Source organism: uncultured Sphingopyxis sp. (assembly GCF_900078365.1).
GTDB lineage: Bacteria > Pseudomonadota > Alphaproteobacteria > Sphingomonadales > Sphingomonadaceae > Sphingopyxis.
This window is the reverse complement of the sequence record NZ_LT598653.1, coordinates 1538358-1595337: the sequence shown is the minus strand read 5'-3', so window position 1 is coordinate 1595337 and position 56980 is coordinate 1538358. Positions and strand designations below refer to the sequence as shown.

The following is a 56980-nucleotide window of genomic DNA, read 5'->3' as shown; positions in this document are numbered from 1 at the left end:
GTCTGGAAGGAGATCGACGATGGCGAGCCGGCGAATGCCGACCTTCGCCTCGCCGACGAAGGAACGCCGCCGCGCTGCGATCCGCGCTACGACAGTTTCATCGACCATATCGTCCTCGACAAGCGCGCGGGCGGCGACCTGAAGGATTTCGCGGAAACGCGCTACGCGCCGAATGAGAAGCATTACTCCGACCACTGCCCCGTGTCGGTCGCACTGACGCGCTGATGGAACGCGCTGGAGATAATTGATGGACGAAGAATTACAGGCAGCGCTCGAGGTGCTCGTCCAGATTGACGATGCCGACGGGATTTTCGATCGCCAAGCCGACGGGGGCGGCTACCGCTCCGAAGCGCTTGAGTCCGCGCTCGATGTCGTCCGGCGGCATCTGCCCGCTCAGGGCGCGACATAGGCGAGTACACGGCAACAGGTGACCCGCACGGGCGCCATCGAGAAAAGCGGCGGCACCGCGCGAACGTCCCGGGAAAAGCCGAGCACGGTGCCGCCGAGTGACGGCCGAACGGGTCGCATGTTCAGCCGGCTCATTTCAACGAAGAGGAGCCCCCTCCTTGTCGACGGATGAGCGCAGTCGACGCGCAGCCGATAGGCATGACACTTCGGTCACGGAACCAAGAGATTTGACGCTGCCGCCAAGCTCAACTTTCGTGGCGTTCCGCAACGGATTGTGGACGCTCGCGATCAGCTAATCGTGGGCCCGCCACGGTCGCGTCCGATCGTCCAGCTGATCCCGCTTTCGCGGACCATGCCGCCGACCTCCTTGCCGACATGACGGTCGAGCACCGGCTTCCACGGAACCAGCGAAAATTGCTTGGCCTTCTCGACGAGCGCGTAGCGCCCGCCGGCGGCATCGATCCGTTTCGCGAGCCGGCCATCGACCCGCTCGCCTTCGTGGGCCTCGACGAAGTCCTTGCCGAGTTCGGCCGAGAGGCTCCGCGCCAGTCGTAACAATTCGCGCCGCTGCAGCGCCGCCAATGCGCCGCGGCGATAGGCTATTCCCTCGCCCGCGGCATCGGCGAGCTCTTCGTCGATCAGCCATTGCTGGCGCAGCGCCATCGCGGTCCGCACCTCGCGCCCGAACCCCTTGTCGCGCGCCGGCAAGGTGCCGCCGCTCGCTGCCTCGCGGTCGAGCCAGGTCCGGGCTTCGGCGCGCGCGAGCCGCTCGACAGGCACCGGCGACAAGAGCTCGACGGTCACCGGGCGCTCGCGCGCCGAGGCTGTAGCATAGGCGCGGGCGCGCTCGGTATGGTCGGCCGCGATCGTCCAGCTGCCGTCGGCCGCGCGTTCTGTCAGACCCTGGCGCCGCATGGCTTCGAGGCGGCGGATATGCGCCTCGATAAACGCCGGGCTCGCATGGCTGTCGAACCGCCGGTGCGCCGTGGCGTCGTACCGTCCCTCATTTGCCGCGGCGACCGCGACGATCGTACGGTCGGCCTCGCTCATCGCACTTGCCGTCGGCACGATCCGGACGATCGCACCCTCGGGCAACGTCTCGACAGCGTCGCCCTTGCCGATCGCGACATAGTGGCTGGCCCCGTCGATACCATCGACGATCAGATAATGGCGGTCGGCGAGTTCGTCGTCGAGGCCGCGCGCGACGACGCGCCCGACGAGCGCTTCGACAAGCGGCGCATGACGGTCGTGGATGACGCGATCCGCCGGCGCCGCCGCGCGCGACCGCGCGGTCAGCTCGCGCTGCATCGTGCGAATGATATCGCCGCGCTCGCCGAGCCCGGTGAGCGTCTCGCGCATCGCGCCCGCGAGCCGCCACTGCCCCGGCGCAATCTCGTCGGCGAGCCCCATCGCGCCGAGCTTCTGCAGCCGACCGGCACGGAGCGACTGGATGACCGGGTCGCGGTCCTTCGCCATGACGAGCGGATGGCGCCCGGCTTCGCGCAGCAGGTCGCGATCGATGTCGGTGAGCCGTTCGGCGTCGACGTCGCGCCGCATCCGTGTCTCGACTTCGAGCTGCGTCTTCGGGCCGAGATCGAGCGTGGCGATCTCGCTGGCGCGCGTCCGCAGCCCGTGCGCGATATAGTCGCGGGCGATGATCAGATCCTTGCCGCGCTCGTCGCGTCCGCGGAGCATGATATGGCTGTGCGGGTGGCCGGTATTGAAATGGTCGACCGCGACCCAATCGAGACGCGTTCCGAGATCCTCCTCCATCTGCGCCATCAGCCGCCGCACGAAGGGCTTGAGATCGGCGTAGAGATCGCCCTCCTCGGCCGACACGATGAAGCGGAACTGGTGGCGATCGCCGGTCGCGCGATCGAGGAAGTCCCTGCCGTCGGCGACATCGCCCTGCGGCCCATATAATTGCCCGGGCGCGCCCTCGCGGGTGACGCCGTCGCGCTGGATATATTTGAGATGCGCGCGCGCCGCGTCGAGCCCCTTGCCGCCGAGCCGCACCAGCCGCGTCTTCACGATCACGCGCCGCGACGTGAACCGGTCGGTTGCCCCGCGCGACGCGAGGAGCCGCCCCGCCGCGCTGCCGCGCCCGATCCGGCTGCCGTCGAAGCCTTTGCGCCCCGCTCGTGCCCCGCCCGCCGCAGCGATGCCCGCAGCGAGCAGGCGGCCGAGATATTTGCGCGCCTTCTTGCCGCGCACGCTCCGCATCTTGCCGAGCTTCGGCTCGAAATCCTCCTCGCCGCCGCTCATCTCGCCGCGCCCGCCGGAATCTCGCGCCCGGTGGCGGAAACCCGCCGATCTCGGCGCATGAGTCTCGCGGCAGCATGCCGCGTCTCGTAAAAAGGGATGTGCAGACAGGAAGATGGCTCGCCTTGCGAGACTCTCCTTTTATCTTGCCCTCTTATTTGGCTCCCTGATTTTCGAAGTTTTCGCCATCTCCATCTCTCCTTCATAGCAAGTAATTGGCCCCTATTCGACGACAGGCTTGCAAGATCTGCGATGTGACGAGGGTCTGATACGCCGTGCACTCTTCCGGGCTCATCGACGGGATGTTGGAACCGCACGTTCGCGGTGTTGGCGCCGTCGCGGCACATGTCGCTATCGGATTTACGGGGCAGCATCACAGGCACTCCGGCGTGGTCCGCGCGGGGCGGCCACAGGCAAGATATCGTGCTTCCCGTTTTCCAGGTCTGTATCATTCCTCTGCCGCTTGCGCGGACCTCCTAAGCTCGTTGCGCCGTCAACCGGCAGTCGATGGGGCGGTGGTTGTTCATGAGTTCGCGAGGCTGAGCCGTTGCAGTTTCGCTGCGTTCGATGCGTCGATGTCCTGCGCAGACGCGTCTGGATCGCCGACGTAAAAGGTACCGTCGCGCCACATTGCGTGCATCACGATGGCAAGTTTGCGTGCGACGGCGACGCGGGCTTTCGCGTGGCACTTGGTCTTCGTGAGCTTCAGCCCCCATGTCTTGATCAGGTCGCGGCCCTTGAACCGGGTGAGCATCGCCGACGCAGCCTCGTATAGCGCGCGGCGCACGTCGGGATCGCCCGCCTTGCTGATGCGACCGTGGACATCGATCGAGGTGCCCGACTGCCATCGCTTCGACGTCAGCCCGAAGTAGGCCGCGACATTGCGCGAACGACGGAACCGCTGCGGATCGTCGATCGCGCTGCTGAAGCTGAGCGCGGTGACGGGACCAACACCGGGGATTGCCATGAATCGCCGACATAGCTCGTCGCGCATGGCGATCTGCACGACCAGCTTGTGCAGCGTCAGATACTCAGCCCACAGCGCCGCGCGCGCCCGAAGCATGCAGTCCATGAGTCCAGCGGTCATCGCATCGCCGGCGACAGACTCTCGAACGGCCTTTTCCATGGCGCCGCGGCCGACTTTGCCGAGCCGGATTCCGAACACTTTCAGCGAGTGACGGATGGCATTTTCGAGGTCGAGGAACTTGCGTTTGAGATTGCGGCGCTGAACGAGCAGCAGCCTGATCCGATAGCAGGCATCCGTCTTGACGTGCGCCTGGCGGAACCAGCCGGTCCGCATGATATGCGCGATGCCGAGTGCATCATTCGCGTCGGTCTTGTTGCGCTGCGCCGACAGCGCCGCGCGCACATGACGCGTTTCAAGGCAGACCGCTGGAACGCCTTCCGCCAGCAGCTCGGTGTGCAGCCACGGCGACAGCGACCCGGCCTCGTGGCCGACGCGGCGCATGCGATCCGCATACGGTCGCAGTGCCTCGGCGATCGCAGCCGGATCGGTTTCCACAGCGGTTTCGAACGCGACTTTCCCGTCGTCGCCAACGACGCAGATTGCGGTTTCGTCGACCGAGACATCAAGGCCGGTAAAGTATTCCATCACACGACTCCTTCGCTTCCGTTTGACCGGAGCGAGGGTCGCGCCGCTGGCGTCCGCAGCGCAAGGTTTCTCATCGGGCGCAGCTGCCGTGCTGGTCGGAAGCAACGCCAAGTCCTCGCCAAATACGGCGGCAGTCCTATTTGGCTCCCGTTTTCTGCAAGATTTCGCCATCTCCATCTCTCCTTCATAGCAAGTAATCGGGCACTATTCGACGTGGGCTCTTGAGCATCGCCGACGCCGCCTCGTAGAGCGCGCGACGCACATCGGGATCGCCAGCCTTGCTGATCCGTCCCTGCACATCGATCGACGTGCCCGACTGCCACCGCTTCGCCGTCAACCCGAAGTAGGCCGCCACGTTGCGCGATCGACGGAAGCGCTGCGGGTCGTCGATCGCACTGCTGAAGCTCAGCGCCGTCACCGGACCGACGCCCGGGATCGCCATGAAGCGCCGGCAGAGTTCGTCGCGCATGGCGAGCTGCACGACGAGCTTGTGCAGCGTCAGATACTCAGCCCACAGCGCGGCGCGTGCGCGAAGCATGCAGTCCATCAGACCAGCGCCCGCGACGGCCTCGCGCACGGACTTCTCCATGGCGCCGCGGCCGACCTTGCCAAGCCGGATCCCGAACACCTTCAGCGAGTGGCGGATCGCATTTTCAAGGTCGAGGAACTTGCGCTTCAGATTGCGGCGCTGAACGAGCAGCAGCCTGATCCGATAGCAGCCATCCGTCTTGATGTGCGCCTGGCGGAACCAGCCGGTGCGCATGATATGTGCGATGCCGAGTGCATCATTGGCGTCCGTCTTGTTGCGCTGCGCCGACAGGGCCGCGCGCACATGACGGGTTTCGAGGCAGACCGCTGGAACACCTTCGGCCAGCAGCTCGGTGTGCAGCCACGGCGACAGCGATCCGGCCTCGTGGCCGACGCGGCGCATGCGATCCGCGTACGGCCGCAGCGCTTCCGCGATTGCAGCCGGATCGGTTTCGACGGCGGTTTCGAACGCCACTTTGCCGTCATCGCCAACGACACAGATCGCGGTTTCGTCGACCGAGACATCGAGGCCGGTAAAGTATTCCATCACACGACTCCTTCGCTTCCGTTTGACCGGAGCGAGGGTCGCGCCGCTGACGTCCGCAGCGCAAGATTTCTCATCGGGTGCAGCATCCGCGCTGGTCGGAAGCAACGCCAAGTCCTCGCCAAATACGGCGGCAATCTCCGCTTCCTCCTCGAAACCGCTCCGCCGCTCCATCCGCGACCCCACCCCGCGACGAGGAAAAAACAAGGGAGCAGCGCCGCACCGGCGCCGCTCCCGTCCGACCGCCGATAGCGATCAATGCGCTTTGGCAAAGGCGTCGTCCGCCGCCGCCCGCTCCTCGAAATGCCGCACCCCGAGCAAAGCCTGCACCGCGTCCCAGCCGTCCACGAGCAGCACCGCGACATAGCAGCGCCCGTCGAAAACGCCTGCAACCGCCACCCGGTCGAGGGCCTCCGCCTGCTCCTCGTCGAGACCTTCCCAGAGCCCGAGCCAGCGCATTTTCTCGCGCGCCTCCCAGTAGAAATCGCCGCCTTCGGCTTCGACAAAGACCCGCGCCAGCCCTTCAGCCGCGGCGCTCCCGAACTCGGTTTCGAGCCCCGAAACCAGCCGTTCGAACACGCGATCCGCGGCACCGGAGATTGCAACATCGACCATGATATCCTCCTGAAATCGACCGTTCCCCAAGTCGGGAACGATGTTTCAGGGACGGGCGACGGCGCGGCTGTCAGGGCCGCCGGAGCGCAGCGCAGGCGCCGCGAAGCGGCGGTGGGGGGAACCGATTTGCACAGCAAATTGGGGGGCACCCGCCGGCCTTGCACAGCCGCGCCGCCGCCCGTCAAACTCGGCCTTGCCGAGACGAGCCCTACCCTCTCGCCCCGGCGCTCGGCCGATGTCCTAGCGCCTGTCATCGCCGCCGCCGCGCAGCAGGAAGAGCGGGTCCGGGCGCCGCGCACCCTGTTCGGGCACCACATGATTGATGGCTGACCGTGCCTCCGCCTGCGGCGTTGTCACGAGCACTGCGGGGCCTGCACGTTCGCTTCGCGCGAAGAAGATCGGGTCGACATCGGCCTGCGGCACCTCCGCTTCATCGCCGCGCGAAGGCAATGCCGTCGCGGTCGGCAATGCCGCCTGCCCGGTGATTTTCGCGACATAGTCGCGCGTCTCGCGCGGCAGCGGACGGCCGCGCGCGAGATGCTCGCCGTAGCGTCCGGGCCCCGCATTATAGGCCGCGAACAATCCCGGATAACCGAAGCGGTCGTACATATCGCGCAGATAGGCGGTGCCCGCGACGATATTGTCGCGCGGGTCGTACGGGTCGGGCCCGAGGCGGTAGCGCGCGCGCAGACTCGCCCAGGTCGCGGGCATCACCTGCATCAATCCCATCGCCCCCGCATGGCTGGTGATCGGCTTGCCCCCGAGCTCGGTCCGCCCGCCGCTCTCGGCGGCGATGACGCGGAGCACCCACTCTTCGGGAAGCCCGAAGCGCGCCGCCGCGTCGCTGACATGGACACGCCAGGGCGCCGCTTCGCGCGCAAAGCAGGGTCCGGCGGCAAGCGTCAGGAGGGCGGTGAGCAGCGCCGCGCGGTGTTTCAGCGCGCCCATAAAAGATGCGCCCGCCCAAGGATGTCGCGCGCGCGCGTGACCCCGAAATAGCGCCCGTCGAACGATGCGTCCTCGTTCGCCATGAGCAGGAAAGCATCGCCGCCGCCGAGCCGGACGCAGCCCTCCCACCATGGCAGGATGCGTCCCTTGGCGTCGCGCGCGCGGCGGGTCACGGCGGGGACGCCGTTGATCGAAATGTCGGGACCGCGCGCGCAGACGATCTCGCGGCGCGCTGCGACGACGCGTTTCACCAGCGGCACATTGGCGGGCAGATAACGGCGCCTTGCGGCGAGCATCCGCCACGGGTCCGGGGTCCGCGCAACCACCATGTCGCCAGCTGTGACGGGGACGCCGGGGCTCACGACATAGAGGCCGCGCGGCGCGCTGGCGCTCACATTCCAGACGAGACGCGGAGTCGGCGGCACGGCGATGGTAAGGCCAAGCGCGCCGATGCCGAACGCCGCGAAGGCGAAGCGAAGCTGGCGCCGCTGGCGCGCGAGACGCGTAGCTCGGAGCGCTTCGCCCCATGCGATCAGCGGGAGGTCGGGGCGCTCACGCATCGCCTTTCCCCTTCCGGTTTCCGCGCGGCTTCGGCGCATCGTCGGCGGGCGCCGTCGAGCGCGACCAGATGATCAGATCGTCGATATGATAGCGAATGAAGCGGCTGTGGAGCCGGTATCGGGGTCCGACGCAGCGGCTGCGCATATATTGAAGTTTGCGCGGACAAAGGCCGAGATAGGCCGCCGCCTGCTCGGTGTTCAGGAACGGACTGCCATGTTTGGCCGTCCGCGCCCTGATAATCTCGTCATCCTGTTCGCTCATCTTTCCCGGTCTCCGGCCATGTGGTGCGCGGTGCCGTTCGGTGCCGCGTGGTGCGCCGGAGATGCATCTCGGTGCGCCGGGCGGAGAGGCTCGAAGAATGACCCGGCAAAAAACGAGCCCCCGCGCCGGAAACGGCGCGGGGGCGAGGGTGGGAGCGCTCAGTCGGCGGGGTTCCAGATCAGGGCGTAGGTGTCCTCGTCGTCCTGCCCGGCGGCGCGCCCGAGGTTCGCATAGAGCCGGCGCGGCCCGAATTCGGGCGCGGCGAGGCTGAGCGAGACATAGGGTTCGCCCGACACCTGCCCGGTGCGGACCCACGCGGCGCCGATCTCGACATTGTCCGAGAAGACCCGGAAGTCGGGCTGGGCGTCGCCATTCTTGGTCCGGTTGACCCGGATTTCGATCTCGGCGCGGATCGAAAGCGTCTTGAGCTGGCCGCGATATCCGTCGGACATGTTGCCGCTCACAAAGCCGATTGCTGCCATGGTTCGTCTCCTTCAAATGCACCGCCGGGACCATCCCGGGGCGTGGCGGACGACGAGGACGGGGCATCAGGCGGCGGCGCACCCGGAGGGCCGAAGCGCAGCGGAGGACGGGCGCGCGCGCGATTTTGGGTGCCCTTGGGCACCGCCGCGAGGAGCCGGCGCAGCCGGCGGGGAAAATAGCGCGAACGCGCCCGTTGCGCCGCCGCCGCCCCGTACCAGACCGCCTTCCCGAGCCCCGGACGGGTGCCGGAAGAGACAGGAGCGCCAAGGCTGCGATGCGGCGAACGGTGACGACAACGGACGAATCCCGATGGCCAAGACGGGGATTTCGATGCAAGGACTTCGGCTTCGGGCGCCGGATTCGTGGGGGACGGCTGACCGCTTTTCAGACGATCGACAGGGGCCGGCGATGGCCGCACAGGGGACCGAAATGGACGGACGGGCAAGCCTCAGTATCGCAGCCGAAGGCCGCGATCCGGGCATGATTGCCGCGCGTAGCGCGGGCATCTGGATCGGGCTGTCACTCGACGACGAGGCGCTCGCGAGCCTCCGCCGCGATGGCCTCGATCCCGCCGCGCTGCGCCTGACGGGGCTCCACCCGTTCGAATATGAACCGGGACCCGACGGCGGATTGCAGGTGGTCGCGCACGCGAACGACAATGAAGCCGCCGAGGCGCTGCTCGATCTTTTCCGCGTCTATTTCCTCCGCCGCCTGCTCGCCTGACCGGGCCGCGAGGGTGCCCCAATCCTGACAAAAGACATCGCGCGGCGCCGCAGGCCTGCCGCGCGGCAGCAGCAAAACCAACGCAAAGACACGCGCCGGGGCGCGCTGCGATCGTTCGCGGCGCGCCCCGGCGCGTGACTTTTCCACCCTCCCCGCGCCGCCCCGTCAGGGGCGGCGCGCCGGGCCTTCGGGGCAGCAACATGACCAAGCGAGAGGAAGGGCGGCGCGCCGCCGCCCTTCCCCTCAAGTCAGGCCGCGAGCGCGGTGTCGCCGTCCGCCGCCGCACCGTCACCGGCATCTCCGGTATCGGCATCGGAATCTTTCCCAGTATCGTCCTCGGTCGCGGTGCGGCTCCCGGCATCCGCATCCGTCTCGCCCTCGCCCACGGCCGCCGCTTCGGCTTCGCGCGCGGCGTCGGCCTCGGCGGCGCGCGCGATGATGTGGAGCAACCGGTCGTGCGCCGCGACGCTCCCGACCCCGCCGCGCGAAGTATAGGCGCTCGGCGCGAAACGCATCCAGCGCGGCACCCATCCCTCGACCTTCGGACGGCCGTTGGCGCCGTCCAGATGATCGGTCACGATGGTCTTGAGGACCTTCGCCTGCTGGCCCGCATTAGCGGCGGCGACGTCATCGCCCGCGACCTCGGCGACGATCCTGCCGAGCACCTCCTTGTCGCGAATCTGGTTCCAGAAGGCGGCATCGGGGGTCCAGACTTTCGCCATATCGACGTCCAGATACTGGCCGATCATCTCGACCGCCTCGCTGCCCGCCGCGAGCGTTTCGCCCATGACGATGGCGAGGATTTCGAGGACGACCGGATCGGGCAGTTCGAGCAGCCGCGCGAAGATCGGCGCGAACTGGCGGTGACCGGCACGGCGCGCGGTGACGGTGAGATCCTCGCCGTCGAAGCCGAGAACGCCGAGCACCGCGCGGCGGCGCTCGTCGAACATCACTTCGGCGCCGCACGTCTCGACGCTCTCCTGCACCTCGTCCTTTGCGCAGACATAGGACTGGGTTTCGACGCGATAATGGTCGGCGTTCGCGATGACATGCGCCGCCATCGCGCGGAGCGCGACCCCGCCATGCTTCGCGAGCTCGGCGCGCACCACCGCATGGCGGTGGAGGTCGATATAGGTGCCCATTGCAGAGGTGACCTCGGGCCGCTGAACCTTGTCGGGCGCCGCGCCGCCGTCGCTGCCCAATCCCTCATTTCGGGCGCGCTTCGCGGCTTCCTTCTCGGTCAGAAAGCCTTCGTGGAAGGTCACTTCGCCCGACTTGCGGACCTCGACATAGACGCGCCCGCCCTGCCGTTTCGACGTGTGGCGATGGTCGTAGCGGTCGAAACGCTGGCCGCAGTCGAGGACGACGACGTCGCTCCAGCCGTCTTCGATATAGCCGGCGCGGCGGGCCTCGACCTCGGCCATCTGGCGGGTCCAGAAAGCGTCGGTATCGGTGACCAGCCTTTCGTCGCCGAACAGGTCGGCGATGACCGCAAGCTTCGCCTCCTCGACGTCGAACAGGGCATGGTCGGCCTTGATCGTATTGCCGCCGAACAGCCAGTCCTTGAGGCGGAAGCCGGTCGGGCAATAGGCGTCCTTGTCGTCGAACAAGGCCAGCCAGGCCGTCTGCTGGCTCTTGCTCGCGAGCGTCAGCTGTTTGACCGTCGTCTGGTCGATCTCGCCGCCCCGATAGAGGGTGCGGATGCGCGGCAGGAGATTGCCGAGCGCGAGGATGCGCTTCACCGTCGGCACCTCGAACGCGAAGTCGGCGGCGATCTCCTCGACCTTGCGACCCGCCTTGACCAGCTTGACGAACGCCTCCCACTGGCTGACCTCGTCGGGCGCGACGCGCGCGAGATTTTCGAGCATCGACGCCTCGATGGCGTCGGCGTCGTCGTCCTCGTCCAAGATGCCGCACGGCAAGGGGCGCGCGGGTCCGCCCTCGCGCACGACGATATTGGCGGCGGTGAAGCGCCGCCGCCCCGCCGAAATCCGGAAATGACCGTCCTCGGCGGCGGGGCGAACCAGCAGCGAAACGAGAACGCCGCGCTTGCGGACGCTCGGCAATATGTCGCTGACGTCGGGGTCGCGCCCCTTGGCGCGCATATTGGCCGGATCGACCGAGAGCTTGTCGAGCGGGATAAAATCGAGTTTCATGTCGTCACTCCATATCTTGGGGTGGCCGGTTTCCGGTCTCCGCGCCCGGGACTTCCGTGGGCGGGGTTTGCCCCCGGAAACCGGCCTGACGGCGAAGGCGCGCCGCCTCGCCTTGCCGCCTAGCGTGGCGGAAGCTCGTCGTTCGCCGCCGACGGCGGCGCCGGACGCTCGCGCTGCCCCCCGTCTTCGGTCGGCTGGAGGTCGCCTTTGTCGGGGCGCGGCGACGCCGATGGATGGTGGGTGCGTGCATCGCGCGCCTTGCGGCGGAGCGCGGCCTCGGCCTGAATGATCGTCCCCAAGCGCCGCGCCATGTCGGCCCAGACCGACAGCGGCGCCAGCCCCGAGAAATGCTCGTCGCGCTCGATGGCGAGGCCGAAGGGCAAGCGCACGTCCTCGATTTCGCGGAGCGAGAAGCAGCCGAGTTCGGGGCAGCCGAAACCAAGGTCGGCCAGCCCGAACAGCGTGTCGCCATCTTCGTCGATTTCGGTCGCAAGCCACGTCGCCGCGCCGACCGGATTGAAAAATTTGACGACCGGGCGCGGGTCGAACCGCTCGTCGCGCGCGGCGTGGATGCGGCCCGTCAGGCCATTGGCGTTGAGCGCGAAGCGCAGATGCGCGGGAAGCAGGATCATTGCCCCGCCTCTCCGCCTGTCGCTTCGTGGCGCGCCGCGCCCATGCCGCGCGCGGCGGCGGGAGCGCCTTCGATGTCGCCGCCCGCTGGCGCGGGAGCGAAGGCGAGCAGATAGTCCGCCGCTTTCGACGCGAGGCTCGCCGCCTTGAAGATTGCGCGCGTATCGGCGCGCATGATCGCGAGCCACGCGCCGATATAGTCGGCGTGGCGAACGGTCGGCGCGATGCCGAGCGACGCACAGAGGAAGGCGCTCGCGAGTTCGGCGCAAAGCTCCTCGCGGCCATAGGCGGCGCTGCCGAAGCCGCCCGTCTGGTCGCGATCGAGCCGCGACCTATGACCGGTCCAGTGGCCGAGTTCGTGCAGCGCGGTGCGGTAAAAGTCGATCTGCGCGCGGAACGCCTGCTGGTGCGGCAGCGCGACGAAATCGCCCGATGGCGAATAATAGGCCTCGTTGCCGCCGATGCGGATATCGGCGCCGCTCGCCGCGAGCAGCGCCTCGGCGACCGGGATTGTCTCGCGCGGCAGGCGCAAGGGGTCGGGCGCGGTGCACCGCTCGGGGAGGCCCTCGACCTGCGCGACGTTGAACACGGTGAAGCGCTTGAGGAACGGAATCGAGCGGTCGCCCCCCTCTCCGCTCGCCCCTCCCGCGCCGCTGCGCCCGTCGGGGACGGAAGCGGGCGCCACCGCTGCGCCGCCCGCGCCGCGCCCGCCCTTTTCTTGGGGCGTGAAGCGCGCGGCGTAGAAGATGGTCGTGCCCTTTTCGCCCTTGCGGACCTGTCCGCCCGCCTGCCGCGCTTGGTTGAAGGTCAGCCAGCCTTGCGCGGCGAAACCGCGCTGCACCGCCTCGCTCCAGAGGATGAGGATATTGATGCCCGAATAGCTGCGCCGCGTTTCGGCGTTGCGCGGCAGGCCCGGCGCGAAGGCGGCGGCGTCCCAAGGCCGCACCCACGGAATACGCCCTTCCTCGAGTTCGCCCACGATCCGCGCGGTCACCTCGTCATAGAGCGACACGCCCGGCGCGCCGCCGCGCACCCCGTCGCCGGTGCGGCCCTTGTCGCGCGTTCGGCCGCGCGTCGCGGCGCCGCCCGCGCTGTCAGCGCCTCTGTCGCCCCGTCGCGCGGAGCTTCGCGAGGGTGCGGCCTTGCCCAAGGCTTGCGGGAATGCGTTCACGGTGCCTCTCCTCCGGACCAAAATCCGCCGCGGCCGGCCCCGGACAGCGGGGCGGGCGGCGAACGCACGGGGCAAGGGACCGCCCAGCGAGGCGGCCGCGCACCCGCAGGGCCGCAGCGAAGCGGAGGAGCCCGCCGGAGGCGGGCTTGCGCGGGCGCCGGGCGGTCCCACAGGCCGTGCGCCGCCCGCGCCGATGTCCGAGGTGCCGGCCCACCAAAGCGCCGCCGCGCTCCGCGCGGCGTCCTCAGCCCGGCTTCGTCGACATATTCACCGCATCGCCCCGGCGCCCCGAACGGCACCGCCCAACAATGTCGATGCGATCGGCCTCGACCGCGGCCCGAAGGGCCTGAAAACTCGCGCCCTTGGCGAGCCGCAGGCGCGGCGGCGTGCGTGCGCAGCTGTGCTTAGCCGCCGCCGCGCCAAGACCAGCGAGCCCAAGCGCGCAGCGCGGCCAACCGTGCGACGCGCGACCTCTGGCGGCGCCCGCCGCCGCCAGTGCGCGCTCCTTTCGGGCCGCGCGCATCAACCGAGACTTTGTGGATCCCGGCCTCCGACCGGTCTCGTCGAGCACGGCCGAAACCAGACTCGTCTCCCGTACCCCTTCGAATCCGGTCCGTAGTCGAGCGGTCTCCCGGCAGACTCTTGCCCTTACGGCACAGCCGGTTATGCTGGTCCGGCATCGGGCAGCGAAGCGCCGGATGCCGGAGCGTGAGAACTCCGTTCGAGAGTCAATGTCCCTGAATGCCATCCCGCCGGGTGGCCGTCTGCGCATGTCCAAGCCCTCGGGCCAAAGGCGGCGGCGCGGGTTTCTCGTACCTGTTCTCAACGCCCGGCTCGTCGGCGCGGTCGCTGCCTTCTCGAAGGCGGACGCGATGGACTATGACGACAGCGAGAAGGACGGACGGCGCGGCCTCGATGCCGCCGATCCGCTGCCGCCCGACGACTGGGCCGGTTTCGGCAGCAGCGCGCGCGCCGAGGCGCTCTACGCGGCGCAGCGCCCGCTCGTTGCCGGAATCTTCCGCCGCAGCGTGCCGCCGCAAGAAGTAGGCGACCTGGTCCAGGAGACCTTTCGCCGCGTCTTCTCGGCGAAGGGCCATCGCGCGGGCCTGCTCGACGCCCCCGCCGCCTATCTCGCCGCCGCGGCGCGGTCGGTCCTCAGGAACCGCGCGCGCTCAGGGGTGCGCAGCCGGATTTCCGCCCATCACAGCTTCGAGGAGCAAGAGATCGCCGGCCCTGATCCCCATGTCGCGCTGGAGGCGCGCGACATGATCCGCCGCGCCGAGCAGGCGATCGCCCGCCTCGGTACAACCACACAGGATGTATTCCTGATGCACAGGTTCGAGAACCTCAGTTATGAAGAGATCGCACGAATCAAGGGCATGAGCATCAAGCGCGTGGAAAAGCATATCAGCAAGGCGCGCGTCGCCATCCGCAAAGCGCGAGATACGGACGCGTGACGCGGCGGGAACGCGAGGCGATCGATTGGGCCACGACGATGTCCGGCAACCCGACCGATTCCGAAAAGAAAGCGTTCGAGGCCTGGCACGCGAAGCCGGGCAACGCCGAGGCCTATGCGAAAGCCGAGAATGACTGGGTCTTTGCCGAGGACATGTCGCCGGTCCGCATCAAGGCCGACGCACGCCATTTCCGCAGCGAAGCCGATGCACCCGGCGGCTTCCGCTGGGCCGTCGCGACCGCCGCCGCCATCGTGCTGGCGCTCGGCGGAGCCTGGTATATCCAGCGCGGAAGCGGCGAAACGCAGCTCGCGCAGAGCGAGACCGCCCCCGGCGAGCAGACACTTGGCGACGGCACCCGCGTTACCTTGATGGACGGCGCCCGCATCGAGACGCAATTCAGTACCGGTGGGCGCCGCGTGATCCTTGTCGGCGGGCGCGCGCGCTTCGACGTCGCGCATGACGCCGCACGTCCCTTCACCGTCGTCGCGGGCCGGTCGGAGACGACCGCGCTCGGCACGATCTTCGAGGTCGATGCCCGCAAAGCCACCCCGCGCGTGACGCTGATCAGGGGATCGATCGAAATCCGCTCGAGCGCGGGCGGCGGCGCGCTGCGGCTCGCACCCGGCGAAAGTGCCGAGGTGCCCGAGACAGGCCCGTACCGGCTTCCTGCCATGGCGAGCCCGGTCCCATCCGCCGCTCCCACCATCCTGCTCGCCGCCGACAATCTTCCGCTCGGTGCGGTGCTCGATCGCGCCAACCAGAGCGATAGCAAACCGATCCGCCTCGCCGACCCGGCGCTCGCATCGCTTCCGGTGACCGGTAGTTTCGATGTGTCGGCGGGACCAGCGCTCGCGCGCAAGCTCGCCGCGGCGCTCGACCTTGGAATCGACGAGCGCGTCGGAGAAATAATCCTGCGAAAAAAATAATCGGGTCCGAGGGGGGAGTTTCTCCAACCTCGGGGTTTTGCACCCCCAGACGGCCATGAGCGGCCGCTTGGGAGGCAACAATGACGATAAGAATTTTGGCGGCGCTGCTAGCGGGTACGGCCGCAATGGCGATTCAGGCACCGCAGGCGCACGCCCAGACCCAGCCGGCGAAAACGGATTACGACATCGCGCCGCGGCGCCTCGGCGAAGCGCTGCGTCTCTATTCGCAGGTTTCGGGCCGCGAAGTGGTCGCCTCCTCGGCGCTGCTCGACGACAAGCGTAGCGGCCGCGTGCGGGGCCGCCTCGCGCCCGATGTCGCGCTGGCCCGGCTGCTCGCGGGCACCGGTCTCGTCGCCGAGGTCGTCGAGGGTGCCTTCGTGATCCGCGCGGGAAACGGCGATGCGGCTGGCGACGCTTCGACTGACGTCCCCGTGCCCGAGGACATTATAGTGACCGGATCGCGCATCCGCGGCGCCGGCCCGGTCGGCTCGCCCGTCGCCACGATCGACCGCGACACGCTCGACCGCAGCGGACGCGCGACGCTCGCCGACTTTATCCAGACGATCCCGCAGAACTTCTCGGGCGGACCCGCCGAGGCCAATGTCGGCACCTCGGCGCGCGGCAATGCGGCGAGCAATATCGGTTATGGCACGGGCATCAACCTCCGCGGCCTCGGGCCAGGCTCGACGCTCACCCTCCTCGACGGGACGCGCCCCGCGCTCGGCGGCAGCTCGGGCGCCTTCGCCGATATTTCAATGATACCGTCGATCGCGGTCGAGCGCCTTGAAATCCTCACCGATGGCGCTTCGGCGATCTATGGGTCCGATGCGGTCGCGGGGGTGGTGAATCTGCGCTTCCGCGGTCGCTTCGACGGGGCCGAGACGCGGCTGCGCGCCGGAACCGCCGATGGCGACTATGGCGAAGTCCAGGTCGGGCACATCGTCGGCACCGGCTGGGCAACGGGCCATCTCGTTGTTGCCGGCGAATATTACCGGCGCGGCAGCCTCGGCTCGGAAGAGCGCGCCTCCGCGTCCGAAGACCTTCGGCGCTTCGGCGGTCCCGACCTGCGGTCGAACTTCGCCAACCCGGGAACAATCGTCGCCGCAGGCGGCCAGCGTTTCCTCATCCCGCGCGGGCAGGACGGGACCGCGCTGACAGCCGCTGAACTCATCCCGAGTGCCGGCTTCGCCCGCGGCGACGCCCGCCGGAAGGTCGATATCCTCCCGCGCCAGAAGAGCTTCACCGTCTACGCGGCGGGAGAACAGCAGATCGGCGATCATCTCAGCCTCTTCGCGCGAGGGCTTTATGCGGAACGCGACTTCGAGGCCCGGCGCCGGATTATAGGCGTCTCGCAGCAGGTCGTGACCCCCGCCAATCCCTATTATGTCGATCCCATCGGCACCGGCCAGAAAATCACCGTCTACTACGACCCGATCGCCGACTTCGGGCCCGAAGGAGTGCGCGGCACGGTCACGGCGCTCAACACCGCATTCGGAGCGCGTGCCGATATCGACAGCTGGAATATCGAGCTGTCGGGCGGCTACGGGATGCAGCGCGATGGCTATGACGGGGTCAATATCGTCCACCTCGTCAGACTCGCCCGCGCCGTCGCGGCGACCGATCCAGCGCGGGCGATCAACCTGTTCGGTGACGGGGCGGTCAACGACCCGGCGCTGATCGACAGCTTGCGCGGCGGATTTTCGCAGCGCTCGCGTTACAAGAGCTGGACCGCTGCGCTGCGCGCCGACGGGACGATGCTGGCGCTTCCTGCCGGCGACGCAAAGCTCGCCCTCGGCGCCGAATACCGGCGCGACAATCTCGACTTCACGCAGGTCTTCGACATCGTCGCCGACGCCCCGCAGACGAGCGGTCTCGCCGGCTTGCCCGACAAACGTATCGTCAAAGCCCTTTATGCCGAGCTCGCAATCCCCGTCTTCGACGCAGGGGAGAATTTTCCCGGAACGCTCAATGTTTCGGCGGCGGGACGCTATGAAGATTATTCGGACGTCGGCGATACGGCCAATCCGAAGTTTGGCGCGCGCTGGGAGCCCCTGCCCGGCCTGGCGCTCCGCGCCTCCTACGGTCGGTCGTTCCGCGCGCCCTTCTTCGACGAACTCGTCGGAACGGCTAACGCGCTCTACCAGACGTTCCGGATCACCGATCCGGCCTCACAAACCGGCCAGACCGCGGTGCTGCTCCTGCTCGGCTATCGGCCCGACCTCGGCCCCGAAAAGGCGACGAGCTGGACCGCAGGGGTCGATTTCGAGCCACGCTTCCTTCCCGGCGCGAAGCTCAGCCTCACCTGGTTCGATATCAGCTACAGGGATCGCATCGCGTCGGCGAACAGCTTTCTCCAGCAGTTCTTCACGCGGCGCGATGTCTATGGCGCTTTGATCGACGATACGCCCGATCCGGCTGAGGTCGCGGCCTATTTCGCCGACCCGAGCTTCTCGAATGCGATCGGGATCGGTCAGGATGAGGTGATGGCGATCGTCGATGCGCGGACGCGCAACCTGTCGCGCTCGACGGTGCGCGGCCTCGATTTCGACCTGGGATACAGCAGGCCGCTCGCCGACGGCAGCGTCAACCTGTCGCTGGGCGGATCGCGGCTGTTCACGATCGACCACCGGATAACCAACACGGCGCCGCCCAACAATGTCGTCGGCACGCTCGGTGCGCCGGTCAAGCTCCGGCTGCGCGGCCGCGCCGGCTTCGAGGCCGGCGCCTTCGATGGCGGGATCGGGGTCAATCATGTCGCAAGCTATCGCAACCTCACGGTGACGCCGGCCGAACGCGTGAAGAGCTGGACGACGGTCGACCTCCAGCTTGGCATGCGGATCGGCGATCCGGACAAGCGCAAGCTCCGGCTCGCGTTCAGCGTCAACAATCTGTTCGACAAGGATCCGCCCTATGCGCTGTTCCGCTCGACCGGCGTCAACATCGGCTACGATCCCGAACAGGCGAGCGCGATCGGCCGAACCTTCGCGCTGCAGGCTATCGTCGGATGGTGATTGCGGCAGCCTTGCTTGCGTCGGTCGTACAAGTCCCGGTAGCGCCAAACGACGGCGGCGCTCCCTTGACGACGCGCGACCTCGTCGAGGTCGCTGACATCATGGGGCCGACGCTCTCTCCTGACGGCGAGAAGATTCTCTTCCGCGTGTCGCGTCCATCGGTGAGCGCCAACGACACCAAGCTCGATTGGTATGTCGCCGATATCGACGGCGCCCCCCCGGTGCATGCGGGAAGCGCGGGGACGGTACGCCACGATGGCGCGGGTTCGGTCGCCGAACAAAAGGCAGTGTGGGATGCGGACTCGAAAGGCTTTCGTTCCCTCGCGCTCGTCGATGGCGTCTCCGCGATCTGGCACTGGCGCGAGCACCAAGGCCAGCGGCGCGAGATCGTCGATGCTGCAGACATTCTCGATTTCGATGTCTCCGCCGATGGTCGATCGCTGCGCTACACGACCGGGGCGACCCGCGCCGAAGTCGCCGCGGCGGAACAACGGGCCTATGACGAAGGCGTACTGGTCGACGACAGTGTCGACCTCGGGCAGGCCATCGCCGGCGGCAAGATCGAGGGCGGTCACCGCGTCGTGCAAAGGTGGAACCGCAACTGGTTCGATCGCGCGGGCCTGTTGTGGGACGCGCCGAAAAAGGAGACGGCGGTTGAGCTCGGCAGCGAGAATATCGCGCCTTCCCTGCCCGCTACGCGGTCCCAGCAGGATCGCCGGATTGTCCTGAAGACAGGCGGCGTTGCGGAGATAGAGGGCTCGGCGGGCGAAGTCCGACTGACGGTCGTCCGCGCCAACGGTGAGCGCATCCCTTGCAGCGCCGCGCCCTGCCGGTCGGGAAAGCTCGCCGCAATTACCGAGCGGCCCGGCAGCGGCATGTTGATCCTGTTCGAGCGCGATGCCGGCGCGCGCGAGAATATCTGGCTCTGGCGTATCGGGGACCGCAAGGCGCGCTATCTCACTGCGACCGATGGCGCCGAGCGGACACCGATCTGGCAACCGCGCTGCGGCGCCGCGCCGAAGGCGCTCATCTGCGCCGAGAGCAGCGCGACCGAGCCGCCACGCCTTGTCCGCATCGCCTATGTGGATGGAGCCCGCTCGGTCATCGCCGACCCCAATGCGGACCTGCGCCGCCGGATCGGCGCCGTTGCCACGCCGCTGCGTTGGGAAAATGGCCATGACGGTATTCTGCTCACCCCGTCGAGTAGCGCTGGTCCACTCCCATTGGTCGTTCAATATTATCGCTGCGCAGGGTTTCTCAAGGGCGGCGTCGGCGACGAGATTCCGATGCTCCCACTTGTCGAACATGGCATCGCAGTGCTCTGCATCAACGGCCAGTCGCCACCACCCGGCCAGCCGATGGAGCGAAGCTATGAGACCGCGCTCGCTGCGATCGGCGACGCAATCGACGACCTGGCCGCACGAAAACGTATCGATCCCCGAAGCGTCGGCATCGGCGGGCTTAGCTTTGGCTCGACCGTTGCCGTCTGGGCCATCCGCAAGTCGAAGCGCTTTGCGGCCGCCACCATCTCGTCGGGACAGGCGACGCCGCACTATTACTGGTCGAATGCGCTTCCCGATCGCGGCTTCGCCAGGACATTTCGCGAATTTTGGCAGGCGGGCGATCCCGACAGCGACCCCGAACGCTGGCGGACAATCTCGCCCGCATCGGATGTCGTAGCGATCGATACGCCTCTGTTGATGCAGTTGCCCGAGTCCGAAGTGCGCAACCTCGTCGAGTTTCACACAAAACTGAAGCTGGCCGGGAAGCCTGCCGAACTGTTCGCCTTCGCGGACGAAATCCACATCAAATATCAGCCGGTGCACAAGCGTGCGGTCTACGAGCGCAATCTCGACTGGTATCGCTTCTGGCTCAAGGGCGAGGAAGATCCGGCCCCCGCGAAATCTGGCCAGTACGTCCGTTGGCGCGCGCTCCGCGCGGGGGCTCCGCAGGAGTCCTTCCAAGCCACCGCGCCCTAGGTGCGTGCCGGGCGCCGCTCCCCGGCGCGCCCGGCAAGGCCTTTGCCCACTGCGGCCATCGCGCCCGGATGGCTGCCAACCCCTTCATCGCGATGGCGCCTCGGACCCTACCACCGAGCGCGCCCAGGCTTCGATATCCGCGAACTGGAGGATACGGAGCGTGGCGAGCGTATCGGCCTCCTTTCGCCCCGTCAGCATGTCGGCGATCGTATCGAGATCGAGCAGGCCGGCGCCCGCGAGCCAGCCATCGAGGAGATAGGCGGCAAGCCGCTCCCGATTGCGTTCGAACGCCGGCAGGAACATCGACAGGATACGTCCCTTGCTGCGGCGCGCGAGGATGACGTCAGGCAGGTCGCCGCGAAAGGCTTCGCGGGCGAGAGCGCGATTGACCCCGCCCTCGCCCCACTGCCAGCTCGGCACGCCGAGACCATATTCGATCAGCGGTTGCGACAGCAAAGGCGCGATCTTCGGCAGCGCGAGCGACCGGTCATAGCCGTCGAGGAAGGGCTGGATCGACAGCAGGCCGAGACCGTAGCGCCGCTGGCCGGGCGGGATGCGCCCCGCGTCGGTCATCCAAGGGTGCTCGGGCCTTGGCGATGCATGGCGCACCGACAGCAATAGATCGTCGACCGGCCAGAGTCTGATCCCCCGAAAATAGCCGCGCACGCCGTGACGCAGCGCGCTCCAGATATTGTCGTCGGTGATGCGGGCCTGGTCGCGCGCCGCGCTGAGCGCGGCGCGCATACCCCGATATCGCAAGGCATCGAGCGCCGGGGCGATCGACGTTTGATAACCGAACGCTCCATCGCCGGCGGTCCCCGAGAAAATTGCGTCGGCACCATAGGCCCGCGCCGATGCGAGGAAGGCCGCGTCGGTCGGACCGATCAGCCCGAAGCCACCGGGACGGACACGCAACATCGTCGGCGTTGAGATCGGGTCCGCGGGTTCGGCGGGCAGCATGAGTTCGGCGAGCGGGGCGTTCGCGCGCTCGGCCATCGCACGCGCATAGAGACGCTCGTCGCCGTCGGGCTCCGGCGTGACCATCGTGATCGCGCGCCACGGGTCGGAACGGACAGACAGGCAAGCGGCGACGATGCTGCTGTCAATCCCGCCCGAAAGCTCGAGCTGGACGCGGGCGAAGCGCCCGCTCCATGCGCCGACGGTCGCGCGCACGAGCGAGCCAAGATCGTTCGCCTCGGCGCGTATCGGCGGCGACGACGCATAATCCCACGGAAGCCAGCTTGCCGGTCTTCGCTCGCGGTGCCCCAAGCGCGTTACCTCGCCGGGCAGGACCTCGGTCGCCCCGGTTATAGTGCTGCGCGGCGTTCGCAACAGGGGATAGCGAAGATAGGCGTCGATCGCGCCGGGATCGGGCCGATCGAGCCGAAACCCCAGCGCGCGCGCGAGGCCGAGGTCGGTGAAGGCGCAGCATGCGTTCGCCGCCGCGCCGCCGTCGTCCTGGCGGCGGGTCTGGAACAGCGCCGGCCCGGTCAACGGTGAACGAAGGACAAAGACCTGCCCGCTCGCGTCGGCCCATATCAGGATGAAAGTCCCCCAGAGCTTCCTGATCGCCCACGCGCCTTCGGTCCGCACGATGTGCTCGACCGCGCCGGGATCTAGCGCCGGACAAGAGGCGAAGCTGTCGCGATGAAAGGCGTAGCCGACGAGCGCCGCCTCACCCGACACGGCGACGATCGTGCCGGGCTTGCCGACGAGCCGCGCTGTTCCGATAGTCCCAAGTTCCGAATAGCCGCCGGGCAACGCGGGTACGGGGCCTTCGGCCTGAATAAGAGCGATGCAGATCGTCACAGCCGAAAGACCGGCGTATATTCGCCCACGGTATTCAGCGTATCCGAGAGCAAAATGTCGCCACGCTGGACCCAGGCATGCGCCATGAAGGGCGCCAGCCGGGCACCGAAGTACACGTCCGCATCGATCCCGCGGCGCCAAAGGACACGGGCCAGCGCCAGGCTGTCGGGAACACAAAGCTGTCTTGCGGGCAAGAGGACGCGCGCGTCGGCGAAGCCTTGCGCAACGCGGATTGCGTCCGCATCTGCGGCTGTCAGCCGCGGACGCGCCTCGTACCGGCGGGCAAGAGCACGCCAACGGACGAGCGTCCCGTTCAACCCCAGCAGACGGAGATGGAGGCCGGCGCTCGCGCGCAGGAGGCCGACTTCCAGGAAGGTGATATGGCCGTCGGCGGGTGGCGCCTCGACTGCGGAGAGGCGAAGGTCGACGGCGGCGATCGGTGCGATCGGCGACCCCGCTCCCGGCGCGAGCAAGCGCCGCCGGACGAGCGCGTCGAGCGCTGCGCAAGGCGCTGTCTCGCCCGCCGCTGTGCCGGCGGCCGCGAGCGCTGCGGCCTCGCGCGGCGCTATCAGGAAATAGCGATCGGCGCTGAGATCGAGCGCGACAGCGCGATCGCCCAGAAACCCGAAACTCACATGCGGCGGAAGATGATAGGCCATGGCCGATTGAGGGCGCGGCGCTTGCGCGTCGCGCCCCCCGATCCGTCACTCGGCGGAAATGCCGCCGCCCAGGAAGGGCTGGACGCCATCGGGTTCCGGCCGGTTCGGAATCTGGCCGAGCGTTTCGACGCTGGCGACGCCGAGTTCTTCGATGCCGTCCTCGACGATGTCATACTGGTTCATGAGAACCTCCTCTGGTTAGCCGCGGGATTGCGGCATCCAGAAAGCTACGCCGGTCGGAGAGAATAGAATTTTTATAGTTTGAATATCTTTCGAATATCATCGGAGCGGTTCGTCGCGGGGTCTGATCTCGGCGACGACGCGGCCCGCGAACGCCATGCGGCGCCGGTGAAACCGCGTGATTTTGGCGCGAAGCGCACTCCAGCGACCAAAGCGGTAATCATCTTCCATCGCCGCCAGCATGTCGCGAGCCGCGGTATCGACGCTGGCCTCCGCCTTCCGAAAGACGTGACATCGCTCGATCAGGTTGAGAATCGCGAAGCGAATTTCGCGATTGGCGCTCCACATCGCAATCGCCCGGAAAAGCGAGTCGAGCGCTTCGGCATAGTCCTTGCGCAGCTCGAGCCCGACCAGGCCCGCCGGATGGTCGGGATCCGGCACGTTGCCCTGAAGCGCAAGGCCGAGCAGCCAGGATGCCCAGCTGTAAAGGTCATGGAGATCGGCCTCCGCGAGGATGGGAGGACGAAAGCCTTCCTGGTGCCAGCTGTCGATGATTCGCTCGCCAGCAAGACGATGCAGCGCCTCGCGGACCGGCGTCGCACTCGCGCGGAGCGTCTTTGCGAGGTTGACCGGATCGAGGCGCGTGCCCGGCGGATAGCGCCCATCGAGTACGCGCATCTTGAGGTCGAGATAGACGCGCTCCATTGTAGATCCGGCGTTCATGATCGGGTTGCTCCGTCTCCCGCCGCGCGCTGGCCGGAGACAAACTCACCGAGCAAGACGTCTTGATCGGGCCGCAGCGCATCGGTCGCGGCAAGCGGCTCGTCGGGATATCCACCGAATAGCACCGAGGGACATTGTCCTTCGAAATTGCCGAGATTGGGCCGGTGCTGCGCATAACCGGCCAGTGCCGCCAACTCGGGCGGGAAATGCCGCGCCACGTCGGGCGGATAGGCGAGCCACTGATTCTCGTAGGGCTTGAGCCAGCCGAGACAGTAGCTGACGATGATGCCGCGGCGCAGCCCGGCGCTTCGATTGGCGCCTGCGCCGTGCAGCGTCGAACCGAGGAAGACGATCGCGTCGCCCGGCTCGGCGGCGGCCACGATGGGCTGCTCGCGTGGCACCTCGACAAGCGCTTCCACGCCGTGGCTCGCGGGCCAGATGAGCGTTGCGCCATTCTCCTCGGTAAACGGGGTAAGGGGCCACATGACGTTGAGCAGATATTCGACCTCACCAAGCGAACCCTGCCACATATCCTGATCGCGATGCGGAAATTGCGCGAGGGCGCCGGGATGGAGCTCGATGGCCTGCGTGAGGTTGAGCTGGATGCGGTCGCACCACGAACCGAGCGCGGATTCGGCAAGCGCCAATATGCCGGGATGCAGCACGAGGTCCGCGATATGCGGCGAGCGGATCAGGAGACGCCCGAACCGCTTGGTCCGTTCGCCATAGAATCCGCCCGAGCAAAAGGGCGTCGCGTCGAAGCGGAGCGCGAGATCCGCCGCGATCGCCGCGATCCGGGAAGCCGGGACGGCACCGTGAAGCCGGACATAGCCTTCGGATGCCAGCTGCTGCGCGGCCGCGGCAGCATGGCCGCAGTTCGGGAAGGGATGAATCGACATCTCGCCCTCCTCATGCGGCTTTGGCGGGCACGCCGGTGCCGGGCGCCCCGATGCCCGCCTCGGCAAGCCTGGCGAGCGTGTCCGCCTCGATCGAGATCGCCAGCGCGACCAGCGCGCGGCCATCATGGATAGCCCTTTCGCCGAGCAAGCGGCATCGCCATCCGAAGTCCTGAACCTGCCGGAACCAGGAAAGCTCGGCGACGCCCGTGTAGGTCGTGATGCCATGGGCCAGCGCGTGGTCGACGAGTCCCACGAGCAGCGTATCGCGCGCAACGCGGCGTTGCCGCGCGCCCACGCCCGGCGAAAGGCAGAAGCGCGTGATCTCGAATATCGCCGCGCCGTTCGGAACCGGGCCGGAGACGAGATGCGGAAAGAGGCCGTCGAGAAGGGCCGGTCTCGTTGTGGGCAGGAGGCGCGCCGAGGCGAGATGTTCGCCCCGTGCATCGCTGACGATAAGATAGGTCGCAAAAGGATCGTCGAAATGGTCGACTTCGAACCGGTCCGCCAGCACCGGCAGATCCCATTTGAGCAAATCGACAAAAACGCGCTTGCGCGCTTCGAACATCGAACGGAGCGCGACATGTTCGCGCGCCCGGTTGTCCTGGTTGATCGTGAGGAACATCGGCGTGTCTCCCTGATGAAAAGAGACAGACCAATTGAACCGGAAAAATCGATTCCGCCATACCAAGAAAGGGGGGTGTTTCAGCCGCCGGCGACGTCGCTGAAGCAGATCGTCCCGTCGAACAATGCCCGGATTGCAAGGCTGACGCGGCTCCGGGCCGAATATCGCGCCCGCGCATTGCGCAGATGCTCGCTCACCGTATCAGTGCGCAGGTCCATGATCTGCGCGATCACGGAATCGGACTTGCCGCGCGCCACCCAGAGGAGGCATTCGATCTGTCGGTCCGTGAGGCGCGGCTGATCATTGGCCGGGACGAGGCCCGAGAGCTGACGCGCCGCCTCGAAGACAAAAGCGCCGATCGTCTGCGCGAACATCAACGCCTCCGGCGTGGCATATGTGCCCTTTTGCCAGGCGAAGGATACCGATCCGTGCGCGTCGCCCGGGACATGCGTGGGGATGGTGAGACCATCGTGGATGTCGTGCCGACGCGCCCGCGCCAATATCGCTTCGTCGCCGCGCCGCGGCCGCGAGAAGGTCTGCATGTCGTGCCAGAGGAACCCCGCGGCGCGGCGACGACTTGCGCGATGGACGGGATCACGGATGCCAAGGCGCTGTTCGTCGAACCAGCGCGCCCAATCCTGCGGATAATTGTGGATGCGCAGCCCCTTATCGGGGGCGGCCAGGAAGTCGACGTGATGGCTGAGCGCGAACCACGAGCATCCGAGCCGCGAGCAGGCCTCGTCGAGAATATCGATCAATGCGTCTTCGCTCGCGACCTTCAAGACTTCGGCCGCGAGTCGCTGCGCGGCATCGAGCGTAGGCATTTCGACCCTTGGCAATGCCGGCGGCGTTCTCGAACCAGCCTCTCCGGCATTGCTCCCTGTCCGGTGCCGATCCCCTCGCCTTCTCAAACGGCAGGGTCACCGCGGTGGCGCATCGATGCTGGTCGAAAACGATGCGGAGCAGATACAAGCTATAATGTGACAGAAATATTTCAAACTTATTCGGTAGTTAGTCTCAATTTGAGAGTTGTTGTTGCCGACCGAAGCGCATCCGGAACCGGCCTTTGCCGGAAACGCTACCCTGCGTGGCGATGGCGCAATTGCCCGGCGCGAAGAGCGCGGCCCGATGTCCGCGCGATGGAAGTCCGGAAGAGCCTCGCCGGCTGGACCGAAGGAAAGTTGATTTAACAAGGACTTCAATGTCAAACTGCTCTGGACCAGGAAACAGCCTCGCTGAAAGGGACGTGACAAAGCTTCTACGATGGACGGGTCGCAACCTTCCCCCAATGACGATCGACTGCGTTGGAACCGATTGACCGACAAGCAGCGGGCTTGTCTCGACCTGGTGCTGGAACGCAAGACGTCGAAGCAAATTGCACGCGAGCTCGGCATTTCGAAATATACGGTCGATCAGCGGATCACAAATGCCCGGGCCGCGCTCGGCGCGGCCGATCGGGACGAGGTGGCGCTGCGCTACGCGCGGCTGCGAAAGATATACCATCGGATCGCATACGATCCGGTAGAGGTTGTCGATCGGCCGACCCTCGTTGCATCCGACTTTCCAGACGGTGGCTATTCCGGCTTCGACGGGCTCGATGACAGCAGTTCGCTCCGGGATCGCCTTTCGGGAACGCACCCGCCGTCCGGGAAGATCTGGAGGCATGACCACCTGCCGGGCACAAGGCTGACGATCATCGCGACATTACTCGTCGCCCTGATCGTCTTCCTCCTCGGCAGCCTGGGCATCGCAGAGTCGCTGTCGCGCCTCATCTCCGGCTGAGCCTTCTCAATCCTGCCGAGTAACAGCCGGAGCATGCGCTTCCGGCAGAGGAGACGTCATGTCCGAGAATATCGATTTCACCGTTGCGAGGCTTCAGCAGCAAGTCCCTGCCGCGGAAACACGTATCGACGATGCGCTGATTGCCGTCGCGTCCCTGATGACGAGCGTCGTCGCCGCGCGCCGGGACACACCCGGCGTCGACGCCGTCCAGGGGCATGCGACGATCCAGCGCCTGGCAAAGGTCCAGACCGCACTTGTCGGCGCGAGCGGGGACGTCTTGCGCGTTCACGGCGACCTCGTCGGCATCGCACGCGAGAGCGCTGGCCTCGACCTTCACGAATGTCCGTCGCTTGCCGCTGCCGGACGGCATGCCGTTGCGGCCACGTCCTGAACATTGACCGGGGACCGCTCGCATGGTTTCTGATCGCGATGGTTCGGATCGCAATCTTCGTAACGATCTTGCTGGTGGTCCTCGTCTATGCCCTCAGGAGAGGCGGCGGTCCCGAGCGGGCCATGGCGTTGATATTGATTGCAATGGCGCTCGCAGACCAGATCCTGCATCTGTTTGTCCCGCCGCGCTTCTCCTCGATCGACGCGGGCCATCTGGCAATCGATATCGCTGCGGCAATCGCGACGCTGGTGCTGGCACTGACGGCCCATCGCTTCTGGCCGATGCCGGCGGCCGTTCTTCAGATCTTTCCTCTCATGGCCCATGTCGGCAAGGCGATGGAGATTTCGGTTCACCCGGTGGCGTACCAGACGATGCAGGTCGCTGCATCCTGGCTTCTGCCTCCCCTTCTCGCCCTCGCAACCTGGCGGCATCTCAGGCGGCTGCGCGCGAACGGGAACGATCGATCCTGGCGAGGCTGGTCGCGGCGATCGCGCCCGACGACTGCGACACGATAGCGAACAGACTTCTCGAAGAGTTCACAAGCCTGGGCCGGATCTGGTCGCAATCTCCCGAAAGGCTGACCCACTTTCTAGCGGGCTATCCAGGCTTGGCCTCGTTCCTCACCAATGTTCGCGACGCGATGCTCGAAGGAATGCGCTCCGATCTCAGAACGGTCCGGATTGATCCGCGCAACCCGCACCTCTGCCGGTATCTCATCGCGTCGATGGGCAGCCTGCCCGAGGAACGGCTGCGCGTCCTTTTTCTCGATCCAGCGCGCAGCCTGATCGCCGACGAGGAAGTTCAGCGCGGTTCGCTCGCGCAACTGGCGATCTATCCGCGGACCATCTTCAGGCGCGCGCTCGAACACAACGCCGCGTCGATCATTCTCGTCCACAACCACCCGAGCGGCGACCCGGCACCGAGCGCGGAAGACCTGAGCGCGACACGGCGTCTGGAAGAGGTCGGCCGAGCGCTCGACGTCGAAATTCTAGAACACATCATCGTGACGGGAACGCGAACCTATAATCTGATCGAGGGGTCGGCCCAGGTGCGACCGCGCGGAAAATTCCTGCCCTTCTTCCTGCGGAGCCATCCGGATCCCGCCGACGAGACGGATGCGCTCGCGCAGCGAAACGCCGAAACCGCCATGCGGCGGAGAATATTGCGCAGGCAGCTCCTCGGGAACCCCGAGCTGTTCGGCGAACCGGCCTGGGACATGCTCGTCGACCTGTTCATCCATCAGTCGCGAGGGCAGCCGCTGTCCATGTCCGCGCTCTGCATCACCGCGGCGATCCCGACGAGCAGCGCGATGAAGCTCATCCAGCGTCTGTGCGACGCCGGCATCCTCGAGCGGTCGCTGGACGCCCATGACGGCCGGCGCAGCCTCGTGAACCTCACACCAACCATCGCCCATCGCCTGCGCGCCTATTTTGCCGAAGGAGCCGAATAACGCGCGCATCGTGCGGTCCTTGCCCGATACGGGCATCCGCGCCCGTGGGTATCGCCCGGCTTCCCTTCCCGCGCCGCCCCCCTTGACGCCCCGATCAACTCCGCTCCCCGGCAGCCGCTGACGTCGGCTCTTTGTCGTCGCCTTGCCGCCGCATGAAAATATTGCGAAAATATTCCGGGTATATGCGATGATACGCGGGCCAGCGGCCGACTGGCGCTCGCCCCAGTCCTATGCCGAGTTACTGATTTCGGATCGGCGGGCCTTTGCGTGGGAATGGCTTCGCCGCAACAGCCGCTATCGAAGGCAATGGGAGGCCCGCGCCTTCGCTCCGAGCGGCTTCCTGGCCGATATCGGGCTGCTGGGCTGGATCGATCCAGCCCTTGCGACGCCTGCCGCGCGGCCAATCTGGAGCATCGAACGGGACCCGCGCGTGCTGCGCGGGAGGCCGGCCGCGAATGACAGCCCCGCCGATGACCTGTTCGATGTGCGCGAAGTCGCTGCCTTCGTGTCGGTCGAAATAGACGCGTCCGGCAACGAGCACTGGTTGCTCAGCGACGGCCATTGGGCCGTCCGCCTCGACTTGCACGACGGCACGCTCCTCGGCGGCCCGGTTCTTGTCGAGCACCGCATAACGGGTCTGCAGTCAGCCAGGCCGAAGCTAGAATCCCTGAAGCAATTCGTCGTTCTTGCCGAGAAAGGCCATCTTCCCGGGTCGATGATGCCCAAGGAACGCAGGGCGGCGCAGTGGATCATGGAGCTACGCGTTGGCGACGCCTTGCTGGCGGGCGCAAACCAGCAGGCCATCGCGCGCCAGCTCTGGGGCGACGCGATCGCGCCATCGCGCTGGCGCGTGGCAAGCGCGTCCTACCGCCTGCGGGTTCAGCGGCTCGTCAAGACCGCACAGCGATATCTGGCGGAACCGCTCGCGGGACCATGGTTCGACTAAGGCGGCTGGAAGGCCTGCTCGTCAACGCGCCCGACGTCCGGTCGCGGCTTGGGTCATCACGGTGCTGTCCGGCGACGTGATCAGGGGGCTTTGAATGTGCCCGGACTCTGCCGTGCCGGCTCGCCGCTCGCCCATGGCCAGGTATCGCCGACGTCGGCGGCACAGCGCGCCAGCGGCTTTACGCTTTCGCCGAAACCCGATCGCGCCAGCTGAAGCGCGGCCGATACCCGAGAACCGCTTTAGCCCGGTCCGACGAAAGGAGCGAGGCATGACCCTCGATCGCGCGGGTCGCCTCGATGCCGGGAAAATGATCGTCGAGAAGACGAGACGTTTCGACCGCCATCAGGCTGTCGTCGGCAGCGATCACCAGACGCTGATGCCCTTCGAAAGCCGCCTCGACCGCAAGACGGCAGGCCTCGCCTGCGTCTTCGGCATCCACATAGGCCCAGAGGTTCATCTTTCGCCAGGCGGGTTTCGCCTGAATGGCAGGAAGCTGTTCATAATCCTCGAGGGAATAGACGTTCGAGAAACGGAGCGACGCTATCGAAAGCCCCGGCGCCCAACGGCAGAAATTCCCGGCCATCGTTTCGCCAAGTTGCTTCGACAAGGCATAGGACCAGTTGGGGCGGTCGGGATGGCTTTCGTCGAGCGGGACCGACGCCGGAGGTTCGTCGAACGGCAGTCCGAAGATGGTTTCGCTCGATGCCCACACGATCCGCGAAATCCCAAGCCGGGCACAGGCGGAAAAAACATTGTAGGTGGAGATCGTATTGACCTCGAAGCTTCGCTGGTCGGTTGCGAGCCCCGGCATCGGTATGCCGGCGAGATGCACGACGGCGTCGGGAACTCCGCCCGTGATGTCGATCCCGGAGAACGCGCCCATCACCTGACCGAAGTCGGTACAGTCGGCGCGAAGCGACTGCGCGGCAGCGACCGGTCCCTGGACATCGAGACCCACGACACGGTGCCCTGCCTTGCGCAAGGCGGCAACGGCAGCCCGTCCGAGTTTTCCGGCGCTGCCCGTGACTATTACATACATGGCTGATGTCCTGCTAAATGCCGTTGACCGGTGGCGGCACGTCGACCTCAAGCCCGCCCTTGTCCGCTTTGGACAGCCAATCGCTCACAGCGACGCCCCGGCGGCACTACAAGCATATCAGGCAGGACTTGTCTGCCAGACCTGCCACCCATCGCTATCGATCGTGATATCGCCCGCACTGCCGACCGGCTCGGCAATACCGTCGGTCAGAAATGCCATCGCCGCAGCATCCTTCCCCGATATCATCGCCAGCGTGCGATCGCCATTGGGCGTGCGCGCGACGATCACACCCTGCTTCGGCGCACCGTCACGCTCGTAGAGCACGGAATAGGTTTCAATCGTGGCCGGCCCTTCATAGTCCTCGACGGTCCGGGGCACGGCTCCCCGCAGGGCGTCCGCCTCGTCCTGGAAGTCAAATTCGCCGGGATGGGCAGCGCCAGGGACCGGTTCGCGACCGAGGATGATGCTGTGGTTGTGCGTCGCAAAGCCACCGTTCGCGAAGAGCAGGCCGAAGCGTCCTTCGGCGCGGAGCGCTTCGACCATGCCGACAACCGCGTGGCTCATATAATTGCCGATCGGCCCGCCCCCGAAAGTAAGGCCGCCGAAAACCGTTGCCGGCCTGTCGACAGGCCAGTCGATGACGCGGCGCGCCATCTTCGGCACGCAGGGAAAGCAGCTGTAGAGTTCGACGAAATCGAGATCTGCGCTCGTCAGCCGGTTGACCGCCAGTGCGCGCCGAAGCGATACGATCATGCCGGGACTGCGGTCATAGCGATCGCGGCCCAGCGGATCGTCGGCTTCGTGGGCCGCGGCGCCCTGCCCCACATAGACGAGTTTCTCCTCGGCAACGCCGCGCCGCCGGGCTTCGCCGAGACTGGTTACCAGGAATCCCGCCCCCTGGTTGACCGACGAGTTGGCAACCATCAGCTTGGTATAGGGGTGCGCGATCGGACGATTTTCGGCGGTCGGCGTCCGCACCGTTTCGGGCGAGACCGGCTTGCGAAGCCATGCGCCCGGGTTGGCGGCGGCGACTTCGGAAAAGCGCGACCAGATCTCCGCGCTTTCGGCCTGCGCTTCGTCCAGCGATTGTCCATAAGCCGCACGCCCGGCATTTTCGTAAAGCGGGTAGACATCGACCGGCGCGGTGAGCCCGTATCGCTGCCGATAGCTCGGTGTCCGACGCGTCGAGGCGGCGCGCGAGGCATTCTGCGCCGAGACGTCGGTCCCGCGCGCGGCTGCGGCGCGCTGCGCGGCGGTGCGCAGGGCTTCGCCGCCCGCGATCGCCGCGATCCTGATCTCCCCGGCACCGATGCGATTGGCCGCTTCGTTCAGAAGCAGGATCGGACTGTCGCCGCTGGCGATCCGGGTCTTTTCGCAAATCCGCGGACGCGCCCCGAGACTGTCGGCGAGAGGCGCGGACAGATCGCCGAGTTCCCGGAACGAAATCTGGTCGACGATCGCAAGCGAATCGAGGTCGGCAAGCCATCCCCCGCCGGCATCGGCATCGGCCAGACGAAGCGCTGCAGCCATCAGTCCGAGGGGGTCGAGGCCTTCCCCGGGGTCGGCCGGCCGGTCGTTGATCTGGCCGACGCCGACAATGACGGGGATGCGTTCGGGATCGATCATGTGCTTAACCTTTCGGGAATTTTGCGGGCTTGCCAGCGAGGCCGGCATCCGGGCGCACCGTCACGCGGCATCCTCCGGCATGATGAACTGTTCGAGCGCGCCCTGTGCGATCAGCTGGTCGATGCGTGCATCGTCGAGCCCGAGAATGTCGCGAACGATTTCCGCCGTATGCTCGCCGGGCAAGGGCGCCGGAACCTCGGGCGGCGCGGGCATGCGCAGCGACCGCACCGGCGCCGTCTCCGCGAAATGCGGCTCGCCGCGATGCGGATGGGTCACGCTGCGGAAGGAACCGCGTTCGACATAATAATCGAATTCGGGAAGCTCGGACACGCGCAGCATCGCGCCCGCCGGGACCCCCGCCGCCTGGAGCGCTTCCATTGCCGCGCGCGGGTCCTGTTCCGCGAGCCACGCCCCGATTTCCTCGCCGCCGGTCACCGACAGCATCGCCTGCCGGTCGGCCTCGCCGCGCAGCGAAACGACGCACCATTCATCGTCGCCCGCGCAGCGATAGAGAGCGGACGCCCCTTCGGCTTCCTCGCCCGTCACCGCGACGCCTGCCCGTTCGAGCACGCGGCGCGCGATCTTCGCCGCCATATGGCTGAGCATGACTTCCGACTGGCTTATCGCGATCGACCCGCCGATGCCTGTGCGCAGCCGCCGCACGAGCAGCGCGAGCGTGGCGATCGCCCCGATGCGGGCCGCGACATGATCGGGATAGACGGTGATCGCATCGGAGAAGCTGTCGGCCTCGCCGGGATAACGCCATTGCATGGTGAGCCCCGACGAGGCCCGGACGAGCGGCCCATATCCCATGCGCCGGCTCCACGGCCCGGTCGGGCCGAACGCCGAACTGTCGACGACGATGATCCCCGGATTGAACGCCTTGAGACTGTCATAGTCGAGCCCGAACAGCGCGCTCTGGGGGCCCTTGAGCACCTCAACGCGCGCGATATTGTTGAGCTCGGTGGCGACGCTGCCGAGAAAGGGCTGATAGACGCCGTCGATATAGACCGGAACCAGCGACTCATCGCCCGCCGAGACGCCGCGCGTTCCCAGTCCGCGGATCGTCGGCTGCGGCGAGAAGGAAGATTGGGTGAAGTTGAGGCTCGGCGTGATCTGCGTCAGATCGTTGGTCGAGCTGATCCCTGCGCTTTGCAGCGCGTCGCCCGAAAAAGCCGAGATAGCGATAGGGACATCCTGCAACCGTTCCTCGCGGCGCTGCGCGCTGACGATGATGTCCCCATCGCCGGCATCCTGAACAGCCTCCGCCGGAGGCACTTCCGCGGCCGGCGCGCTCTGCGCGTGCGCGGCGGTGGTGCCGAACGCGGCAGCCCAGACAAATGCATGCACGGAAATATTCGAAATCTTCACGGACCTCTCCCTCATGGCGTCCGTTCTTGGTGACGGACATCGAGCGTCAAACTGCCAGCCGATGAGGGATTGATCATCTGCGATATCGGGAGCTATCTATCACAAAACGTGATAGGTGATCTTCGCCATGCTCGATTTGCGACAGATGCTCATTTTCATGACGATCGCCGACAAGCGGTCGTTCACGCGCACCGCCGAGGCGTTGGGCATGGCCCAGTCGGCGGTCTCGCAGCATCTGAAGCGGCTCGAGGACCAGCTCGGGCTGACCCTGCTCGACCGCAATTCGCGCTCGGTTGCCCTTTCTCCCGCCGGGGAAGCCATGTTGCCCCATGCCCACGCGCTGCTCGCAAGCGAGAAGGCGATGATGGCGGCGGCGCGCGCCATCCAGGCCAAGTCCGAAGCCGTGGTCCGGATCGGTGCCTACAGCTTCGCTGCCGAGCAGCGGATGGACGCGATCGACGCCTTCCAGAAGCGCTATCCCGAGCCGCAGCTCGAAATCGTCTACGGCACGCGGACCGAGCTGATGGCCAAGCTCAGGGAGGGCGAGCTCGACGTCTTCTTCTCGCTGTCGGCGCCGGGCGTCGTCGAAGCCGATCTCGACATGACGCATGTCGTTCGCCGTTACTGCCATGTCGCGGTTCCGGCGGGGCATCGCCTTGCCGGGCGCGAGCGCCTTTCGATCGACGATCTCGCCGGCGAGAGCCTTGCCATCTCGCCCGGCAACCAGGATTCGCCGGTGGTGTCGCAGGTCTATGCCGGTCTGCGCGCGCACGGCGTCCAGCTGGTTCTGGCGCCCGAAGCCGATCGCCGCGCCATCGCGCGCTTCGCTCACTCGCGCGGGCTGCCGCACCTCATATGGGAGACGCAGGAAAGACCGGGCCACAACGCCGACGACGAAGACGTCTATCCGCTGATGGGCGAGGCACCGGTGATCGATACGGTGGTCTACAGCCGGCCCGGCGACCGGCGGCGCTGGGTGCGCTTGCTCATCGCCGCTTTCGCATCGCGCAAGCGCGCCGCCGCCTAACGTGAGCAGTCGACGTCCCGGCCCGCACCCGGCGGATCCTGGCTGCGACGCAGTGCGCATCTTGTCCGGCAGCCGTCAGGATCGAATGCCCCTCTTCAATGCTCGCGACTGACGCGCCGCGGCGGGCCGTTCCGCCGCGAGACGTTGACGAAATCGAGCCGCGCAGCGATCGGATCGGGCCTGACTTCCCGCGCGCCATTGGCATTGAAGATCATGATATCGTCGCCGCGTGATCAACCGATCCCTGCTGTCAGCGGTCCGGGTTTGACGCCGGGCTGTTGGTCGTCCGGAGCACCGGCCGGCGGTTTTGCAGGTCGCGATGTTCTGCTGCCTCAGCGGCCGCCTTGCCTCCGCCCGCGAATTTGATCGCGTGCAAGTCCGTCAAACAGCCAGCGACTTGCGTCCAGAAGTCGGCCTCGGAATATTCGCCGTCTTTGCGAAGCGCCTGCGCCTTCTTCGTAATGAACTCGGGCGCGCGATCACCATATTGACGTTCCGCTGCCATCGCCTGACCCAAAAGATCGTGGTCGGCCTTTGCTCCCATCCTTGCGACTCCGATTATGTTTGACGAAGCCTAGCACAAGCTGCGCAAGCTGCAAAAAACAACGGCCTTGCTCCGCCGGGCGGGCCCGTTAGCGGACAGGTAGCTTTCGCAGACGGAAGGAAGAAAAGTGAAACCTTTCCTGCCATCTCCGCCGATTTCCGTTGAGCTGCAGGCTTCAATCCTGCATCAGTTGCTCGCGAATAGCGTCAAGCGTCCACTCACGGCCGAGAAAGCTATTGACGATTTCACCCCCGATATCCACTGGCAGCGCGTCGATGGTGACGTCGTGACGACGTACAAGACTTATTGCGGCACGCACCAGGGCGACTTCCTCGGCATCGCCGGGACCGGCACCAAGGTGAGCTTCGAGACGGTCGACGCAATGCGTGTCGTCGATGGGACGATCCGCGAGCATTAGGGCGTCGCCAACCTCTATTCGGTCCTGCAGCAGATCGGCGTCATCGCGCGCTGCCGCAGAGCTGAGGGGGTATGGTCATGAAAACCCTGCCCCTCCTGATCGCCGCGGCGCTGCTGACGGCTGCTCCTCTCCCCGCGCACGCGCAGGTCGAAACGCCCCCGGCGGTGCCCGCCGCCCCGGCACGCGCCGTGCTGCTCTGGTAGATGCGTTCGCGCAGGGCCACCCCGAGCTGCTCGACCGGCTGCTTGCGCCGACTTGGGTCGATATCCCCTCGCCGCCCACGGCTCCGCCGGGACCCGAGGCGGCGAAGCAGACGCTCGTCAAACTGCGTACGGCCTTTCCCGACTTCGACATCCGGGTCGAGGATGTGATCCGCGACAGCAACAAGGTTGTCGTCCGCTCGACGATCACCGGCACGCAAAAGGCCGCCTGGCTCGGCCCGCCAGCAACCGGACGTACGATGCGTATCCAGGCGGTCGATATCCACGAGTTCGAGGGCGGACAGGTCGTGCGCACCTGGCACACCGAGGACTGGATGACCGCAAGCCCACTCTTCGCTATTCCCAACTACGCTGATTTTTCGGCAACCGTCCCTCAGGATCATGGACCGCCACTCGCGCCGGCAAGCGGGCTCCCCACTGCCACAGGATGAGATTATCGTTCCCTGCGCCCGCACTATGAGCGAAGCTCGGCGCGAGCATTCCGACAAAACCCTCGCCGCGCAGCCGATCAGCAAGCAGCCAGGAAGGCGCCTCGGTCCCCGCCCGCAGGTAGACCAGCCAGCCGCACGCCATCTCGTCGAGCGAGACGCCGAGCACCGCCCGCGCCTCCTCGGTCCGCAAATCCGCCACCGGCTCGCAGTCGACATCATATTCGACCATGGTGAGCGGGCTCAGCCGATTGGCAAACCCCTGCGTGCATTCTCCGATCGCGGTCATCACGTCGAGCGACATATAGAGCGCGGCTTCCCCCTTGCGGTTGAAGCGCCCGCCGGTTTTCGCCGCCCCCTCGCCCGACAAGGGCGAGAAGGACCAGCGCGGGTCATGCCCGCGAAAGCAGCGGCCGGTAAATCTCAAGCAAAGCCGCCGAGCGCCAGATGATCGAGATAGTCGCGCACGGCGCCCGCCTCCCCCGATTTCACAAGCGCCTCGGCGGTACGGCCGTCGAGCGCCGGGATCGGCTCAGCGCGATACCAGGCCAGCGCCTGCGTATCACTCCCGGCCCATTCGCGGACGCGCTCGAGGATCTCGAGCATCTCACGCACCCGCGTCTGCGCGCGCGGCCCGTCGCGGCGCCCGGCCTTGCTGATCGTCGCAGCGGCGAGCCCGACGGTGTCGGCAAGCTGACCCTTGGTCAGCCGATAGGCGTCCACGACCTGATCGAAGTCGACATTGCCCTTGGGATCGATGAAATGGGTCATGAAGCCGGTCGTCTGAAAGGCGCCCGACTTGGCCGAACGACGCACCCCCGCGCGCCGCGCCGGTGCCGCGGCTGCTTTCCCACCTCCGATTGCCTGTGCGACCATGTCCCATTCTCCGTCCAATTCAGGGGCATTATATGGGACATATCCAGCACCATTGCAAGATGGTCCGGCCGCAGCACCGCGCGGGAGCCCCAGGGAAAGGCCCTGGAATTCAGAAGATATATCCCAAAATCAGGCTATCTTGAGATCGGACTCTTGTCTTTCGATTCGGCCCGGCGATGCTTGGCGGGCATCGAGCCGAAAGCGCACGTGACCGCCGATAAATCTAGGAGAATCTCGCTCAGGGCATAACGAGCTGAGAGCTAAGATACTCCAGACCCAAAATCCCGCGCTTCGCTATGTGACGGCGAAAATCCGCCTGCAAACGTTCGAGCGCAGCCTCGTCGTCCTGGGGGAAGGCGTAACGCTCCAGGAGGACCGGTTTTCCGAATCGGATGTGGACTTCCGCTCCCTCGCGCTTCTGGCTGGTCACGGGAAGGCGCTGGATCGCCGCGAATGTCCATTCGCCGTAGAGGCCCGCTCCCGAGGCAATGGCATGATCGATATCGTGCCATTGCCCATCGCCGGCGGGCTCGACCTTCATCCCGAGGTCGGACATGGACAGAAACGCCAGGAGCTGGTCGGCCTCCTCGCTGTCCATCACATCTTCCATGGATATCCGGGGCACATTGGTCTTGTGATGCGCCGACAAGGTCGCGAGTGCCGTCGCATGTTCCGCTAGTGCGGCATACATTGGCTGGCCTTCAAGCGCATCGAGATGGGAAATCGCGCCGAGGATCGGCCGATCGCCGATCGAAACCCTGAGATCGATCTCGCCCTGCCCGGTCCAGCTCAGGAAGCGCAGCATCCTCTCGAGGTCGATCGGCGAATGGCGCGCCGCAGTATCGAAATGCGCCTTGAACTGCGGCTCGCCGCTCAGCGGCCAGATGATGTCGAAGAAGGGTGCGCGAATGCGGATCTTCTGCTTGTCCTCGGGAATATTCGGAAGGCCCGGGGCGATGACCTCGCCAGCCAGGTCGATCCAGATGCCATCGGGACCGCGCAACCTGATGTCGCACACCGCCGAAGGCAGGGCCTGCATGCTGGCGAAATTCGCGGGACCTTCAGGGACAGGAAACGGGAACGGGAGATCGATACCGAAACGACGCAAGCTGAGCCTGATCGAGGCGAGCGGTATCGAGGGGGTCAATCCGAGCTGGTGGTCGATCAATTGCTCGATCGACACCGAGGGGCCGATGCTCAGGGTTCCGACGATATCCGGGCCACCGTGCAGCTCCTGTTTCGCGGTCGCATAGTGGGGGCCGGCCGACCTGACCTGGTCCGCCATCCAGTCCAGCAATCCATCCGCGTCATGACGGTCCGCTTCGGACATCGTGAAGCTGAAGCTGAGCTTGTTGAAACGCCCCTCGGGCGTCCCGTTGCGCGTTGCCTCGCGAGCACGCTTGAGCACGCGCGCCATGAGCTCATCCCAGAAATGGACCCCGTACCAGGCGTCGCAGCCATCGCTCCCTTTCGTCAGGAGCAATGCGAAGCAAGGCGAAGGCGAGCGCGCGAGCTTGAGCGCATTGCTCAATTTCATGGTGACGCGCAGCCCCTCCACCTTGTGACTCTTGGTCTGTACGAAGATCGCCGGGAGCGGCCGCTGCATGTCCGCCGAGATGCCCGCGACCGGCCGGTGGGGGGAATTCGACGATATGGTCCCACCCATGATCGTCTTCGCCCGGTTCGTTGCAGGTAACCCCCTGATCCGAACAGAGCGTGCTGAACCTCTTTTCCGCCGACCGGCCCGCAAATCGTCCCATCCCTCGGCGATACGCGGTTCCGACCATCAGCGCCAGTGGATGTCGGGTCAGTCCGGAGGAGCCGCACCTTCCGCCTTGAGGAGATCCGGAAGCTCCTCGGACATAAAGTCCCGAAGATGCTGAACCAGCCGCCGCATTTCGCGAACGGTTATGTTGGCTCCGGCGTTCCGGAGACGCTTGGCGGCAACCCGGTATGTCTGCTCTATATCGGCCGGCCCCTTGGGCGGCCGGGACCGGCTTGCCTCGTCGAGCGACCGCAGGAATTCGGCGAAGGTGCAACTATGCCTTGCCGCAACTTTTGAAATCTCGTCACGAGCCGCAATCTCGCGCGCAGGCCCAACCATCGCCGCTATTCACTTGACATATGTCAAGTTGAACTCGCAATGCAACGTCGATGGCACCGAGAAAGAGGCCGCAGCGTGATAGCGCGAACCGGGTCGTCAGCAATGAGTGGGAGCAGCCCTGAATGACGACCGAGACGCTTTCCGAGCAATCCTATCCCCGACGGTCGCACGCGATGGTGGTCATCGCCATCCTGATGATCGTGACGCTCCATTCGCGCCTCGACCAGCAGTTCCCTGCCCTGCTGGTCAAGCCGATCCGCGACGCGTTCCAGATCAGCGATACTCAGGTCAGCCTGTTTCAAGGGGCTGCTTTTGCCGTGATCTATGCGATTGCCGGCCCGCTGTTCGGGCGGCTGGTGGACCGCAGCAATCGCCGAAATCTGATCATCGTCGGGATCCTCTTCTGGTCGGTCATGACGATCTGGTCGGGCTATACGACCACCTATGCCCAGTTGGTGATCGCGCGGATGGGCGTCGGAGTCGGCGAAGCCATCCTCGCGCCAGCTGCCTATTCGATGATTGCCGATTATGTCGAACCCGCAATCCGCGGCCGGGCGATCGCCATTTACATGACGTCGCATGCGCTTGGAACAGGCCTGTCGCTGATGATCGGCGGAGCGGTCGTCGGATCGATGAGCGGGCAATCCAGCGTCGTCCTACCCTTACTGGGCAGTTTCGTTCCGTGGCAGGCGGCATTTATATTCGTCGGTGCGCCGGGATTGATCACCGCGCTTTTGATGTTCGGCGTGAGTGAACCGGTCCGCCGCGACGACCAGCCCGACGTTTCCGCTGCCGTTGATTCCAAGCGCACGTCCGCCGACTTCTGGAAGCATATCCTATCGGAACGACGCGCCTTCACCTGCGTGCTGATCTCTCAAGTCGCGATCGCCTTTGTTGGCAATGCTCTCGTTCCCTGGATTCCCTCGGTGTTCCAGCGCATGCACGGCTTGCCGATGGAGACCATCGGGCTGATCGTCGGAATACAATTGATTGTTGCATCGACGATCGGCTTTCTCCTGTGCGGTTATCTGGGGGACCGCTGGCACAAGCAAGGACGCCCTGACGCGCGGCTCGCGCCACTATTCGTTGGCGAGGCGCTATTCATCCCCTGCGTCATTCTTTGGCCGCTGATGACGAACGTCTACTTGGCGTTCTTCTTCCTCGGCCTGCAGATGATCGCCCATGTCACCGCGATCGGCACGCTGCCGCTGGTGACGCAGGACGTCGTTCCCAACCGCATGCGCGGGCAAGCGGTGACGATGATCCTGCTCGTCACCACCCTTCTCGGCTGGGCGGTCGGGCCCACGGCGGTCGCGCTGTTTACCGATTATGTGTTCCACGACGACAACGCGCTGCCATATTCGATCATCTGCACGACGGTGCCGGTCGCGCTGCTGGCGATTGCCGTTGCCTGGTGGGGGCGCGATTCCTATATCGCTGCACAGCAACGCCTGCACGCGCAGCCGGCAGGCAATCCGATCGCCCCTGCTCCACCCCGAGCTTGACCCTGCGGGAATCAGATCGGGATCGCCGTCGTCATCTTCACCTGCTTCAGCGAAAAGCTCGAGTTGATCGAGCCCACGCCGGGGAGGTGCAGAAGGACCTTTTTCAGGAAGCGCTCGTAATCTTCAATGCTTCGCGCGACGATGCGGAGAACATAGTCGCTGTCGCCGCTCATCGAGAAACATTCAACGATTTCGGCGTGGCCACGGACCACATCCTCGAACTGTTCGAGGATCGCCTCATCATGATTGCGTATCTTGATGTTCGCAAAAACATTGACCGGATAACCGAGCGCGACGGGATTAAGGATTACCGGCCGCCCCATGATCAGGCCGGCATTCTCCATACGCCGCAATCGCCGCCAGCAAGGAGTGTGCGAAAGGCCGACCCGTTCGGCGAGGTCGACCATCGACAGTTGGGGTTCGGTCTGCAGGCACTTCAGGATCTTTCGATCGAACGCGTCAATTTTTGCCGTCATCGCCGCCCCTTGCATCTGTTGGAACTATAAACTCGAAATGGAATAATTATTAGGATGAAATTTTAATACTTCGCCCATATCGAGGCAATCTTGCAAAGCGATTGCACTCTGCGCAATATATATCACATCGCGTGTCGATCTTATCAAACAGCGAGGCCCTGCGCCTCCACATCCCGAACCCTGTTGCGCGCCCTGGCGAGATTCCCAGCTTTTCGCACTTGCGGTTCAGCGATGCGGGTGAGATTGCGAAGCCGTCCATCGACGCCGACGAGTCCGGCCTTCGCCACCTCCCCTATGGCCTTATTCGCATCCTGGACGACCAGAATGCGGCCGTGGGGCCGTGGAATCCGTATCTGGACAGCGAAGCGCTCATCGCCGGACTGACGGCAATGATGCGGACGCGCGCCTTCGACGATCGCCTGTTTCGTGCGCACCGCCAAGGCAAGACGAGCTTCTATATGAAATGCACCGGCGAGGAGGCCATCGCCGTCGCCCAAAGCATGGTGCTCGGCGCCGACGACATGTGCTTTCCCACCTATCGCATGCTCGGCTGGCTGATGGCGCGAGGCTATCCATTGGATAAGCTGATCAACCAGATATTCTCGAATGCGGCCGATCCGTTGCGGGGCCGTCAGCTGCCGATCCTTTATTCGGCGCGCGACTATGGATTCTACTCGCTGTCAGGGAATGTCGGAAGCCGCTTCGGCCATGCCGTTGGCTGGGCCATGGCCTCGGCCTATCGCCGCGGAAAAGCGATCGCGCTCGGGATGATCGGCGAAGGAACGACCGCCGAGGGCGACTTCCATGAAGCGTTGACCTTTGCGGCGGTCTATCGCGCCCCTGTCATCCTTTGCGTCACCAACAATCAGTGGGCGATTTCCAGCTTTTCGGGGATAGCGGGCGCTGAAACGACGACCTTCGCCGCCAAGGCACTGGCCTACGGCATTCCGGGACTGCGGGTCGATGGCAATGACTTTCTCGCCGTCTGGGCGGCGACGGCGTGGGCCGCCGAACGCGCGCGCCACAATTGCGGGCCGACGCTGATCGAGCTTTTCACCTATCGGGCCGACGGGCATTCGACGAGCGACGATCCGACACGCTACCGGCCCGTCGAGGAAGCTTCCCTCTGGCCACTCGGCGACCCGGTGGATCGATTGACGCAGCATCTCTATGCCACGGGCGCCTGGGATGCCGAAAAACACGACGCACTGTCCGATGCGATCGAGGTCGAGGTGCGCGCCGCAATCAAGACAGGCGAAGCGGTCGGGACGCTCGGCGTATCGAAGCCCCCCGTTTCGGAGATGTTCGAGGGCGTTTTCAAGGAGCCCGACTGGCGTGTGATCGAACAGCGGCGCGAGCTTGGGATCTAACCATGCCGACGATGACAATGTTACAGGCGCTGAACAGCGCGCTCGCCGAGAAGCTCGCCAACGATCCCGATGTCCTCATTTTCGGCCAGGATGTCGGCTATTTCGGCGGCGTGTTTCGGGTAACCGACGGACTCCAGTCGCGCTTCGGTCTCGAACGCTGCTTCGACGCTCCCATTTCGGAAGGCGGCATTGTCGCCGCGGCGATCGGAATGGCCGCATATGGATTGCGACCCGTTCCCGAAATTCAGTTTGCCGATTACATACTTCCCGCCTTCGACCAGCTCGTTTCCGAGGCGGCTCGCCTGCGCTACCGCTCGGCTGGAGAGTTCTGGGCGCCGCTCACGGTACGGTCTCCCTACGGCGGCGGCATATTTGGGGGGCAGACGCACAGCCAGTCACCCGAAGCGATCTTCGCCCATATTACCGGCCTAAAGACGGTGATCCCCTCGACGCCCTTTGATGCGAAGGGGCTGCTGATTTCGGCGATCGAGGACGACGATCCCGTGATCTTCCTGGAGCCCAAGCGGCTCTACAATGGTCCCTTCGACGGGCGCCACGACCGTCCCGTTCCGACCTGGCAGGGCAACCCGGCGGCCGAGGTCCCGGAAGGATTGTATCGAATCCCGCTAGGCACGGCGGCGCGCGTTCGCGAAGGCGAGGCCGCAACCGTCCTCGCCTATGGCACGATGGTGCATGTCGCACGCGCGGCTATTGAGGAAAGCGGCATCGATGCCGAACTCATCGACCTGCGCTCGATCGTCCCGCTCGATATCGATACGATCGTCGCATCGGTGAAGAAGACCGGACGCTGCGTCATCCTGCACGAGGCATCGCGTTTCGGCGGTTTCGGCGGTGAGTTGTCGGCGCTCGTCCAGGAACGCTGCTTTTATCATCTCGAAGCCCCGATCGAGCGCGTCTGCGGATGGGACACACCTTACCCCCATGCATTCGAATGGGATTATTTTCCGGGTCCTGACCGGCTCATCAAAGCCCTTCGCCGCGTCATGAGGAATGACTGAAATGGCCCGTTATTCATTCCGTCTGCCCGATATCGGCGAAGGCATTGCCGAAGCCGAGATCGTCGCCTGGCACGTGCGTGTAGGCGAGCGCGTCGAGGAAGATGCGCAGCTTGCCGACATGATGACCGACAAGGCGACCGTCGAAATGGAATCGCCGGTTTCGGGGATCGTCGTCGAACTGGCGGGCGAGGTCGGCGACCTGATCCCGATTGGTTCGACGCTCGCCGTGATCGAGACCGACGGCGATGCCGAAGCGCCGCCGGCTGATACGCGGGCGGAACAGGAGGTCGTTGCGGAAACGCCGGGTGCTGAGGAGATTTCGGTGGCCGAGGTCGCTGCCACGGTGGCCGCTCCCGCGCCGGCGCCGGCGCCGGCGCCCGCTCCGGCACCGGCCCCGGTGCCCGCCGCCGCCGAGCACAGCCGCGCCGTGCTCGCATCGCCGGCCGTCCGCGCCCGCGCCAAGGACCTCGGTGTCGACCTTTCGCAGGTTCAGGCCGAAGGCGACCGCATCCGCCACGCCGATCTCGATGCCTTCCTGCGCTACGGCGGTGGGCAGGGCTATCATGCGCCCGGCGCCAGCCGCGCGCGCGCCGACGAACCGGTCAAGGTCATCGGCATGCGCCGCAAGATCGCCGAGAATATGGCGGCGTCGAAGCGTGCGATCCCGCACTTCACCTATGTCGAGGAAATGGACGTCACCGCGCTCGAAGAGATGCGCGCCGACCTCAACGCCAACCGCGGCGGGCGGCCGAAGCTGACGATGCTGCCCTTCCTGATCGTCGCGATCTGCCGTACCATTCCGCAGTTTCCGATGATCAACGCGCGTTACGACGACGAAGGTGGCGTCGTGACGCGGTACGGTGCGGTGCATCTGGGCATGGCGACGCAGACCGACGCGGGCCTGATGGTTCCGGTCATCCGCGACGCGCAGGACAAGAATGTGTGGCAGCTCGCGAGCGAGATCACGCGCCTTGCCGAAGCCGCGCGCACCGGCAAGGCGAAGGTCGAGGAGCTGACCGGCGGTACGCTGACCATCACCTCGCTCGGCCCACTCGGCGGGATCGCGACCACCCCGGTGATCAACCGGCCCGAAGTGGCGATCATCGGCCCGAACAAGATCGTCGAGCGCCCCGTCTTCGCCAAAAATCCTCAGGGGGGCGACGAGATCCGCCGCGCGAAGTTCATGAACCTGTCGATCAGCTGCGACCACCGTGTGGTCGATGGCTGGGACGCGGCGAGCTATGTGCAGGCGCTCAAGAAGCTGATCGAAACGCCGGTTTTGCTGTTCGCGGATTGATCAATCCAACCCGTTCGTGTCGAGCGAAGCCGAGACATTCCGAAGGCGCGCGCTGACGATGGGCATCTCGACTTCGCTTGATGCGAACGGATTTGTTGGTTCGGTTACAGTCCCCTAGCCCCAAGAACTCGTCAGGCCGATCGCTCGCGTTGCTGGACCAGGTCGAGCGCCACGTCGAATATCATATCCTCCTGGCCGCCGACCATGCGCCGGCGTCCCAGTTCAATCAGAATTTCCCTGACGTCGAGGTCATGGGCCACGGCAGCCGTCTCGGCGTGGCGCAGGAAGCTCGAATAAACCCCCGCATAGCCGAGACTCAAGGTTTCGCGATCGACGCGTACGGGTCGATCCTGAAGCGGCCGGACCAATTCGTCGGCGGCATCCATCAATGTAAAAAGATCGGTGCCATGCGACCATCCATATATGTCTGCGACGGCTATGAAGACTTCGAGCGGCGCATTGCCCGCTCCCGCCCCCATGCCGGCAAGCGATGCATCCACACGGATCGCACCATTCTGCACCGCGACCACCGAATTGGCGACGCCCAGGCTGAGGTTGTGATGGGCGTGGATGCCGCGCTGGGTTTCCGGTTTCAGCGCCCGGTCGTACGCGGCGAAGCGTTCGGCCACCATGTCAGTGGTCAGCGCACCACCGCTGTCGGTCACATAGACGCAGTGCGCACCATAGGCTTCCATTAGCTTGGCTTGCTCGGCCAGCTTGTCCGGCGGCGACATGTGGCTCATCATCAAAAAGCCCGACACATCCATCCCGAGTTTGCGCGCAGCCTCGATATGCTGTTTGGAGACATCGGCTTCGGTGCAATGCGTGGCGACGCGAACCGAACCTACGCCAAGGTCGAAGGCGTGTTTGAGGTCCTCGACCGTACCAATGCCCGGGAGGAGCAATGTCGTCAAAATACTATGGTCGAGGACATCGGCGACCGCCGCGATCCAGTCCCAGTCCGTGTGAGCACCGAAGCCGTAATTCAGCGACGATCCTCCAAGCCCATCGCCATGTGCAATCTCGATCGCGTCGACCTTCGCCGTGTCCAGCGCTTTCGCAATCGCCTGGACTTGATCGAGGCTGTAACGGTGCCGAATGGCGTGCATGCCATCGCGGAGGGTGACGTCCTGAATATAGAGCTTGGAGGTTACGGCATTCATGACGCGGCTTCCTTCATCCGGTTGGCGATCAGCTCCGCCGTCCTCAATGCCGCCGACGTCATGATGTCGAGATTGCCCGCATAGGCCGGAAGGTAATGAGCCGCGCCCTCGACCTCGAGGAACACGGTAACCTTCAGCCCGGAAAACTCGGCGTCCAGATCCGGTATCCTGATCGGGCTGTTGTGCCCGATCCGCTCGAACTGCACCGCCTGTTTGAGCCTGTATCCTGGCACGAAGCTCTGCACCTCATCGACCATTGCATGGACCGACGCTTCAATGGCCCGCTCGTCGGCCTCTGCGCAAAGACAATAGACCGTATCCCGCATGACAAGCGGCGGTTCGGCGGGATTCAGGATGATGATCGCCTTCGCGTGCTTCGCTCCGCCGATTTCGATTATCCCACGCGCAGTCGTTTCGGTGAACTCGTCGATGTTCGCACGTGTTCCGGGGCCGGCCGATCGGGACGCGATCGACGCAACGATTTCGCCATATAGAACCGGAGATATGCGGTTTACGGCCACCACGATCGGAATGGTCGCCTGCCCACCGCATGTGACCATGTTGACGTTGGGCCGATCGAGACTGGCCGCGCCATTCACCGACGGGACGTTGAAGGGGCCAAGCGCGGCGGGCGTCAGATCGATGACCCGCTTCCCATGCTGTTGCAAAACGCGGTCGTGGGCCGCGTGCGCCGACGCGGTCGTCGCGTCGAACACGATATCGATCGCTGAAAACAGGTCGGACGCCAAAAGCCCGTCCAGGCCCTTCGATGTGGTAAAAATCCCCAGCCGTTCGGCGCGCGCCAGCCCCTCGGAAGCCGGATCGACGCCGACCATGGCGGCCATCTCCAGACGCTCGGACAAGCGCATGATCTTGACCATCAGGTCGGTACCGATATTGCCCGAACCCAATATCGCAACTTTTGCCCTGGCACCCATTTTGACAACTTCTCCCAGATGCCGTTTCGTCCCGCTTGCCGATGTGACCATTCAATTGTCATGTGTCAAGCAAAAGGCCGCCACAATCGCGAGTGGCTTTGACATCACATACCGACTCGCGCTTCCTTGAAGGTATGGATTTTGGCTGAAAAATAGATCCATCTGCGATAATGGACGACCCGTGCAGCATCATGACTTTACGCATGTAAACAAATCGGTGATAGTCTGCGGCACCCAAACGGATAGGGAATGATGACGAATTCAGTTGAAACTCTGCTGCAGCATGCCAGGCAGCTCCGCACCAGCGGTCACGGATCGATCCAGACCTGGTCGCCGAAGGTCTTCATTCCGCTCACGCAGCTTTGCCGCGATCGCTGCCATTATTGCACTTTTGCCCAGCATCCGCGCAAAGGGCAGGCCGCCTATCTGACCCGGGCCGAGGTCATCGCCATCGCCATCGCCGGACGCGACGCGGGCTGCACCGAAGCCCTCTTTACGCTGGGCGACAGGCCCGAGGATCGCTTTCCATCGGCGCGCGCCGAACTCGAGGCGCTCGGACATCCATCGACCCTGTCCTATCTCCGCGACATGTGCGCGGCGGTGCGCGACGAGACGGGATTGCTGCCGCACATCAACGCCGGGGTCATGTCGAGCGATGAACTCGCCACGCTGCGCCCCGTCGCCGCATCGATGGGGCTGATGCTGGAGTCGGTGTCTGAGCGCCTGTGCGCGAAGGGCGGTCCGCACTATCGCTCGCCCGACAAGCTTCCAGCCCGGCGACTCGAGACGCTGCGCTGGGCGGGCGAACTGTCGATCCCGTTCACGACGGGAATATTGATCGGCATCGGCGAGACGCGGCAGGAACGCATCGATACGCTCGACGCGATCAACGAATTGCACACGCGCTATGGGCACATCCAGGAAGTCATCGTCCAGAACTTCCGCGCCAAACCGCGCACGCCGATGGCCGGAGCGCCCGAACCCGATCTCGACGATCTGCTGTGGACCATCGCGACCGCCCGGCGGATTTTGGGTCCGAAAGCGAATATCCAGGCACCGCCGAATCTTTCGTCGGACGATTTCGGCCGGCTGCTCGATGCCGGGATCAATGATTGGGGTGGAATTTCGCCGGTAACGCCCGACCACGTCAATCCCGAACGTGCATGGCCGGAGCTGCCCGTTCTGACGCGCGCGACCGAAGCCGCGGGCCTGACACTCGTACGCCGACTGCCCATCTATCCCGCGTTCGCTCAGAATATGGATCGTTGGCTCGATCCGGCGATGATATCCGCGACGCTTCGCGCGATGGACGGCGAAGGCTATGCACGCGACGATCGCTGGGCACCGGGGACAATGATCGCACCGCCCGCCATCCGCACCCAGGGGGCGCCGATTTCGCACGACATAGCGATGATCGTCGAGCGCGCGCTGGCCGGTACGTCGCCCGACGAAGAAGAGATCGTCCGGCTCTTCGCCGCCCGCGGCGCCGAGATCGACCGGGTCTGCGCCGCAGCCGATGCGCTGCGGACGCGGATCCAGGGCGAAACGGTGACCTATGTGGTCAACCGCAATATCAACTATACCAATATCTGTACTTACAAATGCGGCTTCTGCGCCTTTTCCAAAGGGGCGCGAGCGGCCGCCAACGATCGACCCTATGATCTCGATCTGTCCGAAGTCGCGCGGCGCGCGCGCGAGGCGTGGGAGCGCGGCGCGACCGAGGTTTGTCTCCAGGGCGGAATCCATCCCTCCTACACCGGCGAGACTTACCTGGCGCTGCTTCACACCGTGCGCGAAGCCGTACCGGACATTCACATCCACGCTTTCTCGCCACTCGAAATCATGCACGGCGCGAATACGCTCGGGCTATCGCTGGACGACTATCTTGCGCGGCTGCGCGACGCGGGCCTGAACACGCTTCCCGGCACTGCGGCCGAAATCCTCGACGATGAGGTGCGCCGGATCATCTGTCCGGACAAGCTCGACAGCGCGCAATGGCTTGAGGTGATGGCGGCAGCGCACCGCATCGGCCTCCAAAGCACCGCAACGATCATGTTCGGCCATGTCGACAACCCGCGGCACTGGGCCCGTCACCTGCTCCGCATTCGCGACCAGCAGCAACGTTCGGGCGGCTTCACCGAATTTGTCCCTCTGCCCTTCGTCCATATGGAGGCGCCGATCGCGATGCGCGGCCGCGCGCGGCTGGGGCCGACGTTTCGCGAGGTTCTGCTGATGCATGCGATCGCCCGCCTCGCCCTTCACCCCCACCTGACCTCGATCCAGGCGAGCTGGGTCAAGCTGGGATCGGGCGGCGTCGCCGCATGCCTCGCTGCGGGGGTCAATGATCTGGGGGGCACGCTGATGAACGAGAGCATCTCGCGCGCTGCGGGAACGCAGCACGGCCAGGAGATGTCGCCGGCGGCGATGGATAGGCTGATCCACGATATCGGGCGCATTCCACGCCAGCGATCGACGACCTATGGAGATGTCGCATCCGATGTACAGGCTCGCGGACGCACTGCTATTCCGCTGACCGCTCCCATCCAGACTCCGCCACGAAAGCTGCGGACCGCTGCTCCCGACCCGAACGCGGATCTTGCTTTACATGAGTAAAGTTCATAGGAGAGGATGATGCGCGCAAACACGCTTCAGGCGGCGCCGACAGTCGAGCGCGACAATGGCGATGCCATCGGCCGCGCTCTCGTGCACGACTTCTTCGGCCGCGGGCACCAGCTCGACGCGGGGCCGCAAGTCTATCTTGGCCAGCAACTCGACGAAGGGTCGACGATCTACGCCCATTTCCATGACGTCGACCAGTTTCAGGTTATCGTTCTCGGCAGCGGCCGTTTCGGGCGCGTGCCGGTCCAGCCGATCACGATCCAATATGCCGACGCTTTTGCGCCATATGGACCGATCGTTGCCGCACAAGACGGGCTTGGCTTTTTCGTCTTTCGCCGCCGGGCCGCCACAGGCGGCTGGAAGATGCCCGGGAATGCACGCCTGATCCCCAGGCCCATGGGGCGCCGGTTTTTCGTCAATGTCAATGACTGGCAGACGCCTCCCCAAGAGGGCGGCATCTGCAAGGAACATCTCTGGGGTCCAGCGGCGGATGGTCTCGCGATCGAGCTGTTCCGATTGCCCCCCGATGCAACTGCCGCCATTCCGGTCGGGGCGGCAGGAGACCTCCATTTGATGATCTGTAGCGGCAGTCTCCAGCATGACGGAGCGCATCTGCCTGAACTGTCGGTGCTCCTGCCCGACGAAGGCGATGACAAGGCGACGATCACCGCCGGCGGCGACGGTGCCGTCGTGCTGGCCCTGAAATTCCCCGTACCATCGGACAGGCCAGGTTCCGGTCCTGCGAAGGGCATCGGCGACCACGACTCCTATGTTCGGGCAATCGATCCCACCGGTTAAGCCGCGCGCCTACCATTTCCTGAAGAGCAGCCCGCGTGCCCCGCGAACGGCAAGCGACTCTCGACCGAATAGCAAAGGGCATGAGCGCCTTGCGGTGTTCATGCCCTTTCCCGTTTGAGTTATTGGTGCGAGAACGCTGTCAACGTTCGCCGCCGAACGGTACGCGCAGTTCCACCCCCCACATCCGGGGCTCACCGATGGCGGTCGCGAAGATGCCCAGGGTCGACAGGGCGGTAATCGCTGCGCGCGAATAATATTTGTCGGTGACATTGTTGACGAACAGCGAGAGATCGAAACCCTGGTTTGCGACATTTTCCCAGCTGACCCGCGCATTCACGATGCCATATCCCGGGACGACCCCCGCCGCGTTGTAGCAGTTCGTATAGATGACGTTGGCCGGAGCCCCGTCGACCGTACATTTCGGGGTGTTGATTTCATTTTGGGTGGTGAAGGATGACCGATAGGAATAGTTGGCGCCGATCGCCACCTTGCCCAAATTCTCGCCGACCGGTACTTCGTAGCGCGCGGCAAGCGTGATCTGGTGCCGCGACACGTCGTTGAATCGGCTGCCCGAAATGTCATTATTATAGATGATGCCCCCGACATTCACGGGGTCGATCCAGCGATCATATTTCGGTTTCAGATAGGCGTAGGATGCGTCGATATAGAAGGCATCGAACAGGCCAATATGCAATTCGGCCTCTCCACCATAGATCTGCGCCGAAGCGGCGTTGGTGGTGTAGTTGAAGGTCTGGTTGCTCCCCGAAAGAACGTTCGTCCGGCGCTGGATATCGCGGTATTTGTTGATGAAGCCCGCAAGTGTCAGGGACGCATCGACATTGTCGCTATGGAACCCGTGTTTCGAACCCAGCTCGAACGCGTCGACCGACTCCGGACCATAGGGGCTGGATGCAATCGTCAGGTTGGTAGCGGACGACGAGAAGCCGCCGGTACGATAGCCTCGGCGATAGGAGGCATAGATCAGATTATCAGCATCGATCTGCCAATTAAGGCTCGATTCCCAGGTCGGCCGGGTGAAGCTGACATCGAAGCGCAGGTTGCACATGTCGCGATCGTTGGGCCCGGTGACGGTCGGCTCCAACTGGCACACAAAGGTCGGGCTGCCCACCGCGATCTGGTCGCGTCCACGGCGGATCAGAATCCGCTTGTCGTGCGTGATGCGACCTCCGAGGGACAGCGAGAGTCCCTCGACAATGCCATTCAGCTCATAGTCGATATGCGCAAAGGCCGAATAGCTCGTGTTGCGCGCATCATAATCGCTTTGACGAAGCCGGTTGAGACCGTTGTTGTAGGCGCCGATCGCTTCCGAGCCGCGCGTCTGGAAATAATAGAGGCCGGCGACATATTTGAGCGGACCAGTCTCCCCGAGAATCTGCAGCTCTTCGCTGAACTCGTTGAGATCATCCTCGATGATCGAATCCTGGAGCGGAATCCGGCTGCCGCTGGCGAGCGAGATCGCCCGATCGAAAACGCCGCGATACCCGATAATGTTCTTGAGCGTCATATCCCCGCCAAGCCCGATCTCGGTCGTGTTCTGGATACTCCAGGTCCGGGTCAGGCCATTGTGATCCTGAACGGGAAAACCAGGCGTCTCCGCGTTGTTGATGATCTCATATTTGCCGAGCGACTGAATTTCCTCGAAGGCATCGATAATGGCCTGGCCCGCGGGGGGCCCAAGCTTGTTGAGTTTCCAGCCCTCGCCGCGCGACCGGCCGCGACTATAGGTGCCGATCGTCGTCGTTCTGAACCCGTCGCTCGGTTCCCATTGCAGGATGGCACGGGCACCGCCGCGTTCGATATTGTTGAACTTTCGCCCGTTCAGAATGTTCGTCAGATACCCGTCGCGATGCGTGTATTTGCCGGCTACGCGCAGGCCCAGCGTGTCGGTGATCGGCAGGTTGATCGCGCCTTCGATGTCGCGAAGCTCATAACTTCCGGCGGTGCCCTTCACATAGCCACCAAAGTCGGCGGTGGGCATGTTCGGCTGGATCAGAACCGCGCCGCCTGTCGCGTTGCGGCCGAAAAGCGTTCCCTGCGGCCCCTTGAGCACCTGCACCGATTCGATATCGAAGAAGCCCGAATTGAGGCCCTGCGACGCGTTCTGCGGCACTTCGGCAAAATAGACGCCGATCGACTGATCGGCGGCGATCGCCGGTTCGCCGTTCCGCTGACCGCGGATGGTAAAGATCAGTTGGCTGAAACCGCGCGTACTTCCCGAGCCGGTGGTGAGCCCTGGCACGACGCGCGCAAGATCCTGCGGCGTCAGGATGTTCGCACGCTCCAGACCATCGGCGTTGACCGCGGAGATCGCGACCGGCACCGAAAGCAGGTTTTCGGCGCGGCGGCGTGCGGTCACGACAATGGCGTTCGGATCGATCGCATCGGTCGGGGCGGCAGCCGATGCGGGCGCCGCAGGATCAACGGCAACGGGCTCGGCCGCGGGCGGCGTCTGTGCCCATGCGGGGGTTCCCGCCACCAACCCCATGGCCGTGCCTGCTATAAAAACGGGCGCCATGCGGCGACGTAATCTGGTCATGATTTTCTCCCTCTCCTCCCGCCGCGCAGCTTTTTGCTGATGGCTCGGCGTATCGCTGGGTGCCGCGATGGAGAGGAAGCTAAGGTATAACTTGACTAGTGTAAAGTAGACTTTTCACACGATTTTTCGGTGAGAATTACACCTTGCCTTGACACATGTAATGTCATGAAATCCCAGCTAAGCCGCGGGCTGCCAGCCGCCCCCAAGGTTGTTGAGTAGCGATAGTTGCCCGGGCAGGTCGAGATCATTTGCCAGTCCCGGACGGTTCACGACAGCCACCCCTGCTCCGAGCGATTCGGCTTCGTGCACATGGGCCCTGTAGCTGCCGGGTCCGAACCGATAGGCAATTTGCGCCGAGCCGCGCGCCAGCAAAGCGTTGGTGCCACCCCCTTCGACATCGGGCGCAAGGACGACGTCGTGCGCCGCTCCAAGCAGCGCCTCGATATCGGCAGGAACGAGCAGCGGGAGATCGCAGCTGAGCGCAAGAATTCCATCGCTTCCACGCGCCCTTACGGCGCGGCGCGCCTCTTCGAGCGCTGCGTTCAAGCCATATCCCCCTTCGATCAGACCTTGCGCGCCCACGCTCTCCGCGAGATCGCATATTTCTTGCGAGGGACTGACAATCAGGCAGGCGTCGCTGCCGACCACCTCGCGCGCCACCGCGAACACATGCGCAAACATTCGCGCATTGAGCGCCGTTCGCTCCTGCACCGACAGGATCTTGGCAAGCCGGCTCTTGCCACTCTCAAATCCCCGCACGGGCAGAATGATGGTCGTCTCGGCCGCCATCGCTCAACCGCAACGGCGCGCGAACTGGATCACCTCTTGCGCCAGGCGTGCCTGATCCGGCGCGTCGCGCATCAGGCTGTCGGTGACCAGCAGCCGGAGGCCTTCGGGTGCCGATGCAGCGGCATCGGCATGGTCGATGACCAAACCATCGAGCAACCCGTCATAGCGTGCCGCGACGGCCGCCGGTGTAGGAACCAGACCCAGTTCGCGCATGATCTTTGCTGCCGGCCCCTTCACCGCTTCACCGCCGATGAAAGGCGAAACGGCGATGAGGGGTACCGAACGATGGCGCAGCGCCTTGTCGACCCCGGCGAGCGCCAGGATCGGTTCAATACTGAGGAGCGGATTCGACGGGCAAATGACGATTGCCTCCAGCGCCGGATCTTCCAGCGCGGCAATCAGGCCCGTCGATGGAAGCGCGTCTCCCAACCCGTCGAATCGAATCCCGCGAAAGCGCGGTTCGCAGCGACGGCGGACGAAATAATCCTGAAAGGCAAGCTCGCCCTCATCGGTGTCGACCATCGTGCTGACGCGGTCGTCGGACATCGGGATGATATGCTGGCGGATGCCCAGCCGCTTCGCAAAATCGGCAGTGATCGCAGAGAGGGTTTCGCGCCGCAGGCGGCGGGTGCGCTCGACATGCGTCGCGAGATCATTGTCGCCCAGCCTGAACCATTGCGCACCGCCGAGCCGCTCGAGCGCGCTCATGAAATGCCAGCTTTCGTCGGCCAAGCCCCAGCCTTGGGTGCGATCGTTGAGGCCTGCGAGCGTATAGGTGACCGTGTCGATATCGGGCGAGATCGCCAGACCCAGATGGACAAAGTCGTCGCCTGTGTTGACGACAACAGTAAGATTGCCGGGAGGCAGGATGGCAGCCAGGCCCGCCGCCAGTTTCGCGCCGCCGACGCCGCCGGCCAATGCGACGATCACCGAAACAAATCCCGGTCGCGGTCGCGTAGCAGCGCCGCGGCTGGATCGTCACCGCCATAGGCCAGGCCGCGAACGATGGTCACGGGCGTTGCCTCGTCGGCCTGCCCCATCGCCAGCGAAGCGGCAGCGGCAATTTCATCCGCAAAACCGAGCTCGGATGTCTGGAGCGGGCGACCGAACATGTCGGGCTTGCCGCGCAGATCGAGCAGCGTGGGCAGCCCGCTCGCGCCGATTGCGGTTCCCACCGTCCCCAGACGCCATGCGCGGCCGATACTGTCGATGATCAGCACGGCGACGGCCGCCCCGACTTGCGCTGACAGATCGGCGCGCAGCAGCCGCGCCGATGCATCGGGATCGACGGGAAGGAGAAGCGCCATTTCATCCTTTCCATGGTCGATATTGGAAGCGTCGATTCCGGCGTTGGCAAGGATGAAGCCCAGCCGGTGCTCGACGATGAGAACCCCGGGAACGGCGCGGATCACCGCTGTCGATTCCGAGAGAATGAGCTCGACGAGACGCGGGTCCTTTTCGACGCGGATCGCGAGGTCCTGCGCCGCCTGCGACGGCGTCACCTCGCCGAGGGGTATCGCGCGGCCTTCGGCTTTGGAGACGATTTTCTGCGCGACGACGACGATATCGCCGTCGGCGAGAGGCAATGCCGCCCGTTCGCAGGCCGCCGCGATCAGGATCGCCAAATTATCGCCGCTTGCAATAGAGGGCAGTCCCGGCAGAGCCATGATCGACAGTCGAGGGGCAATAGGTGTCACGCAATCTCCAAACCGTCGATCCCGGTAATCCGAATCCCCGAGCCCGGTACCTTGTACCGCCGGTTGAGGGCGATGAGAACCGACGTCAACCCTTCGCTGACGACGGAATTGCATAGTGGCCCCGCATACCAGGCGCGCAACCCGATTTGCGTCGAAAGCGCAATCACGGCCTCTGCCGCAGAATTGTCGTCGGCGCACACCAGTACGTCGCATTCGACTTCCGCGTCGAGATCATCGAGATGATGCGCCGAGATATTCTGGAAGGCCGACACCACCCTGACCTCAGGACCGAGTCGTTCCTGCAGCGCTTCGACGGCAGAGCGGCCCGCGGGAAGCTGGACACGGCTGACCTGCGGCGGCACAAGCGGAACGGTCACATCGATCAATATCTTGCCGGCAAGGACCGATGCGACCTCCTTCGCCGTTTCCTGCTGCGCGGCATAGGGAACCGCGAGCGTGACGATCTCGGCTTCCGCAGTGGCGGCGGCGAGACCGTTTCCGGTCGCCAGCGAAACGCCGAGCCTTTCATTGATCGCCGCTGCCGCCGCTTGGGCGCGTTCGATCGAGCGGCTGCCAATGATGACGCGATGTCCCTTGCTGGCCCAGCGCAGCGCGAGGCCGCCGCCTTCCTTGCCGGTGCCCCCGAGAATAGCGATTTTAGCCGTGCCGATGTCCATCATTTCCTGTCCAATTATCGCGCGTCGGGAACGACGGTCTGATTTTGTTCGCCAAGTCCACCGATCCCGAGCCGCAGCTTGTCGCCTGCCGCGAGGAAGCGGGGCGGTGTCATGCCCATGCCGACGCCATGGGGCGTCCCGGTCGCAATAATATCGCCTGGCTCCAATGTGATGAAACCGCTCACATAGGAGATGATGTCCGCGACACCGAAGATCATATCGGCCGTGCTGCCGCCTTGCATCATCGTTCCGTTGACTTCGAGGAACAGTTCCAGCGCCTGCGGATCGGGAATTTCGTCGGCGGTAACGAGCCACGGCCCGACGGGGCCGAAGCTGTCATACCCCTTCCCCTTGTCCCAGCTGCCGCCGCGCGCCAGCTGATACGCGCGTTCGGATACGTCGTTCACGACGCAATAGCCAGCAACATGGGCGAGCGCATCGGCCCGAGCGACGTGCCGCGCCACCGATCCGATAATCACGCCAAGTTCCACCTCCCAGTCGAGTTGGGTTGCGCCCGGGGGGAGCAAGATATCGTCATCGGGGCCCGAGAGGCAGGAAATCGCCTTGGTGAACAGGATGGGCTCGGCGGGATGCGGCATCCCGGCCTCGTCGGCGTGACGTCGGTAGTTCGTCCCGATCGCAAGAAACTTACGCGAACGCGCCACCGGTGTGCCGAGCCGCTGGG

At 65.2% G+C, this 56980-nt stretch carries 53 protein-coding genes and 3 pseudogenes (2 of these 56 only partly in view); 22 read left to right on the top strand and 34 right to left on the bottom strand.

What is annotated here, in order from left to right:
- Both QZL87_RS07225 and QZL87_RS07220 read left to right on the top strand, forming a co-directional pair.
- Window positions 1-225, top strand: partial view of an endonuclease/exonuclease/phosphatase family protein gene (locus tag QZL87_RS07225; protein ID WP_184100738.1) — the 3' end only. 684 nt of this gene lie to the left of the window's left edge; the window shows 225 of its 909 coding nt (coding positions 685-909); its start codon lies off the left edge, out of view; it ends in the stop codon at window positions 223-225.
- A 19-nt stretch (window positions 226-244) separates the two neighbouring features.
- Window positions 245-409, top strand: a complete 165-nt coding sequence (locus tag QZL87_RS07220) for a hypothetical protein (protein ID WP_295325781.1) — start codon at window positions 245-247, stop codon at window positions 407-409.
- A 287-nt stretch (window positions 410-696) separates the two neighbouring features.
- On the opposite strand, the gene rlxS is transcribed toward QZL87_RS07220, so the two are convergent.
- From rlxS to QZL87_RS07180, 8 genes and pseudogenes are all read right to left on the bottom strand, one after another.
- Window positions 697-2673: a relaxase/mobilization nuclease RlxS gene (rlxS, locus tag QZL87_RS07215; protein ID WP_184100732.1), complete on the bottom strand. Its 1977-nt coding sequence runs from the start codon at window positions 2671-2673 to the stop codon at window positions 697-699.
- 598 nt (window positions 2674-3271) lie between these two features.
- A pseudogene (locus tag QZL87_RS07210) lies at window positions 3272-4282 on the bottom strand (IS110 family transposase); the annotation flags it as partial.
- 223 nt (window positions 4283-4505) lie between these two features.
- Window positions 4506-5357, bottom strand: a pseudogene (locus tag QZL87_RS07205) (IS110 family transposase); the annotation flags it as partial.
- Between the two features lie 252 nt (window positions 5358-5609).
- Complete coding sequence (locus QZL87_RS07200; RefSeq protein ID WP_184100730.1) at window positions 5610-5969, bottom strand: hypothetical protein; 360 nt, start codon at window positions 5967-5969, stop codon at window positions 5610-5612.
- A 240-nt stretch (window positions 5970-6209) separates the two neighbouring features.
- On the bottom strand, window positions 6210-6917 hold the full coding sequence (locus QZL87_RS07195; protein WP_184100728.1) for a lytic transglycosylase domain-containing protein: 708 nt from the start codon (window positions 6915-6917) through the stop codon (window positions 6210-6212).
- Window positions 6905-7477 carry a S26 family signal peptidase gene (locus tag QZL87_RS07190; RefSeq protein WP_184100726.1) on the bottom strand — a complete coding sequence of 191 codons (573 nt, stop codon included), beginning with the start codon at window positions 7475-7477 and terminating at the stop codon, window positions 6905-6907. Before QZL87_RS07190 ends, QZL87_RS07195 begins: the two co-directional genes overlap by 13 nt.
- Entirely contained in the window at window positions 7470-7739 is a 270-nt protein-coding gene (locus QZL87_RS07185) for a helix-turn-helix domain-containing protein (RefSeq protein WP_184100725.1), read from the bottom strand. Before QZL87_RS07185 ends, QZL87_RS07190 begins: the two co-directional genes overlap by 8 nt.
- Window positions 7740-7897: 158 nt before the next feature.
- Window positions 7898-8221 carry a DUF736 family protein gene (locus QZL87_RS07180; protein ID WP_184100723.1) on the bottom strand — a complete coding sequence of 108 codons (324 nt, stop codon included), beginning with the start codon at window positions 8219-8221 and terminating at the stop codon, window positions 7898-7900.
- Between the two features lie 409 nt (window positions 8222-8630).
- Between QZL87_RS07180 and QZL87_RS07175 the strand changes: the two genes are divergently transcribed.
- Window positions 8631-8945 (top strand): hypothetical protein, encoded by a 315-nt coding sequence (locus QZL87_RS07175; protein ID WP_184100721.1) that lies wholly within the window; start codon window positions 8631-8633, stop codon window positions 8943-8945.
- Between the two features lie 248 nt (window positions 8946-9193).
- Here QZL87_RS07175 and QZL87_RS07170 read toward each other — a convergent pair whose 3' ends face one another.
- From QZL87_RS07170 to QZL87_RS07160, 3 genes and pseudogenes are all read right to left on the bottom strand, one after another.
- A complete protein-coding gene (locus QZL87_RS07170) occupies window positions 9194-11101 on the bottom strand; it encodes a ParB N-terminal domain-containing protein (RefSeq protein ID WP_184100720.1) in 1908 nt (635 codons plus the stop codon).
- Between the two features lie 260 nt (window positions 11102-11361).
- Window positions 11362-11733: pseudogene (locus tag QZL87_RS07165) on the bottom strand (DUF2958 domain-containing protein); the annotation flags it as partial.
- Window positions 11730-12764, bottom strand: a complete 1035-nt coding sequence (locus QZL87_RS07160) for a zincin-like metallopeptidase domain-containing protein (RefSeq protein WP_184100771.1) — start codon at window positions 12762-12764, stop codon at window positions 11730-11732. The gene QZL87_RS07160 and the pseudogene QZL87_RS07165, both read right to left, overlap by 4 nt.
- An 836-nt stretch (window positions 12765-13600) precedes the next feature.
- Between QZL87_RS07160 and QZL87_RS07155 the strand changes: the two genes are divergently transcribed.
- From QZL87_RS07155 to QZL87_RS07140, 4 genes are all read left to right on the top strand, one after another.
- Window positions 13601-14359: a sigma-70 family RNA polymerase sigma factor gene (locus QZL87_RS07155; protein WP_184100716.1), complete on the top strand. Its 759-nt coding sequence runs from the start codon at window positions 13601-13603 to the stop codon at window positions 14357-14359.
- Window positions 14356-15285 carry a FecR domain-containing protein gene (locus QZL87_RS07150; protein WP_184100713.1) on the top strand — a complete coding sequence of 310 codons (930 nt, stop codon included), beginning with the start codon at window positions 14356-14358 and terminating at the stop codon, window positions 15283-15285. The genes QZL87_RS07155 and QZL87_RS07150 overlap by 4 nt, the downstream gene beginning before the upstream one ends.
- A gap of 125 nt (window positions 15286-15410) precedes the next feature.
- On the top strand, window positions 15411-18296 hold the full coding sequence (locus tag QZL87_RS07145) for a TonB-dependent receptor (RefSeq protein ID WP_295325778.1): 2886 nt from the start codon (window positions 15411-15413) through the stop codon (window positions 18294-18296).
- A 65-nt stretch (window positions 18297-18361) separates the two neighbouring features.
- Entirely contained in the window at window positions 18362-20275 is a 1914-nt protein-coding gene (locus QZL87_RS07140; RefSeq protein WP_184100709.1) for an Atxe2 family lasso peptide isopeptidase, read from the top strand.
- 84 nt (window positions 20276-20359) lie between these two features.
- Here QZL87_RS07140 and QZL87_RS07135 read toward each other — a convergent pair whose 3' ends face one another.
- The 7 genes from QZL87_RS07135 to QZL87_RS07105 form a co-directional block, all read right to left on the bottom strand.
- Complete coding sequence (locus tag QZL87_RS07135) at window positions 20360-22084, bottom strand: asparagine synthase C-terminal domain-containing protein (protein ID WP_184100707.1); 1725 nt, start codon at window positions 22082-22084, stop codon at window positions 20360-20362.
- The gene (locus tag QZL87_RS07130; protein ID WP_295325776.1) at window positions 22081-22719 is read right to left on the bottom strand and encodes a lasso peptide biosynthesis B2 protein; all 639 of its coding nucleotides are present in this window, start codon (window positions 22717-22719) and stop codon (window positions 22081-22083) included. Before QZL87_RS07130 ends, QZL87_RS07135 begins: the two co-directional genes overlap by 4 nt.
- Window positions 22720-22788: 69 nt before the next feature.
- A complete protein-coding gene (locus QZL87_RS07125) occupies window positions 22789-22926 on the bottom strand; it encodes a hypothetical protein (protein WP_184100703.1) in 138 nt (45 codons plus the stop codon).
- Window positions 22927-23022: 96 nt separating this feature from the next.
- The gene (locus tag QZL87_RS07120) at window positions 23023-23646 is read right to left on the bottom strand and encodes a GntR family transcriptional regulator (protein WP_184100701.1); all 624 of its coding nucleotides are present in this window, start codon (window positions 23644-23646) and stop codon (window positions 23023-23025) included.
- Entirely contained in the window at window positions 23643-24545 is a 903-nt protein-coding gene (locus tag QZL87_RS07115; RefSeq protein ID WP_184100699.1) for a phytanoyl-CoA dioxygenase family protein, read from the bottom strand. Before QZL87_RS07115 ends, QZL87_RS07120 begins: the two co-directional genes overlap by 4 nt.
- Window positions 24546-24555: 10 nt before the next feature.
- Window positions 24556-25167 (bottom strand): acyl-homoserine-lactone synthase, encoded by a 612-nt coding sequence (locus QZL87_RS07110; RefSeq protein ID WP_184100697.1) that lies wholly within the window; start codon window positions 25165-25167, stop codon window positions 24556-24558.
- 80 nt (window positions 25168-25247) lie between these two features.
- Complete coding sequence (locus QZL87_RS07105; RefSeq protein ID WP_184100695.1) at window positions 25248-25991, bottom strand: LuxR family transcriptional regulator; 744 nt, start codon at window positions 25989-25991, stop codon at window positions 25248-25250.
- 490 nt (window positions 25992-26481) lie between these two features.
- Here QZL87_RS07105 and QZL87_RS07100 point away from each other — a divergent pair, with 490 nt between their 5' ends.
- The 5 genes from QZL87_RS07100 to QZL87_RS07080 all read left to right on the top strand — a co-directional run bounded on the left by QZL87_RS07100 (window position 26482) and on the right by QZL87_RS07080 (window position 29736).
- On the top strand, window positions 26482-26949 hold the full coding sequence (locus tag QZL87_RS07100; RefSeq protein ID WP_246427306.1) for a helix-turn-helix transcriptional regulator: 468 nt from the start codon (window positions 26482-26484) through the stop codon (window positions 26947-26949).
- A 58-nt stretch (window positions 26950-27007) separates the two neighbouring features.
- The gene (locus tag QZL87_RS07095; RefSeq protein ID WP_184100691.1) at window positions 27008-27340 is read left to right on the top strand and encodes a hypothetical protein; all 333 of its coding nucleotides are present in this window, start codon (window positions 27008-27010) and stop codon (window positions 27338-27340) included.
- 38 nt (window positions 27341-27378) lie between these two features.
- Window positions 27379-27855, top strand: a complete 477-nt coding sequence (locus QZL87_RS07090; RefSeq protein WP_184100689.1) for a hypothetical protein — start codon at window positions 27379-27381, stop codon at window positions 27853-27855.
- 92 nt (window positions 27856-27947) lie between these two features.
- Window positions 27948-28790, top strand: a complete 843-nt coding sequence (locus QZL87_RS07085; RefSeq protein WP_295325771.1) for a JAB domain-containing protein — start codon at window positions 27948-27950, stop codon at window positions 28788-28790.
- A gap of 187 nt (window positions 28791-28977) precedes the next feature.
- Window positions 28978-29736 carry a DUF2285 domain-containing protein gene (locus QZL87_RS07080; protein WP_184100686.1) on the top strand — a complete coding sequence of 253 codons (759 nt, stop codon included), beginning with the start codon at window positions 28978-28980 and terminating at the stop codon, window positions 29734-29736.
- A gap of 178 nt (window positions 29737-29914) precedes the next feature.
- On the opposite strand, the gene QZL87_RS07075 is transcribed toward QZL87_RS07080, so the two are convergent.
- From QZL87_RS07075 to QZL87_RS07065, 3 genes are all read right to left on the bottom strand, one after another.
- A complete protein-coding gene (locus tag QZL87_RS07075) occupies window positions 29915-30775 on the bottom strand; it encodes an NAD(P)-dependent oxidoreductase (protein ID WP_184100685.1) in 861 nt (286 codons plus the stop codon).
- A 117-nt stretch (window positions 30776-30892) separates the two neighbouring features.
- The gene (locus QZL87_RS07070) at window positions 30893-32401 is read right to left on the bottom strand and encodes an acetyl-CoA acetyltransferase (protein ID WP_184100684.1); all 1509 of its coding nucleotides are present in this window, start codon (window positions 32399-32401) and stop codon (window positions 30893-30895) included.
- 60 nt (window positions 32402-32461) lie between these two features.
- Window positions 32462-33751 carry a CoA transferase gene (locus tag QZL87_RS07065; RefSeq protein ID WP_221235241.1) on the bottom strand — a complete coding sequence of 430 codons (1290 nt, stop codon included), beginning with the start codon at window positions 33749-33751 and terminating at the stop codon, window positions 32462-32464.
- 148 nt (window positions 33752-33899) lie between these two features.
- Here QZL87_RS07065 and QZL87_RS07060 point away from each other — a divergent pair, with 148 nt between their 5' ends.
- On the top strand, window positions 33900-34799 hold the full coding sequence (locus QZL87_RS07060; RefSeq protein ID WP_338113204.1) for a LysR family transcriptional regulator: 900 nt from the start codon (window positions 33900-33902) through the stop codon (window positions 34797-34799).
- 250 nt (window positions 34800-35049) lie between these two features.
- Here QZL87_RS07060 and QZL87_RS07055 read toward each other — a convergent pair whose 3' ends face one another.
- On the bottom strand, window positions 35050-35343 hold the full coding sequence (locus tag QZL87_RS07055) for a hypothetical protein (protein WP_184100681.1): 294 nt from the start codon (window positions 35341-35343) through the stop codon (window positions 35050-35052).
- A 127-nt stretch (window positions 35344-35470) separates the two neighbouring features.
- Here QZL87_RS07055 and QZL87_RS07050 point away from each other — a divergent pair, with 127 nt between their 5' ends.
- The 3 genes from QZL87_RS07050 to QZL87_RS19250 all read left to right on the top strand — a co-directional run bounded on the left by QZL87_RS07050 (window position 35471) and on the right by QZL87_RS19250 (window position 36413).
- Complete coding sequence (locus QZL87_RS07050; protein ID WP_184100680.1) at window positions 35471-35761, top strand: ester cyclase; 291 nt, start codon at window positions 35471-35473, stop codon at window positions 35759-35761.
- 77 nt (window positions 35762-35838) lie between these two features.
- A complete protein-coding gene (locus tag QZL87_RS07045; protein WP_276569293.1) occupies window positions 35839-35964 on the top strand; it encodes a hypothetical protein in 126 nt (41 codons plus the stop codon).
- On the top strand, window positions 35958-36413 hold the full coding sequence (locus QZL87_RS19250; protein WP_362989313.1) for an ester cyclase: 456 nt from the start codon (window positions 35958-35960) through the stop codon (window positions 36411-36413). The genes QZL87_RS07045 and QZL87_RS19250 overlap by 7 nt, the downstream gene beginning before the upstream one ends.
- Here the strand turns inward: QZL87_RS19250 and QZL87_RS07040 are convergent.
- The 3 genes from QZL87_RS07040 to QZL87_RS07030 all read right to left on the bottom strand — a co-directional run bounded on the left by QZL87_RS07040 (window position 36319) and on the right by QZL87_RS07030 (window position 38892).
- Window positions 36319-36837 carry an RES domain-containing protein gene (locus QZL87_RS07040; protein ID WP_184100676.1) on the bottom strand — a complete coding sequence of 173 codons (519 nt, stop codon included), beginning with the start codon at window positions 36835-36837 and terminating at the stop codon, window positions 36319-36321. The two genes, QZL87_RS19250 and QZL87_RS07040, sit on opposite strands and share 95 nt — an antisense overlap.
- Window positions 36834-37286, bottom strand: coding sequence for an antitoxin Xre/MbcA/ParS toxin-binding domain-containing protein (locus tag QZL87_RS07035; protein ID WP_221235240.1), 453 nt, complete (start codon window positions 37284-37286; stop codon window positions 36834-36836). The genes QZL87_RS07040 and QZL87_RS07035 overlap by 4 nt, the downstream gene beginning before the upstream one ends.
- Before the next feature lie 238 nt (window positions 37287-37524).
- Window positions 37525-38892, bottom strand: a complete 1368-nt coding sequence (locus QZL87_RS07030; RefSeq protein WP_184100674.1) for a hypothetical protein — start codon at window positions 38890-38892, stop codon at window positions 37525-37527.
- A gap of 620 nt (window positions 38893-39512) precedes the next feature.
- Here QZL87_RS07030 and QZL87_RS07025 point away from each other — a divergent pair.
- A complete protein-coding gene (locus QZL87_RS07025; RefSeq protein ID WP_184100672.1) occupies window positions 39513-40895 on the top strand; it encodes an MFS transporter in 1383 nt (460 codons plus the stop codon).
- 11 nt (window positions 40896-40906) lie between these two features.
- Here QZL87_RS07025 and QZL87_RS07020 read toward each other — a convergent pair whose 3' ends face one another.
- The gene (locus QZL87_RS07020; protein ID WP_246427305.1) at window positions 40907-41386 is read right to left on the bottom strand and encodes an Lrp/AsnC family transcriptional regulator; all 480 of its coding nucleotides are present in this window, start codon (window positions 41384-41386) and stop codon (window positions 40907-40909) included.
- A gap of 116 nt (window positions 41387-41502) precedes the next feature.
- Here QZL87_RS07020 and QZL87_RS07015 point away from each other — a divergent pair, with 116 nt between their 5' ends.
- Genes QZL87_RS07015 through QZL87_RS07005 form a run of 3 tightly spaced genes read left to right on the top strand, consistent with a single transcriptional unit; the run spans window position 41503 to window position 45057 of the window.
- A complete protein-coding gene (locus QZL87_RS07015; RefSeq protein WP_295325764.1) occupies window positions 41503-42741 on the top strand; it encodes a thiamine pyrophosphate-dependent enzyme in 1239 nt (412 codons plus the stop codon).
- Window positions 42742-42752: 11 nt separating this feature from the next.
- Window positions 42753-43760, top strand: coding sequence for an alpha-ketoacid dehydrogenase subunit beta (locus tag QZL87_RS07010; protein WP_276569296.1), 1008 nt, complete (start codon window positions 42753-42755; stop codon window positions 43758-43760).
- A 1-nt stretch (window position 43761) separates the two neighbouring features.
- Window positions 43762-45057: a dihydrolipoamide acetyltransferase family protein gene (locus tag QZL87_RS07005; RefSeq protein ID WP_184100668.1), complete on the top strand. Its 1296-nt coding sequence runs from the start codon at window positions 43762-43764 to the stop codon at window positions 45055-45057.
- A 131-nt stretch (window positions 45058-45188) separates the two neighbouring features.
- Here QZL87_RS07005 and dmpG read toward each other — a convergent pair whose 3' ends face one another.
- Together dmpG and QZL87_RS06995 are read right to left on the bottom strand one after the other, a co-directional pair.
- A complete protein-coding gene (dmpG, locus tag QZL87_RS07000; protein WP_184100666.1) occupies window positions 45189-46220 on the bottom strand; it encodes a 4-hydroxy-2-oxovalerate aldolase in 1032 nt (343 codons plus the stop codon).
- A complete protein-coding gene (locus QZL87_RS06995) occupies window positions 46217-47158 on the bottom strand; it encodes an acetaldehyde dehydrogenase (acetylating) (protein ID WP_184100764.1) in 942 nt (313 codons plus the stop codon). Before QZL87_RS06995 ends, dmpG begins: the two co-directional genes overlap by 4 nt.
- 249 nt (window positions 47159-47407) lie before the next feature.
- Between QZL87_RS06995 and cofH the strand changes: the two genes are divergently transcribed.
- Both cofH and QZL87_RS06985 read left to right on the top strand, forming a co-directional pair.
- The gene (cofH, locus tag QZL87_RS06990) at window positions 47408-49771 is read left to right on the top strand and encodes a 5-amino-6-(D-ribitylamino)uracil--L-tyrosine 4-hydroxyphenyl transferase CofH (RefSeq protein WP_184100664.1); all 2364 of its coding nucleotides are present in this window, start codon (window positions 47408-47410) and stop codon (window positions 49769-49771) included.
- Window positions 49772-49789: 18 nt separating this feature from the next.
- Complete coding sequence (locus QZL87_RS06985) at window positions 49790-50575, top strand: hypothetical protein (RefSeq protein ID WP_295325761.1); 786 nt, start codon at window positions 49790-49792, stop codon at window positions 50573-50575.
- A 139-nt stretch (window positions 50576-50714) separates the two neighbouring features.
- On the opposite strand, the gene QZL87_RS06980 is transcribed toward QZL87_RS06985, so the two are convergent.
- The 6 genes from QZL87_RS06980 to QZL87_RS06955 all read right to left on the bottom strand — a co-directional run.
- Window positions 50715-53132: a TonB-dependent receptor gene (locus QZL87_RS06980; RefSeq protein WP_184100660.1), complete on the bottom strand. Its 2418-nt coding sequence runs from the start codon at window positions 53130-53132 to the stop codon at window positions 50715-50717.
- A 177-nt stretch (window positions 53133-53309) separates the two neighbouring features.
- Window positions 53310-53921 (bottom strand): 2-phospho-L-lactate guanylyltransferase, encoded by a 612-nt coding sequence (gene cofC / locus QZL87_RS06975; RefSeq protein ID WP_184100658.1) that lies wholly within the window; start codon window positions 53919-53921, stop codon window positions 53310-53312.
- 3 nt (window positions 53922-53924) lie between these two features.
- Entirely contained in the window at window positions 53925-54851 is a 927-nt protein-coding gene (cofD, locus tag QZL87_RS06970) for a 2-phospho-L-lactate transferase (protein ID WP_184100656.1), read from the bottom strand.
- A complete protein-coding gene (cofE, locus tag QZL87_RS06965; protein ID WP_338113203.1) occupies window positions 54848-55732 on the bottom strand; it encodes a coenzyme F420-0:L-glutamate ligase in 885 nt (294 codons plus the stop codon). The genes cofD and cofE overlap by 4 nt, the downstream gene beginning before the upstream one ends.
- Entirely contained in the window at window positions 55615-56295 is a 681-nt protein-coding gene (gene npdG, locus QZL87_RS06960) for an NADPH-dependent F420 reductase (RefSeq protein WP_184100654.1), read from the bottom strand. The genes cofE and npdG overlap by 118 nt, the downstream gene beginning before the upstream one ends.
- A gap of 14 nt (window positions 56296-56309) precedes the next feature.
- On the bottom strand, window positions 56310-56980 hold the 3' portion of the coding sequence (locus QZL87_RS06955) for a fumarylacetoacetate hydrolase family protein (protein ID WP_184100651.1). The gene runs 175 nt beyond the window's last position; 671 of the gene's 846 nt are visible here — the last part of the coding sequence; its start codon lies beyond the right edge, outside the window; its stop codon occupies window positions 56310-56312.

Bases quoted from the DNA above. Each gene is read 5' to 3' on its own strand.
- rlxS (WP_184100732.1), bottom strand. From the start codon at position 2,673: ATGAGCGGCGGCGAGGAGGATTTCGAGCCGAAGCTCGGCAAGATGCGG.
- QZL87_RS07200 (WP_184100730.1), bottom strand. From the start codon at position 5,969: ATGGTCGATGTTGCAATCTCCGGTGCCGCGGATCGCGTGTTCGAACGG.
- QZL87_RS07195 (WP_184100728.1), bottom strand. From the start codon at position 6,917: ATGGGCGCGCTGAAACACCGCGCGGCGCTGCTCACCGCCCTCCTGACG.
- QZL87_RS07190 (WP_184100726.1), bottom strand. From the start codon at position 7,477: ATGCGTGAGCGCCCCGACCTCCCGCTGATCGCATGGGGCGAAGCGCTC.
- QZL87_RS07185 (WP_184100725.1), bottom strand. From the start codon at position 7,739: ATGAGCGAACAGGATGACGAGATTATCAGGGCGCGGACGGCCAAACAT.
- QZL87_RS07180 (WP_184100723.1), bottom strand. From the start codon at position 8,221: ATGGCAGCAATCGGCTTTGTGAGCGGCAACATGTCCGACGGATATCGC.
- QZL87_RS07175 (WP_184100721.1), top strand. From the start codon at position 8,631: ATGGCCGCACAGGGGACCGAAATGGACGGACGGGCAAGCCTCAGTATC.
- QZL87_RS07170 (WP_184100720.1), bottom strand. From the start codon at position 11,101: ATGAAACTCGATTTTATCCCGCTCGACAAGCTCTCGGTCGATCCGGCC.
- QZL87_RS07155 (WP_184100716.1), top strand. From the start codon at position 13,601: ATGCCGGAGCGTGAGAACTCCGTTCGAGAGTCAATGTCCCTGAATGCC.
- QZL87_RS07145 (WP_295325778.1), top strand. From the start codon at position 15,411: ATGGCGATTCAGGCACCGCAGGCGCACGCCCAGACCCAGCCGGCGAAA.
- QZL87_RS07125 (WP_184100703.1), bottom strand. From the start codon at position 22,926: ATGAACCAGTATGACATCGTCGAGGACGGCATCGAAGAACTCGGCGTC.
- QZL87_RS07120 (WP_184100701.1), bottom strand. From the start codon at position 23,646: ATGAACGCCGGATCTACAATGGAGCGCGTCTATCTCGACCTCAAGATG.
- QZL87_RS07115 (WP_184100699.1), bottom strand. From the start codon at position 24,545: ATGTCGATTCATCCCTTCCCGAACTGCGGCCATGCTGCCGCGGCCGCG.
- QZL87_RS07110 (WP_184100697.1), bottom strand. From the start codon at position 25,167: ATGTTCCTCACGATCAACCAGGACAACCGGGCGCGCGAACATGTCGCG.
- QZL87_RS07105 (WP_184100695.1), bottom strand. From the start codon at position 25,991: ATGCCTACGCTCGATGCCGCGCAGCGACTCGCGGCCGAAGTCTTGAAG.
- QZL87_RS07095 (WP_184100691.1), top strand. From the start codon at position 27,008: ATGTCCGAGAATATCGATTTCACCGTTGCGAGGCTTCAGCAGCAAGTC.
- QZL87_RS07090 (WP_184100689.1), top strand. From the start codon at position 27,379: ATGGTTCGGATCGCAATCTTCGTAACGATCTTGCTGGTGGTCCTCGTC.
- QZL87_RS07080 (WP_184100686.1), top strand. From the start codon at position 28,978: ATGATACGCGGGCCAGCGGCCGACTGGCGCTCGCCCCAGTCCTATGCC.
- QZL87_RS07075 (WP_184100685.1), bottom strand. From the start codon at position 30,775: ATGTATGTAATAGTCACGGGCAGCGCCGGAAAACTCGGACGGGCTGCC.
- QZL87_RS07070 (WP_184100684.1), bottom strand. From the start codon at position 32,401: ATGATCGATCCCGAACGCATCCCCGTCATTGTCGGCGTCGGCCAGATC.
- QZL87_RS07060 (WP_338113204.1), top strand. From the start codon at position 33,900: ATGCTCGATTTGCGACAGATGCTCATTTTCATGACGATCGCCGACAAG.
- QZL87_RS07055 (WP_184100681.1), bottom strand. From the start codon at position 35,343: ATGGGAGCAAAGGCCGACCACGATCTTTTGGGTCAGGCGATGGCAGCG.
- QZL87_RS07045 (WP_276569293.1), top strand. From the start codon at position 35,839: ATGAAAACCCTGCCCCTCCTGATCGCCGCGGCGCTGCTGACGGCTGCT.
- QZL87_RS07035 (WP_221235240.1), bottom strand. From the start codon at position 37,286: ATGGTCGCACAGGCAATCGGAGGTGGGAAAGCAGCCGCGGCACCGGCG.
- QZL87_RS07030 (WP_184100674.1), bottom strand. From the start codon at position 38,892: ATGCAGCGGCCGCTCCCGGCGATCTTCGTACAGACCAAGAGTCACAAG.
- QZL87_RS07025 (WP_184100672.1), top strand. From the start codon at position 39,513: ATGACGACCGAGACGCTTTCCGAGCAATCCTATCCCCGACGGTCGCAC.
- QZL87_RS07020 (WP_246427305.1), bottom strand. From the start codon at position 41,386: ATGCAAGGGGCGGCGATGACGGCAAAAATTGACGCGTTCGATCGAAAG.
- QZL87_RS07010 (WP_276569296.1), top strand. From the start codon at position 42,753: ATGACAATGTTACAGGCGCTGAACAGCGCGCTCGCCGAGAAGCTCGCC.
- QZL87_RS07005 (WP_184100668.1), top strand. From the start codon at position 43,762: ATGGCCCGTTATTCATTCCGTCTGCCCGATATCGGCGAAGGCATTGCC.
- dmpG (WP_184100666.1), bottom strand. From the start codon at position 46,220: ATGAATGCCGTAACCTCCAAGCTCTATATTCAGGACGTCACCCTCCGC.
- QZL87_RS06995 (WP_184100764.1), bottom strand. From the start codon at position 47,158: ATGGGTGCCAGGGCAAAAGTTGCGATATTGGGTTCGGGCAATATCGGT.
- cofH (WP_184100664.1), top strand. From the start codon at position 47,408: ATGATGACGAATTCAGTTGAAACTCTGCTGCAGCATGCCAGGCAGCTC.
- QZL87_RS06985 (WP_295325761.1), top strand. From the start codon at position 49,790: ATGCGCGCAAACACGCTTCAGGCGGCGCCGACAGTCGAGCGCGACAAT.
- QZL87_RS06980 (WP_184100660.1), bottom strand. From the start codon at position 53,132: ATGACCAGATTACGTCGCCGCATGGCGCCCGTTTTTATAGCAGGCACG.
- cofC (WP_184100658.1), bottom strand. From the start codon at position 53,921: ATGGCGGCCGAGACGACCATCATTCTGCCCGTGCGGGGATTTGAGAGT.
- cofE (WP_338113203.1), bottom strand. From the start codon at position 55,732: ATGCAATTCCGTCGTCAGCGAAGGGTTGACGTCGGTTCTCATCGCCCT.
- npdG (WP_184100654.1), bottom strand. From the start codon at position 56,295: ATGGACATCGGCACGGCTAAAATCGCTATTCTCGGGGGCACCGGCAAG.